The following is a 57,671-nucleotide window of genomic DNA, read 5'->3' as shown; positions in this document are numbered from 1 at the left end:
CCGCAGTTGATCGAAGCCGACCAGGCGGTGGGCACGATCCTGCCGGCCATTGCCGAGCGCCTGGGCATCAACCCCAACGCCGTGGTGTCCAGCGGCGGCGGCGACAATATGATGGGCGCCATCGGCACCGGCAATATCGCTCCCGGCGTGATCACCATGAGCCTGGGCTCATCAGGCACCGTGTATGCGTTTGCCGACCAGCCCAACGTCAGCCCGCAGGCGTCGGTAGCGACCTTTTGCTCGTCCAGTGGCGGCTGGCTGCCGCTGATCTGCACCATGAACCTGACCAACGCCACCGGGGTAATTCGCGAGCTGTTCGAACTCGACTTGCAGGCGTTCAACGCCCTGGTCGAACAAGCCCCGATTGGCGCCGACGGGGTGAGCATGCTGCCGTTTCTCAATGGCGAACGCGTGCCTGCCCTGCCCCACGCCACCGGCAGCCTGCACGGCCTGACCATGACCAACCTGACCCGCGCCAACCTGTGCCGCGCCGTGGTCGAGGGCACCACCTTCGGTCTGCGTTATGGCCTTGACCTGCTGCGCCAGACCGGCCTGCAAAGTCAGAGCATCCGCCTGATCGGCGGCGGCTCGAAAAGCCCGGTGTGGCGGCAGATGGTCGCCGATATCATGCACACCGAAGTGGTGTGCACCGAACAGAGCGAAGCCGCCGCCCTGGGCGCGGCAATCCAGGCCGCCTGGTGCCAGAGCGGCGAACCCTTGGCCAGCCTGTGCGACAAATGTGTGAGCGTCGACCCGGCCAGCCGTACCTTGCCGGCAACCGAGAGTGTCAGCGCCTATCAACAGGCGTATGAGCGTTATCAACAGCACGTGGCATCCCTTTAAGAGCGAACGACTATGTATCTGGTGTGTGGTGAGGCGCTGTTTGATTTTTTCAGCGAGGAGGATGCCAGCGGGCAGGCCGCCAAAGTCAATTACAAGGCGATTGCCGGGGGCTCGCCATTCAATGTGGCCGTGGGCCTGCGCCGCCTGGGTATTGAAGCCGGGTTGTTCGGCGGCCTGTCCAGCGACTTCCTCGGCCGGCGCTTGTTGCAGGTGCTGAAAAATGAAGGGGTCAGCGAGCAGTTCCTGGTGGAATTTGCCGCGCCGACCACGTTGTCGATGGTCGCTGTGGGCGCCAATGGCTCACCGCAGTACAACTTCCGTGGCGAAGGCTGTGCGGATCGGTTGCTGGAAGTCGCGCATTTGCCGGTACTCGGCGATGAGGTGCGCGGGCTGCATATCGGCTCGTTCTCACTGGTGGTGCAACCGATTGGCGACACCCTGCTGGCGCTGGTCAAGCGCGAAAGCGGCAAGCGCCTGATCAGCCTGGACCCTAACGTGCGCCTTAACCCGCAGCCGGACATCCAACTATGGCGTGATCGCGTCGCCGAGCTGGTCACACATGCCGACCTGATCAAGGTCAGCGACGAAGACCTGCACCTGCTCTACCCCGACCAGTCACCCGAAAGTGTGCTGCACGGTTGGCTGCAACACCGCTGCCAACTGGTGTTCCTCACCCGCGGCGGCGATGGCGCCAGCGTATTCAGCCGTCAGCACGGCAACTGGTCGGCGCCGGCAGTCAAGGTGGTGATGGCTGACACTGTGGGCGCCGGCGACACCTTCCAGGCCGCGTTGATTGCCTGGCTGACCGAGCATCAGCTTGACTCAGTGACCGGCCTGCAACAGCTCACGCGCGTGCAGATTGATAACATGCTCGGCTTTGCGATTCGGGCTGCCGCGTTGACCTGTACCAAGACCGGCCCCGACCTGCCGTACCGTCATCAGCTGGGCTGACGCGCATAACAATGGGCCTGGCGAATGCCAGGCCCTGGGTCAACTTGAATTCAAGACTTAACTAGAAATAACCGCGCCCTCCTGCTCGACGCAGGGTGTGGGTCTGGGTGTGCTTGAGGTCTTCACGCAAACCGGCGATCAGGTTGCAAATGGCTCGACTGCTGTCGAGTTTGTCGGCGTTTATACCTTTGACTTCCAAGTCCACCCGGTCACGGTCGCGGTCGTCATACACCTTGATCGTCAACGAAGCATCCTCGGCTTTGGTGCATTCGCACCGTTTAGGCAGAAAACTTCCTTCAATAATGCTGCGAAGTTCCAGTTCCGAAAGCATGGCCAACCTCTCCTTTTTTGAGACTGCCAATCAGTTTTTATGGGCTGGCAGGCGCTAGCCTGCCCCGTCTTGCCAACCCTGGCAGACGCCTGTACTCACCCAGCCTACTCGGCAAATCTCAGCATTGTTGTAACTTTTCTTCATAAGCGACCTGCCGATTAATATGAAGCCGATTGCAGCCTTTAAATAATCGTCGAACCACTGCGATTAAACGTTTAACCCTGCATGTCAGTTCAAACAGCAACCTGTGTCGACGCTCTTTTCGGCAACATGTCGCAACTATCGCGCGCCTCATTTGAACCAGGGGTTTACGCAAAGCATACGAAACGTATACGCTTTGTATATCAAACCTACACAGTGAACCTCATGGGCATCGTCAAAATCACCGACCAACTGCACGAACAGCTTCGCCTGGCCAGCGCCGCCATGGACCGCTCCATCAACGCCCAGGCCGAGTTCTGGATCAAGATCGGCCTGCTCGCCGAGCTCAACCCGCACCTGCCCTACAACGAGCTGATCAACAAGTTGTTGCTGGACAAGCCCGACCTGATCCGGGGGCGCAGCTGATGATCAAGACAGCCGCCCAACTGGCCGTGATGCGAGAGTCGGGGCGCCTGCTGGCCCAGGTGTTCGACATGCTCGACGGTTATGTCGCCGCCGGCCTCTCCACTCTTGAGCTGGACAGCGCCGTCGAAGCCTTCATCCGCCACGAACTCAAGGCCCGCCCCGCCAGCCTGGGTCAGTACGACTACCCCTTTTGCATCAACACCTCGATCAACGAAGTGGTGTGCCATGGCATGCCCAGCGCCACGCAGTTCCTCAAGGACGGCGACATCATCAACATCGACATCACCCTGGAAAAAGGCGGTTTCATTGCCGACTCCAGCAAGATGTACATGATCGGTAACGTGGCGCCCAAGGCCAAACGCCTGGTAGAAATGACCTTCGAGGCGATGTGGGCCGGCATCCGCCAGGTCAAGCCCGGCGCTCGCCTGGGTGATATCGGTCATGCGATTCAGAGCCACGCCCAGGCCAACGGCTACAGCGTGGTGCGTGAATACTGCGGCCATGGCATCGGCAAACAGATGCATGAAGAGCCACAGATCCTGCACTTCGGCCGCCCTGGCACCGGCCTCGTTCTGCGCGAAGGTATGGTGTTTACCGTGGAGCCCATGCTCAACCAGGGCGGCGCCAAGACGCGCAGTCTCAAGGATGGCTGGACGGTGGTGACCAAGGACAACAGTCTGTCGGCGCAGTGGGAACATACTGTGGCAGTGACGGCGGACGGGTTTGAGGTGCTCACGTTGCAAAAACAAACTGATGCAGAACCGGTGGAATCACTACCTTGAGCAATGGGCGCTGATCGGCCATTGAAAAGTCTCCCGAGCGGCCTACCCGCTCGGGAGCGTAACGAACTCAAGGGTGCGCGTGGGCCAGACTAATACCTTCCAAGTGGCTCAAGCGATTCTCCTTGAGAATGCACTGGGTCGTTATCCGTTGCGGATAGCAACGCATAAACATGTTGGTGAAATGTGTGCCGTAATGAATACGTTCAGTACAGCTCTGACTGAATAATGGCTTGGCTGAAACGCTGAAACTCGGCTCGTGAAAGTAGGCCATGGCAAAACGCTCACGTGAGTTTAGCTTGACCTTGTGAGGCGTCGAGAGCAGAAGTCCATCGGTCATGAATTGCAAAATATCACCCGGAAACACTGTGAACACGCGCGGTACCGGTTTCACGAACGTCCAGGGCTCGTCGTTTTCGAATAAACCTGCAGTGCTTTCGTCAGGCAACCAGTTGCGCTTGCGATGTTCGCCGTCGACCGGAGGCCGAATATACAAACCTCCCACCTCATCCTGAGTAGCGATCACCAGCATGCCGTAGTCGGTATGGGCCCCAATACCTCGGCAGGTTTGTGCCGACTCGGCAGGGAAACGCAGAACACGCATATGGTGCCAGCCATCCTCGCTAAGCTGCGTCAAAGCATTTATTTCCAATCCCAGTCCGAGTGCCACCAGCTTCAACAACTTTTCGCCCGTGTCACCCAATTCCTCCAGGAAGGCTTTCATGCTGTCGCGGTATTCGTCATTGGGCCATGGCACGGGACCGTGGCACGGCCAGCCGTCTACGACGCGCTGATCCTCCAGTGGCAGATCTTTGCAAATGGTGAAAATTTCCGATTGATCCTGCTCGCCAGCCGTGACCTCTTCGCCAGAAGCAACATACCCTGCATAGGTAAGACTGCTGACTAAGCGCGACTTCTCTTCCCGGGGCAGTTTGAAAAAAGCCTTGCTGGCTGCCATGGCGCGCTTGACCTTGTGGTCCTGTTCGTCATGGATGCTGATCTGAAAAATACCGTCTTTGCGCCAAGCATCTATGAGCGCTCGGCCCAATTGGCGATCGGCCTTGCTATCAGTTACAGCTTCAGGCAGGGCAAAAGTTATTAAGTCAGTCATGTCGTGTCTCCTTAAATCCATTAAAGAGACGTGCACTCACAAATGTGACGCTGAACTGCTCCATCAACGGAACTGCTTCAGGCCCAACGTTGCGAGCCTGAATCATGAACGTCGTTATATTCCCATCTGGGAACGGTATTTATAGACTCCGGCGGACAACCTGAACATAACCGGATGTCGGTTTAACTGGCATCGAATCAACCGTCCGACGGCAGGTAAAGGTTGCTCGCCTTCCTGCCCTGGCAACCGCGAGTTTCAGCGGTCTGCTTAATTGTTACCACACCTGACCCTGGCGTTTAAGCTCCAGGCGGCGCACAAACTCCTCCAGCACCAAGCCATACAGATCGTCCTGCAGGTAGGCGTCTTCGATGCCCGCATCCAGGTTGGGGTTGTCGTTGACCTCAATCACCACCACTTTGTCGCCGGACTGCTTGAGGTCCACGCCATAGAGGCCGTCGCCGATCAGGTTGGCAGTCTTCACTGCCAGTTCCACCACGGCTTTTGGCGCTTCGTGGACCGCCAGAGTGCGACACTCACCGTTGACGGCCTGGCCAATGGCCTTGTGGTTGTAGATCTGCCAATGCCCCTTGGACATGAAGTACTGGCAGGCGAAAATCGGTTTACGGTTGAGCACGCCGATGCGCCAGTCGTATTCGGTGTAGAAGAACTCTTGGGCCAGCAGCAGTACCGAATGCTCGAACAGCTCGGCCGTAGCCTTGAGCAACGCCGCCTGGCTTTCGACCTTTATCACCCCTCGGGAGAAACAGCCATCGGGGATCTTCAACACCAGTGGGAAACCCAGGCGCTCGCCGACGCGCTCGAAATCTTCCGGCCGCTCCTTGTAAAGAATCTCGGTGGCCGGCATGCCCAGTTGGTGGCTGTTCAGCAGGTCGGTGAGGTAGACCTTGTTGGTGCAGCGCAGGATCGATGCGGGGTCATCCATCACCACCAGCCCCTCGCTTTCGGCTTTCTTGGCGAAACGGTAGGTATGGTTATCGACGCTGGTAGTCTCACGGATGAGCAAGGCGTCGTACTCGGCCAGGCGCGCGTAATCCTTGCGCTCGATCAACTCCACATCAATGCCCAGGCCCTTGCCGACCCGTATGAAATTTTCCAGGGCGCGGGGGTTGGACGGAGGCAGTTGCTCCTGAGGATCGTGAAGAATTGCCAGGTCATAACGGGCCAACCGACGTGAGCGCGGCTGACGCCAGACCTTGCGACTGAAGTTGTCGAGGGCGTGGGCGAATTGGTCTTCCTGATCGTCGCGTAACTTGTGCAATACGCCAGACTTAACGCCTTCGATATGCCAGCCGTTATGTTGACGGAATTCAACTAACAAGATCGGACAGGGAAAGGTTTCAAACAACTGGCGCGCTAACTCCTGCAAAGGTTCTATCGTGGTCCGACCGAAATACAGTGTCAGGGTAAAGCCTTCGGTATTGCTGTAGAGATGATGACTCAGGGCCTTTTCCAGGCTTTTGTCCAGATCATCCAGAGACAGGCCATACAGGGCTTTCCTGGTCAGTTCGCTGATGGTGCGCACCGATGGAATCACCTTGTGCCCACGCGCCTCGGCCAGCAACGAGCAGTAGTAGCCGTGCCCCAGGTACTTGTAGCTGCGGCACAGGTTGATTACCTGTACGCGCTTGCCTGTTTCGTTTTCCCGGGTCTGCTCCAGGTACTCCTGGGCGGTGACGATATCCTCGCTGGGAAAATAGGAGGCCCAATCTTCCTTGCGCTCGACAATAATCACCACTTGGCTCGAACTTCGGGGTGGCGCGGAAAAATAACCGTTGGACGTTATTGTCGCCGCAACTGTTTGCTCGGATACTTGACGCCAATGACCTTGTACCGCCGACATATTAGTTGATCCGCTTTAGAGAACTCGACCTTTTCTATTAAGCACGATCTTTTAGGGAAGTCCCGTTTCGTTACGCAACTTTTACGGTGGTCTTATGGCTCTTTTCTTTCGCGTTGCAACCCTCGACGATGTGCCTGCATTAGTGGCGTTGGAGCAGCAGTGTTTCAGCAGTGATCGGCTGTCTTCGCGCAGTCTGCGCTGGATGATCAGCCGGGCCAATGGCCAGTTGTGGCTTGTGCAACAGCACGGTGAACTGCTCGGCTATGGGCTGGTGCTGTTTCGTCGTGGCGCCCGGCTGGCGCGCTTGTATTCCATCGCCATTGCCGAGCACGCTCGAGGCATCGGTCTGGGCCATCAGTTACTGGAGCACATCGAAGCCTGCGCCCTGGCCAACGATTGCGCGTACCTGCGTCTGCAAGTGCGCACCGACAACCCCGGCGCACTCTCCCTGTATGAGCGCAATGGCTATCGGCGCTTTGCCTGGGTCGACGACTACTACGAAGATCACACAGCTGCCTTGTGCCTGGAAAAACCGCTCGCGCCTGCATCGGCCGTGGCTTCCAGCTCACGCACCAGCGGCAAAACACGTTTGCCGAAGTACTCCACCTCCTCCTGAAAATGCAGAAAGCCCGCGAGCACCAGGTCCACGCCCACGGCCTTGAGCGCGACAATGCGTTCGGCGATCTGCCGCGGGGTGCCAATCAGGTTGGTCTTGAAGCCATCGTTGTACTGCACCAGGTCTTCGAAGCTGGACTTGGCCCAGTTGCCCTCGCCTTCCGGCGAAGCCTTGCCCGCCTGCTTGGCGGCATCACCAAAGGCGTTGACCGCTTCCGGGTCGGCCTGGTCGATGATTTCCGCCAGCACGGCCCGGGCTTCTTCTTCGGTGTCGCGGGCGATCACAAAGGCGTTCACGCCGACCTTAACCGAATGGTGATTGGCAGCGGCCTTGGCGCGGATATCATCGACCTGGGCCTTGATGCCTTCGGGGGTGTTGCCGTTAGTGAAGTACCAGTCCGAGACCCGCGCCGCCATGTCCCGTGCCGCCCGTGAACTACCCCCCTGGAAAACCTCTGGCTGGCCCAATGGCTTGGGCTTGAGGGTGTAGTTGTTGAAACGATAGAAATCGCCCTTGAAGGTGAAATCGTCCTGGGTCCAGATGCCTTTGAGGGCGCGGATGAATTCTTCTGAACGACGGTAGCGCTCATCGTGCTCCAGCCAGGGTTCGCCAATGGCCTGGAACTCGCCCTTGAACCAGCCACTGACGATATTCACCGCAATACGGCCATTGGTGAGCTGGTCGATGGTCGCCAATTGCTTGGCCGCCAACGCCGGTTGCCAGGGACCTGGCAGGATCGCCGCGATCACTTTGAGCGTGGTGGTCGCCGCCAGCAAAGCATGGCTGAACGCCACGGACTCATGCTGGTTTTCGGCGCCATAACCGGCGGTGAAGCGAATCTGGGTCAGGCCGTATTCAAAGCCTGCGGCTTCGGCCAACTGCGCCAGTTTGCGGTTGTAGTCGATGCCCCAGTGAGTGCGCTGTTCGATCTTGCTGACCACCAGCCCACCGCTGACGTTGGGCACCCAATAGGCAAATTTCACGGCTTGCTGACTCATCGGACGGTACCTCGCACAAATGGATGTCATGTAGCTTACGCAGCAAGCGTGCCAGTCACCCGCAAATGCCCGCGCCATGGGCGCTGCGTTAAAAAATCGGATATCTGATCAGCCTGCCGGCAATGTCACCGATCGCAGCGGTTTGTCGATCTGCTGTTGCAGGAGCAACACCCAATCACCCTCTCGCACCGCAAACAGGGGAGCAAAGTCCCGGCACGAACTGTGCAATCTCCAGCACATTCGATCACTGCCAGGAGCCCTACCCATGACTGAACATCAGGTCATCAACCCGCTGTCTACCGGCGCCGATTACCCTGCGCTGGCCGCACGTTTTCGGCCGATCTTCCAGCGCATCGCCGAGGGTGCGGTTGAGCGCGAGCACAGCCGCACACTGCCCTACGAACCGATTCAATGGCTCAAGGACGCTGTTTTTGGCGCGGTGCGGGTGCCGGTGGAATACGGCGGTGATGGCGCGTCACTGCCGCAGTTGTTTGAACTGTTGATCGAACTGGCAGCGGCCGACTCCAACGTGCCCCAGGCCCTGCGCGGGCACTTCGCATTTGCCGAAGACCGCCTGAATGCGCCACCCGGCGCAAGCCGTGATCTGTGGTTCAAGCGTTTTGTCGATGGCGATATCGTCGGCTGCGCCTGGACCGAAATCGGCACGGTGGCCATCGGTGAGGTGGTGACCCAGGTCAGCCCTGACGGCGACCGCTGGAAACTCAACGGCGAAAAGTTCTACAGCACCGGCAGCCTGTTCTCGGACTGGATCGATGTTTACGCTCAACGCAGCGACACCGGCGCCGCCGTGATCGCCGCCACCCGCACCCATCAGCCAGGCGTAGTGCAGAGCGATGACTGGGACGGCTTTGGCCAGCGCACCACCGGCAGCGGCACCTCGCGGTTTACCGACGCGGTGGTGGAAACTGAAAACCTGATCGACTTTGCCACCCGCTTCAAATACCAGACTGCGTTCTACCAACTGGTGTTGCTGGCGACACTGGCCGGTATCGGTCGCGCTGCGCTCAGCGACGTGGCCCACCAGGTGCGCAACCGCCGGCGCATCTACAGCCATGGCAATGCAACGCACGTCAGCCAGGATGCGCAGGTGCAACAGGTGGTGGGCGAAGTCGCCGCGTTGGTATACGCCGCCCAGGCCAGCGCGTTGAAGGCCGCAGTGCCGGCGCAACAGGCTTATCTGGCGCGCTTTGGCGGCAATGACGTGGCCGAACGCGAAGCCAATGTGGCGGCTGAGATTGAGTCGGCGACGGCGCAAGTGGTGGTTTCGGATTTGATCCAGCGTGCCACCAGCCAATTGTTCAACGCCTTAGGGGCCTCGGATGTGCGCCAAGGCAAGGCGCTGGACCGGCATTGGCGCAACGCACGGACGGTGTCTTCGCACAATCCGGTGATCTACAAGGCGCGGATCGTGGGCGACTGGGTGATCAACGGGACAGAGCCACCGTTTGTGTGGCAAATCGGCAACGGCCCGGCGAAGGCCTGAAGTTGATCTGGGTCAAACTGTGGGAGCGGGCTTGCTCCCGATAGCGGTGGGTCAGTATCCAATTCCTTGGCTGAACTACCGCTATCGGGGCATAGGTATCTACACAACTTTGTAGCTGCCGACCGTAACCACGATGCGAAGCGAGCCGCTCTTGATCTTGATCTTAGGCGCCCCGTCAAACCACGCTGGCCGGAATTCGACAGGGATTTGGGGGGTAAACCGGCAGGGATGCCGGTTTAGCCGCCCCGCGCCATGGATGGCGCGTGGCGGCGGCCCCCCAAATCCATGGCGGATTACGGGCACACCGAGCCAAAGCGAGGTGCCGAGTGGTGGGGCAAGAGCGTTTTGCTTACTTTTGCGCTCTTTTCAAAAGTGAGCCGCTGTAAAAGCGGAACCAATATCAGCCGTTACCTAAATAACGGATATGTACTCGGTCTAATCCAACATCCTGGTCGGCCCTGAGGCAGCCATCGGGAGCAAGTCGAATCGTCGCACCGCCCCTCCCACAGGGTGTAGCGCCGTACCAAAAGATGTGTAGATACCTATGCTAATCGGGGGCAAGCCCCCTCCCACATGTGGAGCACATGCGGCTCAGAACGCCAGCTTGTACCCCACCGCCATCAACATCACCGCCAGGCACGGGCGTAACACGCTGTCGGAGATCTTGCCGGTCATATGGCTGCCGAAGTAGATCCCCGGCAACGAGCCCATCAGCAAGAAGCCCAGCAGATGCCAGTCCATATTGCCCATGCTCGCGTGGCCCAGGCCCGCCACCAGGGTCAGGGGCACGGCATGGGCGATTTCGGTGCCGACCAGACGCCGCGTGGCCAGGAATGGGTAGAGGATAAACAGCGCCACCGTGCCGAGGGCCCCGGCGCCAATGGACGTCAGGGCTACCATGGTGCCAAGGACCGCGCCGGTCACCACGGTCAGGGCGTTCAGGTTGCGCGGGCGCATGTGGTAGTCATCACCGGCATGTCGCTGAGCAAAGGCCAACAGGCTTTTCTTGAACAGGATCGCCAGGGCCGTCAGCAGCAATACCACACCGAGTGCCTGCTTGATCACCGCGTTCATCGCGCTGGGATCGGTGTGCAAGCTGGCAAGGAACCATAAGGTCAACAACACCGCGGGCACGCTGCCCAGGGTGAGCCAGCCGGTGATGGTCCAGTCGATGTTCTTGTTCTTGCCGTGCACCAGCACGCCACCGGATTTGGTGATGGCGGCATACAGCAAGTCAGTGCCCACGGCAGTCGCCGGATTGATGCCGAACCACAACAGGATCGGGGTCATCAACGAGCCTCCGCCTACGCCAGTCATGCCCACGATAAAACCTACGATCAGGCCGGCAACCACGAAACCAAAATTACCTACATCCATTACAGCTACCCGCGGCCTTATAAATTTCTGGCCGCAGGATAGCGATTTTTCTTATAACCACTTATACCAATGTGATCTGACTTTATGCCTTTTAGCTTAGACGTTCACACAGATAAGCTTGAGTTTGATATGGGAAGGCCACGGTATCGCGGTTTTGCAGGCTGGGATGGGTAGCGATCAAGGTGCGTAACTGAGCGGTGACCTTGGCTTTTTCCGCAGGCGGCAACGCTGCGATAAAGCTCACCGAGAGAAAACGATCCATAATCACTTCTTGCGGGCTGCCCACATGTTGATAGGCAAAGCAGGTCATCTGTGGGGTGCCAAAATACTCACCGGTGAAAGCTTCCCGCCAACGCCCGCTATGAAAACGCGGGGTGTCCCCCTCATACGGCGTGATGATTTCAGTGATTGCCGCCACCCAGTCCACCGACTCATCGCGCACATTCCACACCAACCCCAGTCGCCCGCCAGGCTTGAGCACGCGATGAATTTCCGCCAGTGCGGCGCGGGTGGAGAACCAGTGGAATGCCTGGGCACACACCAGGGCATCGGCGCTGGCGGACGCCAAGGGGATGGACTCGGCGGTGCCGTCGAGCAGGCGTACATCCGGCAATAGTTTGGCCAACTGCGCGCCCATCTGTGCCACTGGCTCGACCGCAATCAGGGTCGGTGCCAGGCTGCTGAGCAAGCGGGTGAACTTGCCAGTGCCGGCGCCGAGGTCGATCACCGTCGATTGCGAATTGATATGCAGCGCCTCGGCCAGCCAACCGGTCAGTTGGCGCGGATAGTCCGGTCGGCCTTGGGCGTAAGTGACGGCCTGGGTCGAGAAACCCTGTTGAGCGGACGTGTGGACACCAGTCATTGCCAATCTCTCCTCGGGTAGAGCGGGTCGCACAGTGTGCGCCCTTCCCCGCGGATTTTCTAATCGGCTCGAGTAGGCAACCACACCCGAAACCGCGCTCCGCCCAGAGGCGAGGCCAGGGCTGTCAAGGTGCCGCCCTGGGCCTCCAGGGCACGTCGGCTGATCGCCAGGCCCAGGCCGAAGCCGCCGGTGGCACGGTCGCGGCTGCGGTCCAGGCGGTAGAACGGTTCGAAGATGCGCTCGCGCTGGTCCATCGGTATGCCGATGCCGTCGTCGTCCACCCAGATTTCGCAGCCGTTGGGACACACCTTGACCCCCACCTGAATGCGTTTGTCGCAATAGCGCGTCGCGTTGCGCAGCAGGTTCTGCAAGGCGCGGGCGGTAAGGCGCGGGTCGAGGCTGAAGCGCTCCACGGTGCAGTCGAGCGCCACGTCGATGACAATCTCGGGGTTTTCCAGCTCGTCGTCGACGCTGCCCAGCACGCTGTCGATAAACTCGTCGAGCGCCACCTCGACCCGTTCGGGCAATTGCGCAGGATTTTGCAGGCGGCTGTAGGACAGCAATTCCAGCACCAGTTCATCCAGCTCGCGAATATGCGCCACCAGGCTTTGCAGACGCTCGCGACTGGCCTGGGGCAAGTCTTCGGAGAGCGCCAGCGCCAGGCCGAAATCCAGGCGGGTGAGCGGTGTGCGCAGTTCATGGGAGACCGCATTGAGCAAGTCGCGCTGCTGGTTCAGCAGGTGCTCGATATCGTCGGCCATGGTGTCGAACACCGTCGCCAGGCTGCCGATGCTGGAGCTGGGCGGAAGGCGCGTGCGCTCTCCAAGGTGGCCCTTGCCCAACAGCGCGGCGGTGCTTTTGAGGCGCTCCAGGTCACGCCAGTGCGGGCGCAGCCACACCAGCAGGCACGCCAGCAGCGCCGCGCCGATCAGCACGTTCATCGACCAGTACAGCAGGTTCATGTCCAGCGGGTCCGGCGGAATGGTCAGCTTGACCGCGAACTGCTGGTTGATCGGCGAGCTGATTTCTTCCATCCAGCCCCACTCGCCCAGGCGGATCACCGACTTGCCTTGCTCCAGCAGTTGTTCTTCCTGCGGCGTATAGCGAGCGTCCTGGCGCAGCAACAGTTCAACCTTCAATGGCGCAAAATCGCGACTCAACTGGTCGGTCACCTGGGACCAGTGCTCCACCGGTGCGCGCTGGTATTGCTTGACCATCAGCTTTTGCAGGCCACGGGACTGTTCGATGTTGTAGTCCATGTAGCGGTGTTCGAACAGTTGGATCACCAGCTTGGGAATCAGAAAGATGGCTGCACTGTAGGTGACGATAGTGATCAGGTAGAGGCGTAGCAGCACACGGAACATGGTTCAGCATTCCCACTCGGAGCGGCTGAACAGATAACCCTTGCCCCACACGGTCTTGATCTTGCGCGCCTCGCCGGCGTGGTCGTCGAACTTGCGCCGCAACTTGGAAATGGCCACGTCCACCGAGCGATCGGTACCGTTGAACTCGATGCCGCGAAGGCGTTGCAGGATCTGGTCGCGGCTGAGCACTTCACCGGCGTGGCGCGCCAGTACCACCAGCAGGTTGTATTCGCCGCTGGACAGCTCCACCGCCTGCTCGCGCCAGGTAACGGTGCGTTCCGACAGGTCGATACACAGGTTGCCCATGATGATCCGGTCGTTGGCCACCTGGGGCTCGGACAGACTGCTACGGCGCAGCAGCGTGCGCACCCGGGCCAGCAGCACGCGCGGCTCGCAGGGTTTGGTCACATAATCGTCGGCCCCCATTTCCAGGCCCAGCACCTGGTCGTGGCTGTCGTCGCGGGCGGTCAGCATCAGGATCGGCAGGCCCGCCGAGTCGGCGCGCAGCAGGCGGCAGACTTGCAGGCCGTCGAGGCCCGGCAACATCAGGTCGAGGATCACCAGGTCCGGCGGGTTGAGACGCGCACGTTCGCGTACGTGGTCGCCACGGCTGAGCACACTGACGTGATAGCCATTGCGTTCCAGGTAGCTGGCGATCAGCTCGGAGAGTGCGGCGTCGTCTTCGACCAGAAGGATGTTGGGCATAGGGTGTTTCCAGAAAATACACTGATAAGTCGTACACAAATCCCATGTGGGAAGGGGCTTGCTCCCTCCCACATTTGATCTTCATTGTAAGCAAGGTTGTGCAAGGATATACGCCCCCGACGCCACGCGCGCCGTACCTTACACTTCTTCACACACGACCTACACAGCTTCACAGCACCACGGCGCAGGTGACTTTAGGATGCGCCAGTCAATATTGGGATAAGAGCATGTCGAAGAATCTATTTGCGCCGTTTTGCCTGTTGGCCCTCACACTGGCGCTGAGCGCGTGTGGTCAGTCTGCAGACGAGGCGCCGGAAATGCCCCTGGCCAAAGTGCGCATCGAAACCCTGCAGGCCAAGCCCCTGTCCATTACCAGCGAACTGAGCGGGCGTATCGCCGCGCCGCGCATTGCCGAAGTGCGTGCCCGAGTGGCCGGTGTGGTCATGCAGCGTGTGTTCAAGGAAGGTCACGATGTGAAACAGGGCGACGTGCTGTTCCGCATCGACCCGGCGCCCTTCAAGGCTGACCTGGACAGCGCCCAGGCCAACCTGAGCAAGGCCGAAGCCAATGCGTTCCAGGCCCGCCTGCAAGAGCAGCGCTACAGCCAGTTGGTTGAAGGCAACGCCATCAGCGGCCAGGAATACGACAACGCCCGCGCCGCCCTGCGCCAGACCAACGCAGAGGTTGCTGCGCAAAAGGCTGCCGTCGAGCGCGCCAGGCTGAACCTGGGCTATGCCACCGTGACCGCGCCGATTTCCGGGCGCATCGGCCGTGCCCTGGTGACCGAAGGCGCGCTGGTCGGCCAGAACGAAGCCACGCCGCTGGCGATCATCCAGCAACTGGACCCGATCCACGCCGACCTCACCCAGTCCACCCGCGAGTTGAACGACCTGCGCCGCGCCTTTCGTGCCGGCAGCCTGAAACAGGTCGGCCAGGACCAGGCCAAGGCCACCCTGATCCAGGACGACGGCAGCCTGTACCCGTTGCCGGGCAAACTGCTGTTCGCCGAGATCAGCGTTGACCCGGGCACCGGGCAGATCATTTTGCGCAGCGAGTTCCCCAACCCGGATCTGGACCTGTTGCCCGGCAGCTTTGTACGGGTGCGCCTGGAGCAGGCCGTGGACAAGCAAGGCATCAGCGTGCCGCAACGTGCCATCACCCGTGACAGCGCCGGCATCCCGATGGTGTTGCTGCTGGACGCCGAGCAGACCGTCAGCCAGCAGCCGGTGGAATTGGGCGCGGTGATCGAAGATCGCTGGATTGTCAGCAGCGGCCTCAAGCCAGGCGATCGCATTATCGTCGAGGGCCTGCAACATGCACGCCCCGGCGAAAAAGTTGAAGTGGACGACAGCCCGCTCGTAAAGGAATAACCCGTCATGCCGCAGTTCTTTATTGACCGCCCGATTTTCGCCTGGGTGGTGGCCCTGTTTATCCTGCTGGCCGGCTTCCTGGCCATCCCGCAGTTGCCGGTGGCCCAGTACCCCAACGTCGCGCCACCGAAGGTGGAAATCTACGCGGTGTACCCGGGTGCCTCTGCCCAGACCCTGGACGAAAGCGTGGTCAGCCTGATTGAGCAGGAGCTCAACGGCGCTGATCACCTGCTGTATTTCGAATCCCAGAGCAGCCTGGGCTCGGCGACGATCACCGCGACCTTCCAGCCGGGCACCGACCCGGAAATGGCCCAGGTGGATGTGCAGAACCGCCTCAAGGTCGTCGAGCCGCGCCTGCCCCAGGCCGTGACCCAGCAAGGCTTGCAGGTGGAAAAAGTCTCCGCCGGTTTCCTGCTGCTGGTGACCCTGACCTCCAGCGACGGCAAGCTCGACGACGTTGCGCTCAGCGACTACCTGGCGCGCAACGTGATGAACGAGCTCAAGCGCCTGGACGGCGTCGGCAAGGCCCAGTTGTATGGCGCCGAGCGGGCGATGCGTATCTGGATCGACCCCCAGAAGCTGATCGGTTTCAACCTCACGCCGGCGGACGTCAACGCTGCAATCAGTGCGCAGAACGCCCAGGTCTCGGCAGGCAGCATTGGTGACTTGCCGGGCACCAACACCCAGGAAATCACCGCGGCGATCCTGGTCAAGGGGCAATTGTCGACCCCGGCGGAATTCGCCGACATCGTGCTCAAGGCCAACCCCGACGGCTCCACCGTGCGCATCGGCGACGTGGCACGGGTGGAAGTCGGCAGCCAGGAATACCAGTTCTCCACCCGTCTGAACGGCAAGCCGTCCACCGCCGTCAGCGTGCAGCTGTCGCCGGGCGCCAACGCGCTGAGCACCGCAACCCTGGTGCGGGCGAAGATGGATGAACTGTCGCGCTACTTCCCAGCCAACGTGGAATACAAGATTCCGTACGACACCTCGCCGTTCGTCAAGGTCTCGATCACCAAGGTGGTCTACACCTTGCTGGAGGCGATGGCGCTGGTGTTTGCGGTGATGTTCCTGTTCCTGCAGAACGTGCGCTACACCCTGATCCCCACGCTGGTGGTGCCGATTGCGCTGATGGGCACCTTTGCCACCATGTTGCTGCTGGGTTTCTCGATCAACGTGCTGACCATGTTCGGCATGGTATTGGCCATCGGCATCCTGGTGGACGATGCCATTGTGGTGGTGGAAAACGTCGAGCGCATCATGGCCACCGAGGGCCTCTCGCCCAAGGACGCGACCAAGAAAGCCATGGGCCAGATCACCGGCGCCATCATCGGTATTACCCTGGTGCTGGTGGCGGTGTTCTTGCCGATGGCATTCATGCCGGGCTCGGTGGGCGTGATCTACCAGCAGTTCTCGCTGTCGATGGCCACCTCGATCCTGTTCTCGGCGTTCCTGGCCCTGACCTTGACGCCGGCCCTGTGCGCCACCTTGCTCAAGCCGATTGCCAAGGGCGAGCACCATGCCAAGGGTGGTTTCTTCGGCTGGTTCAACAAGCGCTTTGACCAACTCACCAATCGCTATGAAGGTTGGGTGGCCTATGCCCTCAAGCGCAGCGGCCGCTACCTGCTGATCTACCTGGTATTGCTGGTCGGCATGGGGCTGTTGTTCAGCCGCCTGCCCTCCTCGTTCCTGCCGGTGGAAGATCAGGGCTACACCATCACCGATATCCAGCTGCCGCCAGGTGCCAGCAAGAACCGTACGGTGCAGGTGGCCGAGCAGATCGAGGCGCATAACGCCGAGGAGCCGGGGGTGGGTGACACCACCATGATCATGGGCTTCAGTTTCTCCGGCTCCGGACAGAACGCGGCGCTGGCATTTACCACGCTCAAGGACTGGTCGGAGCGCGGCAGTAATGATTCGGCAGCGTCGATTGCCGACCGCGCCAACATGGCCTTTGGCGACCTCAAGGATGCGATTGCCTACGCGATTCTGCCACCGCCGGTGGACGGCCTCGGCACCTCCAGCGGGTTCGAGTTCCGCTTGCAGGACCGTGGCGGCGTCGGCCATGCCGGGTTGATGGCCGCGCGTACCGAACTCCTGGACGCTGCGGCAAAAAGCCCGATCCTGGCCAACGTGCGCGAAAGCGCCCTGGCCGAAGCCCCGCAAGTGCAACTGGAAGTCGACCGCAAGCAAGCCAATGCCTTGGGCGTGTCGTTTGCCGACGTCGGCAATGTGCTCTCCTCGGCGATTGGTTCGGCGTATATCAATGACTTCCCCAACCAGGGCCGTATGCAGCGGGTGGTGGTGCAGGCCGAAGGCGACCAGCGCAGCCAGGTGGCCGACCTGATGAAGATCAACGTGCGCAACAACGCGGGCAAGATGGTGCCGCTGTCGGCCTTTGTCGAAGCCAAGTGGACCCAGGGCCCGACGCAGCTGACCCGCTATAACGGCTACCCAGCCATCGCCATCAGCGGTGAGGCGGCGCCGGGGCACAGCACGGGCGAGGCCATGAACGAAATCCAGCGCCTGGTCAGCCAGTTGCCCGCAGGGCTGGGCCAGGAATGGACGGGCTTGTCGTTGCAGGAGCGCTTGTCCGGCTCCCAGGCACCGTTGCTGTTGGGCCTGTCATTGCTGATCGTGTTCCTGTGCCTGGCCGCGCTGTACGAAAGCTGGTCGATCCCGACCTCGGTGTTGCTGGTGGTGCCGCTGGGCGTACTGGGAGCGGTGCTGGCGGTGTCCTTGCGCGGGATGCCCAACGACGTGTTCTTCAAGGTCGGCCTGATCACCATCATCGGCCTGTCGGCGAAAAACGCGATCCTGATCATCGAGTTCGCCAAGGACCTGTATGACCAGGGCGAGGACTTGATCGACGCCACCTTGAAGGCGGCGCGGTTGCGATTGCGGCCGATCATCATGACCTCGCTGGCGTTTATCCTCGGCGTAGTGCCGCTGGCAATTGCCACCGGGGCCAGTTCGGCCAGCCAGCAGGCAATTGGTACCGGTGTGATTGGCGGGATGATCACGGCGACCTTGGCGGTGGTGTTTGTGCCGGTGTTCTTTGTGGTGGTGATGAAGCTGGTGCGCAAGCGCCACAAAGCGCAATAATCCCGCCGCACGCGATAAAAAATGTGGGAGGGGGCTTGCTCCCGATTGCAATGTGTCAGCCAGCCTATTTGGCACTGATACACCGCAATCGGGAGCAAGCCCCCTCCCACAGGATCAGGTACAGTCTGCTCAACTATCGCCAGCTGTGACCAACCATGCCCTTCCTCGCCCGCACCCACCCTCGCCTCTCGTCCGCCGCCGTACTGGGCCTTGCCGTGGGCATTCTGGTACCGGCTGACACCCTTGCCAGCAAAATCCTGATCGGCTGGAACGCCGGGGTCTGGACCTACCTGATACTGATGCTGTGGTTGACCATTCGCGCCAAGGCCGAAGACGTCAAGCGCATCGCCGAAATCGAAGACGAGAACGCCGGCCTGGTGCTGTTCATGGTGTGCATTGCCGCCATCGCCAGCCTGGCGACCATCACCTTCGAACTGGTGGGCAGCAAGGACCTGGCTGCTTCCGAGCGCCTGCTGCACTACGGTTTTACCGGGCTGACGGTGATCGGCTCGTGGCTATTGATCGGGGTGATTTTCAGCGTGCACTACGCCAGGCTCTATTACACTTGGCCAGGCAAGGAGCCCGCCCTACGTTTTGCCGAAGGCTTGCTCACGCCCAACTATTGGGACTTCCTGTACTTTTCCTTCACCATCGGCGTAGCGGTACAAACTTCGGATGTGGGCGTCGCCACCCGTGGCCTGCGCAAGGTGGTGCTGGGGCAGTCGTTGATCGGTTTTTTGTTCAACACTGCTATTCTGGGCTTTTCGATCAACATCGCCGCCGGGTTGTTTGGCTAGACTGCACAAACCTTCTAGACGCCCACCCCGGTGTTGCCGCTAATAGCCCTTCACTTTCCGCCTCGGTGTTGTATGCCTGCGCACAATTGGATCGACTTGTCCCAGGACGCCGACACCGGTATCGAGACCCTGCGCGCGCATTTCGAAGGCCATGCGTATGACCCCCATTGGCACGACAGCTACCTGGTGGGCGTCACCGAACAAGGCGTGCAGCAATTCAACTGCCGGCGCATGCGCCATGACAGCGTGCCGGGGCAGGTATTCCTGCTGGAGCCTGGGGAACTCCACGACGGCAATGCCCCAACGGTCGACGGCTTCACTTACCGCATGCTCTACCTTGACCCGCAGTGGCTGGAACGGGAAATCGCCAGTGTCTTCGAGGAAGCACCCGCCCATCATCAGTTGAGTTTCGCCCGCACCTTGGCCAGCGATCCACGCCTGGCCCTGGCCACCAGTCAGGCGTTTGAGAGTTTGCACCACGGCGAACTGCGGATCGTGCGGCAGAGCGCGCTGGACTACTTGCTGGAACGCCTCACCGGCCAGCTCTATTGGCGCATGCGCTACCGCGATGACCCACGTTTGCCGCAGGTGGCGCACAAGGCCCGGGAATACCTGCACGCCCATCTGCATCAGGACGTCGGCATGGATGAACTCGGGCTGGCCTGCGGCGTCGACCGCTTTCGCCTGAGCCGCGCGTTCAAGAGCGCCTTCGGCCTGCCGCCCCACGCGTATCTGGTGCAACTGCGCCTGGCCCGTGCCCGGTATCTATTGGCCAAGGGCGATCAACCGGCAGACGTGGCGATGGCCCTGGGTTTCGCCGATCAAAGTCATTTGGGCCGCTGGTTCATGCGGGCTTATGGGCTGACACCGGCCGCGTACCGCAAACGCTGCACAAATCTTCCAGACCGGTAACGCCCGGGCTTGTGAAGATGGGCGCTCTAAATGAGCTCGCCGGAGTCCCCCGTCATGCTGTCCACGTTCGTGCCTTTCATGCTGTTCGCCTTTGTCGCCTCCATCACCCCCGGCCCGACCAATATCCTGGTGCTGAGCAACAGCGCCCGTTACGGCTTCAAGGCTGCATTGCCCATTATTCTGGGGGCTGGTGTGGGGGCGTCGGGGATTGTGCTGCTGGTGGGTTCCGGTGTGGGCCAGTCGCTGGCGCAGATGCCCAGAGTGCAAACGGCGATGCAGTGGGTCGGCATGGCCTGGCTAAGTTACCTGGCCTGGCAGATCTTCAGCGCACCGCCACATGTCATAGGGGAGCAATCTGCGCACAGGCGACTCGGCCTGTTCGGCTCAGCGTGCTTGCAGCTGATAAACCCCAAGACCTGGATGATGGCACTCGCTGTGGTCAGCGTATTTGCCGGCAACGGTGCAGAGCAGCAAAAACGGGTAATGTCTTTGTCGCTGATATTTTTTTTGATATCGCTGCCTTGCCTCAGCGCCTGGGCAGTCTTGGGGGCAGGCTCTAATCGATGGCTGGCGTCCCCCCATGCGCAGCGACGTTTCAATCAATGCATGGCGTTGTTGCTCATGAGTTCAACCTGGATAAGTACGATCATGTGAGATTCTTCGGTAGGGGATCTAAACAGAGTTAAATTTCCAGACTGTCATTCTTAACAGTAGACACGCCCGTCAATAAGCATCTAATACATCGTACGCCCAAGCAAGCCGGGCGCCAGAGAGCCACACGCAGCAGGATTTGTATACTGTTAGTTTTGACAGTTTACGGCGTCGATGCACTGCTGTTACATGAACAAGGCAGAGCCCCACCGACCTCTGTTACTCGCACAATCATCAGCGATGGAGAAGCGATCATGACCGTACTAGCGCAACCGTTAACCTTGGCGCAACAAAAGGCATTACGTCCCAAACGAATTACTGCGACTGGCCTCTTCGAGGCGAAGGTCGATTTATCCCCCATCGAATTTCAAACCACCACCGTGGTGCACGACTTCGAACAAGCTGTCTATAGAATCAATGGCCGACACGCCGATAACTCAGTGACCATAAAAGAAATATTCATTCAGATACCCGATAACGTTCGGGTAGGCCAGGAGATCGACCTCGCAAAACAAGAGTTCACGAATGTTAAGGTCTGGTATTCAGTAAAGTTGCCCCAGGATCATTATACAGTGAGCGCCATTGAGGGTACTTTGATCATTCGGGGACTCGCGGCCGGCGTCATTAAAATCAGAGGTACGCTGCATGCTACAACCGATCATGATGTTAACGGGCATGCGCACGTCTTGGACGTCGACTTCGACCTGACCAGTTGATGTTATTCGCAAAAAAAAGCGCCCGCATCTTTCGATACGGGCGTTGTTGTGTGTTACGTCTTTACCAGGTGTAACGCACCCCTACGTTAGCGCCCCAAGGCTGTTCAACCCGGCCGCCGCTGCTGTGCTCAAGGTCGGCATGCAGCTGCAGGTTCTGCGAGAGCTTCACCGCCATACCCGCCCCGAATTCGGCGCGAGAGCCGGAAAGGTCGTTGTTGAACACATTGTTGTTCACCGAGACCTTATTGTTGTTGGCAAACTCATGCACCATCGCTGCGCGCAGATAAGGCTGCACAACACTGCCGGAGTCGAGCTGTATATCCCGCCCGACGGTCGCGCCGGCCTTGGCCATGATCGAGCGTGTACGCTCACCCTTGGCCTCCAGGCCGTTATCCAGGCTGTAATTGGCACCCTGGATCACCACCGTAGACATTTGCGCGTAAGGCTCGATAAAGAACCCGTCGTCCAACTTGATGTTACGACCGAACTCAGCCGACAGGCCGCCACCGGTATTGTTGTACTTGCCCTTGGATGAGGTGCCGTCACTCAGGCCCACCTTGGACTCATTCTGGAAGCGGTTAACCTTGGCCACCGCATCGAAATACAGACCGCTCTCCTCGTCCAGCCAGGTCGCATACGCACCCAGGTAGTAACTCTTCACGTTCCCCGAGGTACCGCGCTTGAGGTTCAGGTCAGAGGTGCTGTGACCGGCCATTACGCCCACCAGCCACTGGCTGTCGGCCAAGGGTGTGTCTGCACCGAGCGTAAAGCCCCGCTGGTTCTGGCTGTAGCCAATCCCGGTGCTGTCGGACACTTCGTACTTGTTGCCATAACCGCGTATCCACACGCCCGCCTGTCCAGGCTCGAAACGCAGCTCGCCCATACGCGAACGCAGGGATGTCGCCTCGCCGTACCACACGGTCGGTGCGGTGTTGAACAGCGCCAATACCGAGCGGGTACCTGGGCTGATCACACGGTTGTTCGGGTCGAGGAACCAGTCGGTGCCTTCCTTTTTCAGGCCATAGGAATAAGCGCCGACATCAACTACATCGCCCACCAGGGAAAACTGTGCATCACCGCCGCCGGTGTGAACGACGCGGATATCTTGCGGGTTGGTCGGTTCCGCACCGCTGGCTGCGAGCAACAGCTTGTGGTCGCCTTTGGCCTCGCCCTCGACGTTCAAGAAGTCCGTAATGCCACGGGCGAAATCGGTCCCCATGACGAAGGTGCCATTACCCTCAAGGCTGTCTACGTCCAACTGGTAGAACGCATCGGTATCACCGAACTTCACCGTACCGCCGGCGAGGCTCAAGGCGCCCACTTGGCTGTCGCCTGTCAACGCCCAATAAGACTGATCACCGACAGCTAGACTGGTGACATTCTGCAGTTGGCCCGTCAGCCCGGCACGGTTTTGCAAGCTCAAATGCGCCGTGCTGCCGTCCTCGACGATAACGTTGCCACGTAGGTCGCTGTTATCGACATTCATGCTCGCCACGGCGCCGCCGTTGACCTCCAGCAATGAGCCGTTACCGCCGATCAAGGTCGAGCCGTTGCGTATATCGATCTCAACGGCCATGGCCTCGCCGGGAAAACCATTGACGGCAATGGCGGCACCGCTGCGGCCTTCGACGCTGGAGTTATCCAATACCAACTTGCCCGTATTCGCGCTGTTGAGGTCATTGGTGAACACCACGCCGTTCTTGCCACCGATAATCCTGCTTTTTTGGCTGGCAGTTGCCGTTGCACCATCGAGCGACACGCCAAAACTATCGACGCCGGTACCTTCGACCAACGTGTGGTCGTTAAAGTGCAGCTCGCTGTTGCCAGTCGCCACTGCGCCACCGATGTGACCACGGATGGTGCTATTGAATACTTCGGCTACCCCGCCCTTGTCAGAGTCGTGACTCTGGAACGCTTGCAGACCCATGGTGGTATGGCTGGTGATGTTGCTGCCGTTAATAAGCGCATCGCTGTCATCCAGACGCACCGCACCAAACACTGCGTGGCTTGAATCAACGGTGGCGCCGTCCAGGCTCACTAAAGAGCCTTGGGTGGCTCGGATGTCATTGATGCGGCTGCCCGCATTGACAATCAGTGCCGAATCGTTGACCAGGATATGTTGGGCACGAGCACCATTGACGGTCAGTTCAGATCTGAAATCCAGCTGCCAGTCATTATTGAGTTCGTTGCTTCCAATGGTTTTTGACTCACCAATCAGGTGGTCTGCCTGAGCGGTGGAATGCACAGCCGCAAACATCAAAAAAGTAATAGTTGGAACCTTCATCATCTTGCTCAAAGGTTTGAGCTCGAATTCAGTTAACAGTCGCATGTGAGTTCATCCTCTGGGTGGAGCCTTCGAAACGGTTTGGCTCGTTCCCTGGGAATGAAGCCTTACCGGTGCGGCGCAGAGGTTACGCAGCGAACATACCCATGGCTGTAGGATTTATCTTAGATGGATGTAGCGATTGATATTTTAGAGTGTTGGAAAAACATACTTAACAAAGAAGCTGAAGGTCTTTCCGACAAGGAGCAATACATAACTGTCAGACACACAAAAGGGAAGCCGTGCTTCCCTTTTGTATTTAACGTTTTTCATTGAGTTCAAGGTCTTACGATAGTTCCCCCATCACAGTATGTCTCAGGGTTGGAAAATACCGTGTACACCTCAGCCAATTCACTGTTACCGGTAGCCCCAGTGTTGACGATCGTTGAGTAGGTCACCTCGCAAGGGCCAAGCACGGACTGGGTCAGGAATGGACGATAAGGAATTTCAACGACAAATCCATTGTCCTTATCCCCTTGGCTCAACGATGGGTGGGTAAAGGTCTGCGTGAATGGACCCGGTGGAAAGCCAAAGGCTTCACTGAAGATCGTAACGGTTACCGTCACGCTATTACCTACCTCCAACCTCGGATCGCCTGGAATGAAGAGCTCGGCGTAAAGCGTCGGTGGTGCTCCGGGCGCGCGGGTTCGCAGCGATTGGCAACTCCACTCGTCGTTGGCGTCAAGGTGTAAGAACTCAGCAGGCGGCAGTACGACCCTCACTGCATCGATCACGTCGACCATGGTAACGCCCGACGGGTTTTCATTCGTGGTGCCGGGGCCAATGACCACATAGCTGACGGGCTGCAGCTCATTGCCGTGGCGGGCAACGACCTCCCAAGGAATGGTGAACGTCGCGTCAGCTCCGGGCACTGTCGTGCTGAGGGGGAAAGGCCCTACTCGCTCTTTCGTAGCCCCCCACAACAGGACAAACTCGTTATTCGCATGGGGCAGCGCTGCAATGGTCCAGAGCGGGATCACAATGGTGACGGGTTGATTCGCATCGCCAATGCGCAGGGTGTTCAGCTCCGGAGTGGGCCCCCCGCCGAACACCTGCGCCAGGTTCAGCGCTGGGTTTACATCGCCGGGTTCAAGAGTGCCTGGAAGAACAGGCCCCTCCACCGACAGGTCAAGCAGCACCGTTTTATCAGGAGAAGGGAAAAACACGCCATTTCGTTCGATACGGTAGCGCAGGGTCACCGTCTGCGGCCCCAGCGTTGCGGTATATGCGTCTTTAATCGCGTCATTCATGTTGCTGAAGACCACCGGAAAATCAACCAGCTCAGCGGTTTGCGGCCCAAAGGGCTGTGCTTCCCATTGCATCTCGAACTTGTCCAGGCCAGTGGCGTGGTCAGGATAATCTTCAACGTGGGCTTCAATCCCCTGACGATAATCCTGAATATCGAGAAGATCATCCGTGCTGCCGGCACGTGGTGCCGGCGCCAAGGGCAGGAACGGCTCCAAAGGCTGCGGATCGTCCAACAACGAGACTGTTCGAAAATCATTGAACGAGGGACGGCTGACGTTACCTGCCCGGTCAGTGATGGTGTAGAAAATATAATATAGCCCGCTCAGGATAATCAGGTTCCTGGCCAGGAAAAAAGTGCTTACATCAGGGGATGGCAACATAGGCACACCTGAGCCACTCACCAGATACTCGGGGCGCGGGTCCATCACCGGGCTGAAGTACACGTTAATCATATCCCCCGCTTCGAATCGCCCAGTCTGTGGACCAAAGTCATTCGGGGGGATCTGAATCTCCACGCCGCCTTGATCGATCAGGAAGGCATCGTTAATGACCGTGCCCGGCGGCACATTTGCGAAGACTGGAACAAGCGGCTGCTCGCGTGAAGTCGCTACGGCATAGGGTGCAATGGTATCAACCCGAAAAGCACCCGGGTTGGAGGAGTCAAGGGAGGGGCCTGGTATGCCGGCCTGATTACGGTATTGAGTATTCCTGAGCTCGTAGTAGCCATGTGGAAATTCAGGTACCGGCGCGGGAATAAACCTGCTGATTATCGGAGGAACGGGCGTCTGGTTGATTTGATAAGGCGCCACCAAGGTGGTCCAGGTAGGCGGGCTCACAGTGATATCCCGGATTTCAACGCCCATCCAGTCCGTGCCCCTTGATGCTGTCCCGGTCCGTAACTGGACGTTAATGCCAACAGGGGCAACCATCGCCGGGATAAGGCCAGTCGCATCATCCAACGCCTCGTCAATCGTGGGTGCATTGAGAACCAAAGGCGCTGGCGTCGTAGTCGAACCACGTTTTCTACTCATTTCAGTCTCTCCTTGCTGCTTTAGAATAGGCACCGCGCGCACTGGCGGGCCGCAAACGCTCGTTCAGTCACTTGAGTTACGGCCAGGAGACTGAAACCGGGACACACTCTCTTCAGCCGAATGATTCTTCGACCAACTACATTCAGTTCAAAATGTTCTACTAAACCCGCACCCTGGCTCAGGGCTCGGGACCATTGCCGCCTTCCCAGCAGTAAACCGGGTTGGGCGGTAGTGGCGATGTAGGCACCACGCGGTCGAACTGCACATACCTGGAAGCTGAACGACCAATGGGCGTTCGATTCCTGGTCACAAGGTAATGAGCCTCTCCACCGGCATTCATTTTCAATGGCCGGATCACACGCTCGACATCACGAATCCAGAAGTTGTAGCCGGATGCATCCGCCACTGCATCCCAGTAATGCTCAAGGGTTTCCACAACATTTGGATCTGGGTCGACGTCCGGATACTGGCCATACCCCTGAAACCTCAGCGTGATCAAATCCCCGTGCTGGATGTTCGGGTCTGCCGGGATTGCCACCTCGACTCCGTACCAGATTGGCGGTTGGGTGCTGCAGGTCAAATACCGGTTTGGGTGAAGCAAAGCCTGAGGAAATTCAGGCCGAGTGAACTGGATGGGTGGAAGATCGGTTGCCAACCCGACCCGCGCCAACAATGAAAAGGTCGGGTTCACATTACCGGCGCGATCCTCCAAACGATAAAAACAGAAAAGCCATAGCGCGCCAGGGTAGGCGCGGAACACGTCATTGGGCACGTCCACAAAAATGCGGCCGCTATCACTGGTCAGCGGTGGCGAAACCCAAGTGGGTAGGCCGGTTGGCAGCATATTCATATCCGAAAAGTACATCAGCACCTTGTCCCCGACTTCACGTCCGAGATAGCCCTCGGGGATCTCCATGCGCACCATGGGATTTGCATCCAGATAGGGCTGGGTGATCGGATCGATCGGGAAAATGGCAGGCGCCAGTAACGAGCCGACGCCTGGAGCGTCGCGGTCGATTCTAATCGTCACGGGCGACGAGGTATCGACACTCGGGCTATCTGGCCGGGTGTTATGAATCCGGTAGCGCAGGTCAACGATGGCACTGCTCAGCAGGAACGCCTGAGGAATCGTCATGGGCAGAGGGAAGTCGGCATCCGTCAGTGGGCCACGCAGCTCAAAGTGCGGGGTATCAACGGACCTGGCACCTCGGACATGCCATTCGAAAATCACGTACTGAAACCTTCCGGGGCCGGGCAAAACCGCCCAAGGTGTCTCAAGCAAGATGCGTAGATCAGTGAAATTGAATCGAGCGGGTAATAATCCATCTGGTAATACGTCGACGACTGTTGGCGCCTCAAGCACAAGGATGCCTCCTGAGCCCGTAGGCCCATTGGCACTCTGGCCAGTAGTGGAAGTAGTCATTTAAACCTCCCGTCATTCAAGCATTTTCTAAACCGCCCCCTGCTCTCAGCGTGCCAATACCAGAGGTTCTGTTGGCGCCATTGAACACCTCCTCTGGCCCAGCCGATACTGTCAAAACTCACAGGTAGGACCACCGCTCGTCGGATCTCCCCGCTGACCAGTGGCTTCACACGACCAAGATTCTCTTGACGAAGACGATGGGCTAGTGTTTTCTGAAACCGGTTTCATCCCGTTACTCATTCCAATAAGAAAGGCTTTGCCGTGACTCCATTTTCCGCCGCCCAGCGCAGCCGCGTGACCATGCTCGACGTCGCCGAGCGAGCGTGCGTGTCCAAGGCCAGCGTGTCGCGCTTTATCGGCGATGACCGCGCCCTGCTCTCCGATGCCATCGCCCTGCGTATCGAACACGCCATCGCAGAACTCGGCTACCGCCCCAACCAGATGGCCCGTGGCCTCAAGCGTGGGCGCACGCGCCTGATCGGCATGCTGGTGGCTGATATCCGCAACCCCTACTCCATCGCGGTGATGCACGGCGTCGAAACCGCCTGCCGCCAGCACGGCTACAGCCTGGTGGTGTGCAACACCGACCGCGATGACGAGCAGGAGCGCCAGCACTTGGCGGCGCTGCGCTCGTACAACATCGAAGGGCTGATCGTGAACACCCTGGGCCATCACCTCGACCAATTGCTGGAACTGCAACGGGAAATGCCCCTGGTGTTAGTGGACCGCAAGGTCGAGCCGTTGCACAGTGACTTGGTGGGCCTGGACAACCCGGCGGCGGTGCGTATTGCGGTAGAGCATCTTGAGCAACAGGGTTATCGCGACGTGCTGCTGGTGAGCGAGGCCACCGATGGCACCAGTTCACGTTTGGAGCGTTTGGAGAGTTTCAACACCGAGATTGCCAAACGCCCGGCTTTGACAGGTGCCGTGGTTGAACTGGATGGCGAACTGGAAAAGCGTCTGCAAGCCTTTCTCGCCAAATCCGGCCCCAAGGCACTGTTCTGCGCCAACGGCGTGGCAGCACTGGCCTGCACCCGTGTACTCAAGGCCCTGGGCTGCGACCTGTTCGGCGAGGTGGGCTTGATCGCCCTGGATGACCTGGACTGGTACCCGCTGGTGGGTAATGGGATTACCGCCCTCGCCCAACCGACGCAAGCGATTGGCGCCAGCGCTTTTGACTGTTTGCTCAAGCGCCTGCGCGGCGATACCGCCCCCACGCGCACCCTGGATTTTTTACCGGAGCTGATTATCCGCGGCTCTACCCAATCCCCTGTGGGAGCGGGCTTGCCCGCGAAAGCGATAGGTCAGCCACTTCCAAGCTGACTGACACACCGCTTTCGCGGGCAAGCCCGCTCCCACATTTTTTGTTCTGCGCATGAAAATGAAACCGGTTTCAGAGGTAAACAACAATGCATAAATACCCCGTCTCCATCAGCCTTTCCAGCTACGGCGCCGACCTGGTTCGCCAGCAGGGTCAATTGAGTTTTGTCGCGCTGCTCAGCGCCGCCGGTGCCCAGCGCATTGAATGGCGTGAAGAACTGCTCACCACCGAGCAACCGGCCGAGCTGGCCCTGGCCGCTGCAGAACAAGGCCTGGAATCAGTATTTTCTTCGCCCTTGGAGCTGTGGGTCGCCGGCCGTGCCCAGCCCAATGCCGAGCTGGCCGCCACCCTGGACCGTGCCCAGGCCTTTGGCTCGGGATGGCTGAAGGTCTCGCTCGGTTACTTCACCGATACCAACGATCTGGAAAGCCTGCACGCCCTGCTCAATCGCCACCCGGTCAAGCTGCTGGTGGAAAACGACCAGACCCTGCACGGTGGACGCATTGAACCGATGCAACGGTTTTTCACCGAAGTCGAACGCTTGGGCCTTCCGGTGAAAATGACCTTCGATATCGGTAACTGGCAGTGGCAAGACCAGTCCGCGCTGACCGCTGCACGCCTGCTGGGCCGGCATGTGGATTACCTGCACTGCAAGGCCGTGGCCCGTCGCGCCGACGGCAAGCTCGTGGCCTTGCCGCCGGGCGCCACCGACCTGCATCTGTGGGAACAACTGCTCAAACACATGACTCAAGGTATTACGCGGGCGGTGGAATTTCCGTTGCAGGGCGATGACCTGGTCGAGGTCACTGCGCAACAGGTCGCCACCCTCGCCTGCCTTGGCCAACCCCGCGTGGAGAATGCGCATGTCTGAGATCGATATCCTGTCGTTTGGTGAAACCATGGCGATGTTTGTCGCCGAGCAGACCGGCGATCTGGGCCAGGTCGCGCAGTTTCACAAACGCATTGCCGGCGCCGACAGCAATGTCGCGATTGGCTTGTCGCGCCTGGGGTTCAACGTGGCATGGCTGAGCCGAGTAGGTGAGGACTCCCTCGGGCGCTTTGTGGTCGACACGCTTGGCAAGGAAGGCATTGATTGCCGCCATGTGGCCGTCGACCCGTTGCATCCCACCGGGTTTCAGCTCAAGTCGCGCGAAGAGGCCGGCGCTGATCCCCAGGTCGAGTACTTTCGCAAAGGCTCGGCGGCCAGCCATTTGTCCATCGCCGATATCAGCCCTGCGTTGTTGCAAGCCCGCCATCTGCACGCTACCGGGATTCCACCGGCATTGTCCGATGCCACCCGTGAACTCTCCTTCGAACTGATGACGCAGATGCGTAACGCCGGGCGCAGCGTGTCATTCGACCCGAACCTGCGTCCCTCGCTCTGGGCCAGCCAGGCGCAGATGATCCGCGAAATCAACGCCTTGGCCGCTCTTGCCGACTGGATTTTGCCGGGCCTGGGTGAAGGCCGCCTGCTCACCGGTTTCGAGGATCCTGCGGATATCGCTGCGTTCTACCTCGACCAGGGCGCCGAAGCCGTGGCGATCAAACTCGGCCCCGAAGGCGCCTATTACCGCACCCACATGGACCAGGGCTTTATCGCCGCAGTCAAGGTGGAAAAAGTCGTGGACACCGTCGGCGCCGGCGATGGTTTTGCCGTGGGCATGATCAGTGCCCTGCTGGAAAACTCAAGCTTCCCCGAGGCCGTCCAGCGCGCTAACTGGATCGGCAGCCGCGCCGTGCAGAGCCGTGGCGATATGGAGGGTTTGCCGACCCGCGCCGAATTACCCACTCGATCCGTTGCGTAACCCATTACCTGTTGCCACAACTACAACAAGCTCAGGAGCAACCCCATGGAAACCGTGAAACTCGCCACCCGTCGTTGGTGGTACATCATGCCTATCGTGTTTATCACCTACAGCCTGGCCTACCTGGACCGAGCCAACTACGGCTTTGCCGCCGCCTCCGGGATGGCCGAAGACCTGATGATCACGCCCGGCATGTCTTCGCTGCTCGGTGCGCTGTTTTTCCTCGGCTACTTTTTCTTCCAGGTACCGGGAGCAATCTATGCGCAAAAGCGCAGCGTCAAAAAACTGATCTTCGTCAGCCTGATCCTCTGGGGCGGCCTGGCGACTCTGACCGGCGTGGTGTCCAACGCCTATATGCTGATCGCCATCCGCTTCATGCTCGGGGTGGTCGAAGCCGCGGTGATGCCAGCCATGCTGGTGTACCTGTGCCATTGGTTCACCCGTGCCGAACGCTCGCGGGCCAATACCTTCCTGATCCTCGGCAACCCGGTGACCATGCTGTGGATGTCGGTGGTCTCGGGCTACCTGGTGCAGCACTTCAGCTGGCGCTGGATGTTTATCATCGAGGGCCTGCCGGCCGTACTGTGGGCGTTCATCTGGTGGAAGCTGGCGGATGAAAAACCCGCCGACGCCAAGTGGCTGAGTGAACAGCACAAAAAAGACCTGGAAACCGCCCTCGCCGCCGAACAGGTGGGTATCAAGGCGGTGAAGAATTACGCCGAGGCGTTCCGTTCGCCCAAGGTGATCATCCTCGCCCTGCAATTCTTCTGCTGGAGCATCGGCGTGTATGGCTTTGTGCTGTGGCTGCCGTCGATCCTCAAGGCCGGCTTGCAGATGGACATGGTCGAAGCCGGCTGGCTCTCGGCGCTGCCGTACCTGGCGGCGGTGATCGGGATGCTGGTGGTGTCCTGGGGCTCGGACAAACTGCAAAAGCGTAAGCGCTTTGTGTGGCCACCATTGCTGATTGCGTCCATCGCCTTCTACGCGTCCTACGTGTTGGGTGCCGAACATTTCTGGTGGTCCTACACCCTGCTGGTGATCGCCGGTGCATGCATGTATGCACCCTACGGCCCGTTCTTTGCCATTGTCCCGGAAATCCTCCCAGCCAACGTCGCCGGTGGCGCCATGGCGCTGATCAACAGCATGGGCGCGCTGGGCTCGTTCGGTGGCTCGTACCTGGTGGGTTACCTCAACAGCAGCACCGGCTCGCCTGGCGCTTCGTACCTGTTGATGAGCGGCGCGTTGCTGCTGTCGGTGGTGCTGACGATTTTCCTCAAGCCCGGCGCGAGTGACCGCTCGCCGGTGCCAACCCTGGAGTTGAAGGTAAAAACCTCATGAAAAAGTCCGTTGTGTTGTACAAGAAACTGTCCGCGCCGCTGATGGCCCGCCTGCATGAGCAGGCCGAGGTCACGCTGATCGATGCACTGGATGAGGCCGGCCTGGCCAAACTGCGCGATGCGCTGCCCAGCGCCCATGGTCTGTTGGGTGCAAGCCTGCGCCTGGATGCCCGGTTGCTCGACCTGGCATCCAAGCTGGAAGCCGTGGCCAGCGTCTCGGTCGGGGTCGACAACTACGACATCGACTACCTGACCCAACGCGGCATTCTGCTCAGCAACACCCCGGATGTGCTCACCGAAACCACCGCCGACACCGGCTTTGCGCTGATCCTGGCGACCGCCCGGCGTGTGGTCGAGTTGGCCGACATGGTGCGTGCCGGCCAGTGGAACAAGAACATCGGCCCGGCGCATTTTGGCAGCGATGTGCATGGCAAGACGTTGGGTATCATCGGCATGGGCCGCATCGGCGAAGCCTTGGCCCAGCGTGGGCATTTTGGCTTCGGCATGCCGGTGATCTACCACAGCCATTCGCCAAAGCCTGCGGTGGAGGCGCGCTTTGGCGCGCAGTACCGAAGCCTCCAGGACTTGCTCAAAGAGGCGGATTTTGTCTGCCTGACCCTGCCGTTGACCGCCGAAACCGAGAAGCTGATCGGCGCCGAAGAGTTCGCACTGATGGGGCCGGAGACGATCTTTATCAATATCTCCCGCGGCAAGGTGGTGGACGAGGCTGCGCTGGTCGAAGCGTTGCAGCAACGCACCATCCGGGCGGCTGGGTTGGATGTGTTCGAGAAGGAACCGCTCAGCCACGACTCGCCGTTGCTGCGCTTGAACAACGTGGTAGCGACGCCGCATATCGGCTCGGCGACTCATGAGACGCGCGAGGCGATGGCCAAGTGTGCGGTGGATAATCTGCTGCAGGCGTTATCAGGCGAGCGGCCACAGAATCTGGTCAATCCACATGTGTGGAAGCGTTCTTAACACGCCAAAACTGCGGTGCCTAGCTGTGAACCTTGACAGTATCCCTGTGCTCAGAAAAGCGCTGGAATGACTTTGCGCCCCAACTGAGGCAGGGGCACTAACTCAAGGAGAGTAATGTCATGACGCCTGAAAACAGCACAGGTCCGGTTCCCGTCAAACCTGAGTTACCGGCGGAGGTCGCCAATGGCGTTACCCCCGCCTACCTGCAAGCCAACGGCGACACACTACTGGTGACAGTTCCCGTTTATCCCACGCAAGTCGTAGGAAGCAAGATAGGAATGCGGATCGGGGGGCCTGACGAAGAACCCATCGTTCCTTACGTTATTACCAGCACAACCACCGCAGCAATTGTCCCGATCACTGGCGATGTGCTACGTACCTTTCCAGACGGTGTTCACCTGATCTATTACACCATCACCAACACCTCCGGCCAAGTAAGCCCTAACTCCAAAGGCGCATTCCTGCGCCTGGCCTTGAAGACAACCACATGAGAACACGCTGAGCGGTTAGATAACGAACCTGGCCACCATCCCATTCAAATCCACCGCCAACCTCGACAGCTCATGGCTGGCCGCGCTGGTCTGGTTGGCGCCCGCCGCTGACTGGGTAGCCAGGTCGCGGATGTTGACGAGGTTGCGGTCTACTTCGCGGGAGACCTGGGCCTGTTCTTCCGAGGCGCTGGCAATCACCAGGTTGCGTTCGTTGATCAGGCTGATGGACTGGGTGATCTGCTCCAGGGCCACGCCGGCAGCACGGGCCATTTCCAGGGTGGCCTGGCTGCGTTGGTTGCTTTGCTGCATGGACTGCACCGCTTCACCGGTGCCATTTTGGATGCCAGCGACCATCTTCTCGATTTCCTGGGTCGATTGCGCGGTGCGATGGGCCAGGGCCCGCACTTCGTCGGCAACCACCGCAAAGCCGCGCCCGGCTTCGCCGGCACGGGCGGCTTCAATCGCGGCGTTAAGCGCCAACAGGTTGGTCTGCTCGGCAATCGCACGGATCACGTCGAGGACCTTGCCGATATCCCGTCCTTGAGTCGCCAGGCCTTCGATCATCACGGCGGTGTTTTGCACATCCTGGGTCATGGTCTGGATCGCGCCGACAGTATCCATCACCCGGTCGCGGCCTTCGCGCGCCACGTGGTTGGACTGCCCGGAGGCCTCGGAGGTGGAGACAGCATTACGCGCCACTTCCTCTACCGCTGCGGTCATCTCGTTGACCGCCGTGGCGGCTTGATCGATTTCATTGTTCTGTTGCTGCAGGCCACGAGAGGCTTCCTCGGTCACCGCACTCAGCTCTTCTGCCGCCGAAGCCAGCTGCGTGGCCGAGCCGGCGATATGCTGGATGGTCTGGCGCAGGTTGGCCTGCATGCTCGACAAGGCACTGAGCAAGCGCGCAGGTTCATCCTTGCCATCGTCCGCGAAGGTTTTGCTGAGGTTGCCGGCGGCGATGGTCTCGGCAACTTCCACGGCTTTGCGCAATGGCGTAACGATGCTGCGGGTCAGCAGCCAAGCCAACAGCACCGTGAGCAATGCGGCCACCACCGACACTGCCACCACACCGGTGATTGCGCCCTCATAACTTTGCCCAGCCGCCGCGTCGGCGGTTTTAGCATCGGCGGCATTGAGGGCGATCAGCTTGTTCAACTGCTCGCCCATCTGGTCGGTGCCGTCCTTGATGCGGCTGTTGATCAGCGCGCGCATTTCATCGACCTTGCCTTGCTTGGACAACACCAGCATGTCGGCCTGGGCCTTCAAGTAATTATCCAGCGTCACGCTGAAGGTCTTGTACATCACCGCCTCTTGCTCGCCCATCGATAGCTGGGCGTAATGGGCCTGGGCGGCCTTGACCTTATCGGTCAGCACGCCGATGCGGGTTTCGGCTTCCTGCAGGGCAGCCGGTTCGCGGTTGACCAACACCCGGAACGACAGGATGCGCATGCGCAGTACGTTTTCAGTGATGTTGCCCAGGGACGTCACGCTGGGCAGCTGGGTTGCGCTCATGTCCACGGAAGACTGCCGGATCTGCGTCATGCGGTTGACCGCAAACACCCCCAGGATGACCACTAACACTGCAATGAAGGCGAAACCGAGAAACGCTCGAGGCGCAATATTCAGGTGACGAAGGGACATAGGGCTGCTCTCAGAAGTAGTGTTTGCGAACGTCCCTGTCGCGAAACGATCTGTCAGCGTCAACGCGCCGGCCAGACCTTGGTCACCACTGTTGTCGTTGTAATGTGGGCCTATATTCACTATCGGCCGGGACAGTTTTTTTGCGCAGGGTCTTTATTAATATTTTTTTACACTTCTGACGACTGACGGTTTCTGGCATTCTTCGCCTCCATTTTCCGACCCGAGCCATCATTTTGTCTGACGCTCAAGCCCCTCGCCCGCGCTATAAATCCGACCTGATCTACGGCCTGGAAGACCGCCCGCACTTCACCGCCGCGATATTTGCCGCCCTGCAGCACGTCTTGGCCAGCTTCGTCGGCATCATCACCCCGACCCTGATTGTCGGCGGCGTGTTGGGCCTCGAAAGCGAAGTGCCCTACCTGGTGAGCATGGCGTTGTTCGTCTCGGGGCTCGGCACCTTTGTGCAGGCACGCACGTTCGGGCCAGTGGGTTCGGGCCTGTTGTGCCTGCAAGGCACCAGCTTTTCGTTTATCAGCGTGATTCTCAGTGCGGGCTTTATGGTTAAGGCCCGGGGCGGCGGCACCGATGAAATCCTGTCGACGATCTTTGGCATCTGCTTTTTCGCCGCGTTTATCGAAGTAGTGCTGAGCCAGTTCATCGGCAAACTGCGCAAGCTGATCACCACGGTTGTGACTGGCACCATCATTACCTTGATGGGCCTGTCACTGATCAAGGTGGCGGTCACCGACATGGCCGGCGGCTATGGCGCTGGCGACCTGGGCGCCGCCAGCAATATGGGCCTGGCGGCGCTGGTGCTGCTGACCATCGTGGTGCTCAACCGTTTCAACAACCCGTTCCTGCGCCTGGGTTCGATCGTGATCGGCCTGACGTTGGGCTTTGTGGTGGCGTGGTGGCTGGGCCGCGTCGACATGGCCGCCCTGCCCCAGGTGCCGTTGATCAGCGTGCCGGTGCCGTTCAAGTACGGCTTCTCGTTTGACTGGGTGGCATTTATCCCGGTGGCGGTGATCTTCCTGATTTCGCCTCTGGAAGCGGCTGGAGACCTGACAGCCAATTCGATGATCTCCCAGCAACCGGTCAAGGGCCCGCTGTATATCAAGCGCATCAAGTCCGGCCTGCTGGCCGACGGCCTCAACTCGGCGATGGCCGCCACCTTCAACAGCCTGCCGATGGTGACCTTCGCCCAGAACAACGGGGTGATCCAGCTGACCGGCGTGGCCAGCCGCTACGTGGCGTACTTTATCGCCGGGCTGCTGGTGCTGCTGGGGTTGTTCCCGATGATCGGCGCGGTGCTGCAACTGATGCCCAAACCAGTACTTGGCGGCGCGACCCTGATCATGTTCGGCACCGTAGCCGTGGCCGGGATCAAGATCCTCGCCGAAGCCGGCCTGCACCGGCGCAATGTGCTGATCGTGGCGATTTCCCTGGGGATGGGCCTGGGCGTCGCCGCAGTGCCGGAAGTGCTGCGCGATTTGCCCAAGGCGCTGCACAACATCTTCGAATCGCCGATCACTGTGGGCGCGTTCTGTGCAATCCTGCTGAACATTTTCCTGCCCGAAGAGTTCATAGAGCTGGAAGAAGATGAATTCGATCCGGAGTCCTCTACCCTCAAGGTCATGCAGGACCCGGACGTCACGAAACAGTAGGAGCACTTTTATATGCGCAAGCTCATGGTTCTTTCGTTGTTGTTGCTGAGCTTGAGCGCCTGCGCGCTGTTCCCCAATCGCGACCCGGTGAATATCAACGTGGTGGGCATCGAGCCCCTGCAAAGCCAGGATCTGGAAGTGCGCTTTGCCGTGAAGCTGCGGGTGCAGAACCCCAATGAAACGGCAATCGACTACAACGGCGTGGCGCTGGATCTGGAAGTCAATGGCCGGCCGTTGGCGTCCGGGGTAAGTGACCAGGCCGGCAGCATCCCACGTTTTTCCGAGACGGTGCTGATGGTCCCCGTGAGTGTTTCGGCGTTCTCGGTGTTGCGCCAGACCCTGGGCCTGAGCCAGACCCAAAGCCTGAATAACCTGCCCTATGTGCTGCGCGGCAAACTGGCGGGCGGATTGTTCGGCACCATGCGCTTTGTAGAGCGTGGCACTCTGGATTTGCCCAATACCGCCACCTGGTGATGCGCGAGTGATCTGATCCAAATCTGCGAAATGCAAGCTCGCGCCTACAAAAGCCTTGGGTTGACCCGGTTCAATCAGTGATGTAGCGCACGCCTGACTTGGCGCGCTCGTCCACCACCAATTCAAAAATATCCGGCCGAGCGTAATGCCCCACTACGTCGTAGTCGTAGCGTGCCCGCACCAGATCATCTGTATTGATCTGCGCCGTCAACAAACCCGCCTCCCCCAGCAACGGCCCCGCCAAAATATCGCCCATGGGCCCGACGATCACGCTACCGCCGGCAATCAACGGGCGCTCCGCCGGCCAGTTGGCAACCTCCACACCCAAGACCTGCGGTGATGCCTGCACCTGGCAGGCGCTGACCACAAAGCAACGGCCTTCATGGGCAATATGGCGCATGCTCACCTGCCACATCTCGCGCTCGTCCACTGTGGGCGCACACCACACCTGCACGCCCTTGGCATACATCGCCGTGCGCAACAGCGGCATCATGTTTTCCCAGCACACCGCCCCGCCGATACGCCCGACAGCCGCGTCAATCACCGGCAAGGTTGAGCCGTCGCCCTTGCCCCAGATCAGCCGCTCAGTGCCGGTCGGCATGAGTTTGCGGTGCTTGGCGACCAAACCGCTCGACGGTTCGAAATACAGCACCGTGCAATACAGCGTGCTGCCACTGCGCTCGATCACGCCGAGCACCAGGCTCGCACCGGTACGCGCCGATAACCCGGCCAGCGCCTTGGTCTCCACGCCCGGCACGTCGATGGCATTGGCAAAGTACCGCGCAAAGGCTTCACGGCCTTCGGGCAGGCGATAGCCCAATTGCGTGCCGAAGCTTTCGCCCTTGGGATATCCCCCCAGCAACGCCTCAGGCATCACCACCAACTGCGCGCCACTGCGCTGTATTTCATCTTCATAGGCCAGGATCTGCGCCAGGGTTTGCGCTTTGCCGCCAGGCAAGGAGCCGATTTGCAGGGCTGCGACGATCGATACGGGCATGTGCTCACTCCGGTAATAAGGGTTGCCCATTCTCCCGCCAGACTCGATCATGAATAAAGCCCACCTCAGTGCTCCCGCACGGACAGAATTCTTAGACTATTTGCTCATTTTTTTAGCTTCTAGAACCCCACAAAGACAGAAAACATAGACTTTTTGTCGTGCCAAGACGGAGTTAGCGTAACTTTCATCGAATGTGTCACAAAGGATGGACTTTTAGTCGTGGGTAGCGAGCTACAACTGCCGGCAGCAAATCGACTTTGTGAGAACAGCGCTCCTCGACTTACCCAGCGCGCCTTGGATTTCAAAGCTCCGCATTGCTGTTCGAGCTTCGTGAATTGCCAGTGGAAATTTTTACAGTTATTATCTCGCGACTGCGGTAATTCGAGACTTTCCTTGCGAAACTCGCACGTACCCACGCTTAATTCGCAGAAATTTAGAACAGCCTCGCCCTAAAATTATCAATTTTGAAATTTCCTCGCCCTAGGGGCTTATGTCTTGCGCGCTGAATCCATCTAGAATTGACTAGACCTAGTCTTCATCCGTCACCCAACGTCACAAGTGAACCCTATGGATTCTCATGATGCGCAAATGCCCGCGTCAGGCCAACAAGTCCGAAGACCAACCGAGTATCTGACTCAAGTCAGAATCGATGAGCTAAGCCAGTTCAGCATTTTCTTGCTGGCGAAAGAAGGTTTCACGCTCCAAGACGTCCGTGCCATGGTCTCGACCTCCAAACTCTATGCATCGTCGAAGGTCATCGAACGGATCGTTGGCAAGCCGAGGCATAAAAAAATCGGCAAGAATTATGATGGAGCCTTACGACTCAATGCTTTCCAAAGTGCTGTAGCTTTTCAGTTCGCCAGGGTTCTCGAGCACGCAACGACGGTTTTTGGCAGTCTGCAGCTTGCCGAAGAATGGCTTCAAAAACCCTGCAGGCGCTTGGCGGATCTGATTCCTCTCACTCTGGTAGATAACCCAGTTGGATTTAGAGTAATTGAAGACTACTTGGGACGAGTCGAGTTTGGGGTCTACCAGTAGGCCTTTCTATGCTTTTGTTGGTACTAGCTATAGTGTTGTGGAAGCATCGTGTCGAAGGTGCCCTCCCTCTACCCTTCCCCACTTGTTCACTCTGAGGCTGCGATCGCAGTCCAGCCAAAATCTCCACGGCCAGCGAAATCAAGCACTCACTGAGCACAGACAAATCTTCAGCTAGCGGCGCTTTAGTTTCGTTGGGATAGGTGTTCAAGAGAGGTTACCTCGGCCAGTTCATCCCTGATCATCTGAAAAAGCCGTTCAACGTCTTGATGGTCGTCCCTACCGATGTAGGTAGCGACGAGGATCGTGAGGGGATGCACCTCAAGGGCTCCAGCGAGTTGATTGATTTTCTCCAGCGTAGGGCTTTTCAGGCCTCGTTCCAGCGAGCTGAGATACGTACGGCTGCTCACTGTAGAAAAATCCTCTTGCGTGAGGTTTTTACTGGCTCGAACCTTTTTGAGCGCCTGGCCGAAGGCGATGTTGAGTTCCAATTTTCCGTTCCCACAAAAGGAACGATGAAGCGCTATCGAATCCTATGGGACTACAATCTATAGTGTTCATTTTAGGGGGTGCCATGTTTACTACCTATCCGCGTGCCGAAATAGCGTTTGACCTGCCCGATGAGCCAGCGTCTCCAGCCGGGCAAAGGGTGTGGAGCTTCGTTGAGCAGGAACTGATGTTGCCGTGGTTTTATATACAAGTGGCGCATAGGTCTGGGCGTGAAAATTTCGCCAGCATGCTCATGATGTACCACGCTCATGAACTCAAACAGCTCGTCGATGCCCAGTCGAACCTTGTGTGGGTTGAACAGGTTCAGTTGGTGACACCTCCTCATGTCAACAGACAATCCACCTGGCTTATGGAGCCACTGACGATGGCAGGGATTGCAGCAGATCCCCAAGACGGGTCGTACTTTCTCGTCTACCAAGTGGCCAGCGGGACCGTCTATTCATTGAGAGACGATCTTGATAAGAGTTTGGCCCCCTTTAGCATCTTGTTTTCGGATGTGCGTGACCTACGGCGATAGGTAGCCTCCGTCCAATAGAGTCGGATATTCGTACCAAGGCCGGTGAGATGAGCGTGCGCGGATAGCAGCAGGTCTCTTCAGAGGAGCTCGCCTTAAACGACATGTGCTGGGCACCGCCCAAGGACAGTCGCGAGAATATTTTTGTGCTCTATATCCCGCGCAGCCCACACGACACGTTTTTTACCCGAGTATGTGGCGGCGTTGGGTCCCGGTGCAGTTCAAAACCATGGCATGCTGCTGGAACTGAACGACGTTGTAATTCGCGATCCTATACCTGAAGTCAGAGAGGTGTCTTTGCGGGAAGGCTCCACATATCACCAAGGCGTCGGTCTTGCTTACGATCTCACCCAGGACTATGATTTGGTAGGCGACGAGGGATCTTGAAATGACAACTGAAGTCAACTGCAAAGTTAAAGCACAAGCGAAATCGAGATTGACGCGCCTGCACAAGTCGCCCAAATACCGCTGCTTTTTTGGCGCAGATGCTATTGACGCATTTAGTCAGGTTGAAGGTTCCGCCTTCGCCGGAAAGTCGGTCAAGCGTGTAACAGGTGACGAGCTGTCGCCCCGCTGCTGATCAATGCAGATATTAAGAACTGGGCCTAGTCCGGTTTTTTTCATGGCACGGACATCTTGAACAGCCTCCTCAGCACCGCTTAGGATGTAGCAACTCTTCCGCGGGAATAGGGAGTATATGAGGTCACAAAAAGCGTCTGGCTTTTCCGCTGATGCAGAGTTGACTCATCTGCCATAATGTTGCTGATCCAAACTTCTACTTCGTGAAGCGATAGCATGTCTGACTTTGGGCTGAATGATTATAGGGCAACGCCAAGTCCGGAAAGAGTAAATCGCTGCATCAGCGATAATAGAACGAAAATTAGCTGTTATTGTAAAGTGCAAAAATTGCACAAGCTCACAGGCAGGTAGCTACTGCGAGATCAACAAGCGCGTTGCCCTGTGATAGTCTCTCCTAGCATAGCTGAGCCCATGAATTATGCCCCGTATAAAGCTTGAACTGACTTATGATATTGACCCAAGTAGACCACTGCCCTTTTACTTTACTAAAGTTCAGCTACTGAAGCTTCACTCATTGCTTTGCGGCTCTGAGCCAAAGACTGTGAAGATAGGAAACTACCACTTTGCTTACTATGGTAGTCACCTGGGGCATAACACTGACAAAGCACATGCGTCTAAATATGGTTTCCATGAAGACCCCAGCGTAATTAGGAACATGATAGAAGAGCTGCTCCTCCAATAAAAATGGGGCTTTCCAGCCAATCCCCATCGATTGTCGGTATATCGCACCATCTCGACGTGACGCCGCCGCGCTGGCAGTTGAACACCTGCAGCGGCTCATCCTGCAGCGCCAACGCAGTGGCTTCCAAAAATTACAAGTGACTCAAAGGTCGAAGATCCGTGAACCGCCAGCATCCACGCGGAAATTTGACCACGCCCGCCGTCCTTGGCTCATTTCCTTGAGGCCGTTCTCACCAAATCGCGTGAGAATCTGCCCAATTAGCTGATCGGGCTCCAGTACTTCCAGGAGCCGGAAACTTTGACGTTCGCACGTCAAGTGATGTTCTGCGACCAGAGTTGCGGATAGCGCTTCTTGGCATCGCCTTGGGTCAACCCCTCGAAAACGCCGACATCCCGCTCTCTGAAGCAGTCCATTATTTCAGGCGAGAGCTTGAGGCGTTCGTTCAGAATACTCGCGGTTTGTACCGCTCTGAGGCGTGGAGAAACGACAAGTACATCAAGGCTTGCGGGCAATTGCTCGCAAAGCGTGTGAGCTTGCTGGCGGCCCAGCGCGGTACGTTCTGGATCAAGAGGTCCAAGGTATCGATGTTCGGCACTAGCCCAGGTTTCACCATGCCGCACGATGTATAAATGCATGAAATCCGTCTCAGCGAAATATAAGAGATAGATTGTACCTTTCCATCGTCGGTGAACGCACCAAGACCGGGTTTTGGGACAGGCGTATTCCCTAGACGCTTACATCCATCTGATGTTTACTTCGACCGCCAGAGGCGGTATACCACTGAATTTTAAGAATTAAAGCCGTAACAGTTAGGTGGCGGATTCCGTGCCGTCCAGCACGCTGCAAAAAACTCTCAAAACTTTCACAGCAGCCCCCTAGTTGCAGAGCGCTTGAGAATTAAAACTGTCGGGCCACGCTAAGTCATTGAACTAGTCACTTCTTCGCTACTATCCGGTTGCAGCGCGGTGAGACCGAAAGAAGGGTTACCTGGCGAGTCGATGACGGTGTTGTACCTTTGTTCGGTTGAACTTGAGTCGGTGTTGATGCGGTCTTGGTGCAACTTCAGCGTCGTACCGTTAGCCATTGTCAGAATGAGTTTTTTTGCCAAAGAGACTTTCCTACTCATCCCAGTCTGTTTCAGGTGTTAAGCCGACGCTTGCGCGCGCGTCATTGACTGCAGCACGTAAAAAGGCTGTTTTACCCGAAGTATATCGGGGCATGTCATCCGGAAAGCGGTGTGCCAATTCGAGTTTGAGAGCTTCATAAGCCCTCGCCAGATCTGGTCTTGCTATCAGCCAGTCTCTCAACAGCAACTCGTTCTTCATTGGCCAAGAAGGCGCAATTACGAGATGGAGGTGAAAGGCCGGATCGACACCCATGTCTGGACGGCGAAAGAAAGCACGTTTGGTGAATCCGGCATCAACAACAATATAGCCGACCTCAGCTAATCGGCTGGAGAGCTGATAGGCGATTGGAAGCGAGGCAATCGGCGCCATCATGTCAATGATGGGTTTCGCCTTCAAATTCGGGACTGCAGTACTGCCGAAGTGCTGGAGGCTTTGACCCGCCGCCCCCAGTATGGGAAGCAAACGTCGGCGCTCAGCCTCGAACTGAGCGGGCCAAGCTTCATCTGAGTTTATGATGGAAACTTCGCCAAGTGCATCCCGAGCATCTTCGCTCTTTGACATCACAGTTCCTCACATCGATGCAGGGCCCATGCGATATTCTCCGCTGTGCCGTGAAGCGCTTTCTCATAGATTTCTTGCAGCCCGATCCGGAGCTGGTAGCAGCGGAGCCTTTCGGCTTGGCGAAGATGATCCGCCCGGTGGACTTCGAAGAAGCTAACTTGCTGTTCCATGCATGCCAGCCAACTGCGCCAGAACGAGATATTCGCGACGTCATACAGCGGGTCGCGGCCCTGACCTTGGTAGTAGAGCGCTGGACCGTTCTGGCAAACGAGTTCAAGCACACCACCCCGGAACATGAGCGAGAACTCGCCGTGATCTCGCAAGCCAGGGGCGCCATTTCCAATGGCCGTCCGCTAACCCACCTTCTGCCGACCAGCGTGGCGTAATTCCAGCTTTGTATAAGAGTTCGCTCGAGCCAGATGCAAGTCCCCCGGTAAGGCTGCAGTTGGTTAATCCTGACCGAGCGAACTACAAAAAAATATCACGGCGCACCCACCACGTCACATAGAAATTTCGATAGCCGCCGAGCGCCGCTAGGACACCGCATGTTCGCAATAAAACTCAACTTGATCCTGCTGGGCGCTTTGCTGTACCTAGTTTGCAGCGGCTGCCGGTTCTTCTGGATCGGCGTACTCCTTCTGACGGACGGCGAAACGGCCGACGTCCTCTACGACTTCGTCAGCACCTGCGGCTGGATGCTGATCACCTTCAGCCTGGTCATTCACATCATCAAAAAACGCGGCCCACGGCGGCCGGCGGGAGATAAACACGGAAACAGAGGTCCTCTCAGGCGGCGAGTTCGCTGAGATCTCCGGTTACAGGGCCTGGCATCGTCGATGGCTGGACGACCGGCATCGGCACTACGTCGAAAGCCGAGGCAAGCGCCCGCTGGTTGGACGCCTCTACGCAAGAATACAGCTGGGGACACCCGTAGATTCACAGAACTAGCAGCCCACAGAAGCAGCACAGTGGACTTTTGATCTATCACGAATGAAATGAAATGCGCCCACGGAAGCCCCACAACTGCCACCTCCCCCTAAGGATGTATCAGGTAAATCGCAAGCGCAAAAATGGCCAAGTGTGGGTCAGCTATATCTATCGCGGTACCGACAGGGTTGATATCCAGCTGGGCCGCGACTTGACCCAAGCCCGCTTGAAGTGGGCGGAACTTGAGGCCAAGGCAATCCCGGCCGATCTGGAAATAATGAGCGGGATTTTCGACAGATACAAACGGGACATTGTACCGAAAAAATCCGAGCGCACACAGCTCGATAATGCTGCCGAGCTCCGCCAGTTACGACCAGTTTTTGATGAGATCCCTATCGACGCGATAACGCCGTTCATGATCGCAGCATATCGGGATATCCGAGCGGATGCTATGCCAGCGGTGGGATGACGCGCGGTCGAAAGCGGTAGCGGAAGCCTTTGCCAATGGAGACCAAGCCTTGGCCCACAAAATCGCCGGATTTCAGTGATAAAGACGAGCGCAGCGTGTGCCGGAGCGTAGATTTACGACTCCATATGGTCGAACTGGTCGATCTGCCCGTCATGGAGGTTGGTCGCGTCGCTCATCAACTTCAATCATCCTGCGGTCGAATCGAACTCATAGACCAATTTGCAGATCAGCGCCTGGATCCGCGAGGTCTTGTGGAGATCGGCGTGGACGACTAGCCAGACGTCGAAGTCGGACGAGCGCCCGGGCATGATCCGCACCAGTTCCTGCTCGGTATCGGCACGATAGCAGGGTAGTTCGGCGACACCGATGCCGGCTACGGCCGCCTCGACGAGGGTGACGGATGATGATGTCCGGAATACCACCTTGCCGCTGCCGTTTGGCTCTCCGCAGAAGGCGCATGTCGTAATAGGCGTCACTGGCTGCTGGTATGCGACAAGATCGTGGCCGATGAACCCATCGCCAAAGGTTGGCGTGCCGCGCGTGAGGAGATAAGCGCGAGAGGCATAGATCCCTGTCTTGAGGGTCGCGAGGCGGCGCAAGATCAGATCGGGCGCATCCGGCCGAACAGTACGGACGGCGATGTCGGCATCCCTTCGGGTCAGGTTGGCGACGTCCTGCGAGATCAGGCAGGCAACGTCGATACTGGGATGTTCGGCGCGCATGCGGGCGATGGCAGGAAGAACAAACCGCTTGCCAAGCGAATCGGTCGTCGCCACCCGCACCGAACCGGTCAACTGCTCGTCGAGTCCCATGACCCGCCGCTCCATCTGCGCGACGGACCGTTCGATCGTTTCGGCCGGTTCAACCAGGGCTTCCCCGGCTGATGTCAGCACATAATGGGATGGCGTGCGAAGGAACAGCCGCGCCCCGAGTCCCTCTTCCAACGCCGCCAACCGACGGCTGGCTGTCGCCTGATCGACGCGCAACTGTCGGGCTGCGGTGCGTAAAGTGCCCGCACGTGCAATGGCTAGAAAGAAGCGAACATTGTCCCAGTTCATCAGGTTCCTCAGGATGACACAGAATGTGTTAATGCAACGTTGCATCCTAGAGAAGCAGAAATACTACTTTATTGCATCATTCGCCTTCTTGGAAGATTGGATCTTGCAGGAGGTGTCTGATGAAAAGATGCGAAATACAGGAAGATAGCCATGTCGACGCAAGCGGTCTCGACGACGGCGCAATTTCGGCGAGACGGCGCACGATAACCCTGTGGCTCGTGGCTGCCGGCATGTTCATGGCGGTGCTCGATGCCACGATTGTCAACGTTGCGCTGCCGGCAATGCGCGCCGATCTCGATGCTACTGTTGGCGACCTCGCCTGGATCGTCGATGCCTACACGCTGAGCATGGCCGCGCTAATCCTCGCCGGGGGCGTTCTCGCGGACCGCTGGGGTGCGAAGCGCATCTATCTGGTGGGGCTGGCCCTGTTCGTGCTCGCGTCTGCCTTGTGTGGTGCCGCCGGCACCGTCGCGTGGCTGGTTGCGGCTCGGCTGGCGCAGGGTGTGGGGGCGGCCTTGTTCCTCCCCGCCTCGCTGGCCGTCGTGCGGGGAACCTTCCTTAATACACACGAGCGGGCCAGTGCGATCGCGATTTGGGCCGGCATTGCCTCCGTCGCGGCAGCGATCGGACCAGTGTTCGGGGGGGTGCTGGTTGACGGTCTTAGTTGGCGCAGCGTCTTCTTTGTCAACGTGCCCACCGGCATACTGGCATTTGCCCTGACCGCAGGGATCGTGCGGCTTCGGTCAACGCAGCGTACGAAGCGGTTCGACTGGGGCGGGCAACTCACCAGCATAGTCACGCTCGGCGCCCTCTGCTTCGCTGTAATCGAATTGCCGGTACGCGGCGCTGGCTCGCCCGCCGTCAGGCTTGCGGCGGCCGTTACGATTGGCACCGCGCTGGGCTGGTTTATGATCGAGCGCCGCATGCGCGATCCGATGGTGCCGCTAGTGTGGTTCCGCAACCCGACCTTTCTCTCGGCCAACATCGTGGGTTGTCTCGTCTATGTCGGCTATTTCGGAATGCTGTTCATACTGAGCCTTTATCTGCATGGCGACTATGGACTCAGCGCCCGCCAGACCGGACTTGCGCTGTTGCCTGTCGCGGCGAGCCTGTTGGTCGGAAATATCATCGCTGGCAGGTTCCAGGCGTTGGTGTCGCCGAGCCGTCTTATTGCGGGCAGCTTGATCTGCGCGGCCCTTGCCTCGCCCTTGGCGGCCGCGCTGCTGGTTTGTCATGCGCCATGGCCGGCCATCGTAGGGGCGTTTGCCGTTTTCGGTGCGGGCACGTCCGCTTCCGTGCCGCCGATGATCGCTGCCGTGCTCGAGCAGGTTCCCCTAGCCACCACGGGCGTGGCATCCGGCTTGCTGAACGCGTTGCGCCAGACCGGAAGCCTGCTCGGCGTCGCCGCTGCTAGCGCCGCCTCGATGTTGGCGCCGGATCAGCCAGCGGCGTTATGGATCATCGCGGTGCTGGCGGCCACTGTTTACGCCCTTGCCGCAGGCGCGGCACTCGGCTGGATCCGAGACCGTTCCCCACAGGATGACTGATCCGCGCTCAAGTGTGGGTGATCGTAACCATTGGGATTAATGCTGGAGTTCGGTAGGTGACATGGCCGGACGGTTACCTTTGAAGGGCGCTTGCCGAGGCCCAGAATCTCGCGACCATCGGCGCCTTAAATCTTGCCCTCAAGACGGTCGCGTATGTACTGGTTCAGTCGCGGGTTAGTGACCAGTTTCGCTGGTTTCAGCCTCTTGGCCACCAGTTCTGCCTTCCATTGCTCTACTGACGCTCGATATTCAAGCCGACCGCAACGGGTAGCAGCATTTCGTGTCAGCTCCCGAGAAATTGTGGATGGACTTCGTCCAAGTCGACGGGCGATCTCACGAACGCCAACGCATTGCGCTCGAAGCAGCCCAATCTCTTCTCGCTCTGCAAACGATAAGTATCGTCCTGATATGTGATTCGACATGAATAATGGCATCCCGCCTCGATGACGGAACCAGCGTGTGCCTACCGCTGTTGATACGCCAACGGCATGTGCTGCCTTTTTGCTTGTGATGGGAGACCGTCATCACGCCTGCTCGCTCCGCTTGCGACGGGCTCCGTATATCTTCCCCACGCGAATGCCTGATTCCGACAGGCAGGCATCCATAAGATGCCTAAAGCGCGACCCAGGTATGAACAACATGCTGTTGGAACCCAGTCCGTACCGTGGTCAACCCGCGATAACTACAATTGACACCCGCCGATTCTCCGTACGCCCCATCACCGTAGTGTTCGGTGCCACTGGCTCGGTGCTACCCAGCCCTCGCAGTTGAATATTTTCTTTTGTCATACCTACACCGATCAGGATTTTACTGACGCTTTCGGCTCGACGAAGGGACAGTTGCTGATTATAGATTTCTTTACCCGATGCGTCAGTGTGGCCGTCGATACGCACGTGTTCGATCCCTACGTCCATGAGCGCCCTGCCGATACGTTTGACGATATCGGTGCTGCGCTGGTTAAGGGTTTCAACGTCGCTGCCAAACAGTACTTTGCCCGATAGGCCAAAGGTCCAGCCTTCGTCTGTAAGCTCAAAACCTTGTTGTTTGAGAGCAGCCACTTGCGTTTGAGTCAGACCTTTGCTCGCGGTCGTCTGGCAGCCGCTCACGGCTAGCAGAGCCAAGATTAGCGTGAAGAAAATAGAACGTGCGGTCGAGAACAAGGAATCAACTCCTATGGGAAACATCAATTGCGGTAGATGTGGCTACCGCTCTTTGCTGGCCGCCTTGCGACGACCGTTTGGCTTGGTACATCGCTGCATCGGCGGCATTGAGCAATGCCTCGGGAGTGGCGCCATGCTCTGGATATAGGGCAATGCCAATACTGAGTGAGGTGATTACCTGTGTGCTGCCTGGAAGTTCGATAGGGGCATCCATACATGCGATGACCTTGTCGGCAATGCACTGCGCGTCCTGCGCGTTATGCAAAGGCGCCAGCAAGATAGCGAACTCATCGCCGCCTAAGCGGGCCACTAGATCATCTTCGCGCAATTGCGCACGCACTCGTTCGGCTAGCGCCACCAGTACTGCATCGCCAGCGGCGTGACCGAAGTTGTCATTGATGTCTTTGAATCGGTCGCTGTCGAGAAACAACACTGCCACTTGACCGTTGATTTTGGCAGCGCTACGCATGGCGCGGATCAGCCGACCTTCGAAAAACGCGCGATTGGGTAAACCAGTCAGACTATCGTGACTTGCTTGGTGGGCAAGGATTTCGTTTTCACTTTGCAGGTGGCTTTGCCAAGCTTGCATCTCGCCGAGCAGAGCGTTGAAGTCTCCACCAAGATTGTCGAGTTCCGCAATTTGAGTTGGTGGTACGCGACGATCAAAGTCACGCTCTATGCGGGCGGCGTGTGCTACCTCGGCTAGATTCTGCAAAGGTTCGACAATGCCATTCAACAGACGTCGCGCCAAATGCAGCGCGATCCACGCGCTGAGCGCTGTGCAGATAAGTATACCTGCCAGGCCACTGAGCAGGAAACGAAGCAGACTGCCTCCATGTCCGACCAAATGTATGCTGCCGACGGTTCGCCCTTGATGCAGAATCGGCTGGTTTATTGGCTGTTCGAGCAAGCTATATGCCAAAGCAAGCTCAACTCGCGAAATCAAGTCGACGTTCGGCCGCACCCACTGCGCCAGCAAATTGCCATCTTCATCGAAAACTTGCGCCTGCGCGATCTCTTCGGTGGAGGCAATCAGGCTGAGAACTTCAGTGGCCGCCTGACTGTCTTTGAATACCGCCGCAGCCTCTACCGTGTAGTTGATGGAGCGCGCGATTAATTCAAGATTATGCTCGGCATACACACGCAGCGCCAGAACACCTAGCATGGTCAGGGATACACTAGCTAGGGTCACGGCAGTCAGCGCTAGCATCATATGCCCTCGACTTATGACTGAACGCAAGGTCGGTCGTACTTTCTTAGCACTCATGAGGATGGCGCTCGACGACGGGATAACTGCAGGACGTTGGGATGAATGCGCACGCCACTACGGGCGACAGAGTCTAGGTTGACCTCGAACGACACATGCTCATCGCCAACGCTCAGGCAGAACAAGCTTCCTACGGTGCATTGGTCACCTCCTTCGCTGATGCTGAGTACCGATTGACCAATTAACGAAGTAAACAACTGCCTGTACTCATTAGCGGAGAGCTTGCCTATGTACACAGCGTTGCAAGTACTGGCAATTTCCGGGTCATCGGCTAGCAGACGACGCAATATTACCAACCTGCCAGTTGCTTGCGTTGCGCCTTTAACCAAGTCATCCGTGTATTGGGTGGCACCCACAATACAAAGTTGCAATTGCTCAGGTTCAACGGGCCAGCGAGCATAACTCAGGATACCGAGTACCATTTGTGTAACCGACTGAGCACGTTTGTCAGCCTGGCTAGCCAAGGGCTGCATAAAAGCACGCGGTGCGAGCAGACATAGAAGCGCAACGAATAAGATACGCTTAAGGTTCAAACCAAACTCCATCGTAAAGATAGCAACGTTCATGCGGCGATCGTCTCAAGTGGATCCTTAAGTGATGCCAAAATGATAGCATGGCGACTGAGAATCGCTCGGAGCTGTTTGCTGGAGCAATTTGTCCCGAAATAATCGAAAACTGAAGCGAAGGCGGGGCCTTAGCGGCCGCTCACGAAGGACTGCTATCAACCTTTTCGAAGTTCTTGGCTCATCAAAAGTGCATTCTTACGCAACGCTTGAGCACAGGGTGAAAGCTCTCGATAAGCTAAAGATAGAATGTACGGGATGGGAGTGCCTGGTCCCTTAATCTCACGGCATACGAGCCTTCCTAGCTGACTTTGCGCGTATAGCCGCGGCATCAGCGCAATACCTATTTCGCCCGCTACGAGACCTGCCGTAGTCTGCATTTGGCGCGGATGTTGTACGACACGTGGAGTAAAACCTGCTTCTCCACACGCCTGCAATATACGTGCATGCATACCAGGCCCATGATGTTGGGCGAAAAGTACCCAGGGCTCATCCGCAAGTTCTGTTAACGTCAGGCTGTCTATTTTAGCGAGATGGTGACTTTCAGGTAACACCGCGACCATTTGATCCTCAATCAATGGCTCAAGCCGAATGTTACCGGCATCACTGATGGGCAAGACTAGAATACCGATATCCAATTTGTCATTACGTAAACCTTGAATTTGCTCTGGCGGGGTAGCCTCCATCAACTGAATTACAACCCCGGGATTGGTGCTCTGAAAGCTGCGTAGCAAAGCAGGCAAAAAGCTGCTTAGGGTACTGTCGACAAAGCCGAGGCGGACTGACCCGACCACGCCTGCGGCACTCCGACGAGTTGCTTCACAAGCGTGTTCAGCCTGCGCGAGGGTTCTTCTCGACTCCACCAAAAAAACCTCACCTGCCGGGGTCAGCTTTGTAGAGCGCGGATTTCTCACGATTAACTCGACACCGAGCGACTCTTCCAACCTACGGATGGCCAAGCTTAGAGGCGGCTGAGACATATTTAGACGAAGGGCTGCTTTTCGAAAATTCAATGTTTCGGCCACAGCAACGTATTGGCGCATCAGTCGCAAATCGATCATCCGATACCTTTTTTAGGTCAATCCGCAATATAATTAGTATGTTATGCCAGTAGCTCCAGAGTAGCGTGAGCTCGTGGGTCATGTTTGAATATAGCAGGCTACCGCTATGGCAATGCGTTACAGGCCGCCTGAGAAGTCCAGAGAAATGATAAAAGAAATGGTTTCTCCAGAGCAGAAAAATTGGCCGCCAACACAGTGATAGTCGTCCAGCACTCCATTAGATCCTCCGACTCATAGGCTTGGGCGCTGTCTGCGTGGCCCACCGGAACGCTTTAGTCCCTAGGGCGTGAACTGGAGATGTACTAGTCCGTGGCCAAGGTCATCTCCCGCGTCGACAATGAGACCTCATTTTTATCGTGCTAACTGCTGTCACGAATCGAGAACCCAGAGACAAAGGGCTCACAAACTCTGGATGGCACGTTGACAAACGTGGGGCTAACCCCGAACTTGGGTGCAGATTACGCACTTCACCTGCATTTATTTCTCTTTAATAAAATACACTCGACAATCAAATTGCTTGTACTTTAAAAGAAAGGATCTTAGCCCTTCCATTAAAATGAAATTAGCAAACAGCAGCAGGCTGACAGCGGGAGTGCAATAAAATGGCGATAAAATTATGTATCCCCGAGCGGCACAAACCGTAAGCAACCAGCGCCGGAAAATCGCGCAATACTGAACATCTGACTTTGAAGCAAGACATTATCCTTTGGGTTGCGAACCTTGCCTATGACGTTTTCCTACGAGACACTTCGTTTCATACCGTCTCAAAAATTTTTTAAATTATTTGGTAGCAATTTCGTCAATACATTTGAACCCTAAAGGGAAAAGCGAGGCTTAACCATTGTGCGTGGGAGCGAGCCTTGGCCACGGATGGCAACCACTTTAAGTCTGCCCGATGCAAAGCAGCTCCGGGCCTAGTGAAAGAGAATTGGAGCGCCCCGTCGGGAGAGCATTCATCTATGACATAGCACATCTGTGTGGGCCTTTATTATGGATGATCGTAGACTCGTTATATTTTTGTGCGGAATATCGAACCAGCGGCGTGTATCGCTGCACAATTATAATTTTCTGCCCATAATTTGGGGTGACCTATAGGTATTGACGTGGAAACCGAATCAATGAGTGTTATGGGCGAACAGAAGCTTCTGTTTTGGGCAGGCGTAGCCGGGGCGCTTGCCGCTGTTGGCTGGATCATAGGCGACATTCTCATTGTCGGGCATCTAGTCGACCACGGCGCGTACCCAATGTTGTTTATTACCTACGCAGACCACATTGATGTCAGCTTAGCCGAACATCTGGTCGGCGTTTCGCGAGAGCGATTAATAGCCGGTGCTCTGATCGCGGTGTTTACGATGCCGCTGTATCTGTTCGGTGGCTGGCATCTATGGCGCGGCATCCGTTCCGTTGGAAGTGCCTGGGCACTGCCTGCGGCGTTGTTCATATTCATTGGCTATGCGTTTTCCCCATTCGCACATGCCGCCTTCTACTTCGTAGGCGCGATCTACCAGACCTTACTGATTACCGAGCCATCCGTGCATCCTGTCTTGCTGGAGCTGGCCGATGAATTCCGCCACGTGCTCATGATCGTCTGGGCGCCCGCTGTCGCTTGTCAATTACTAGGCATGCTGGTGTTTTCACTAGCCATTGCGACAGGGCAAAGCAAGTATCCATACTGGTTCGCTCTCAGTTCGAATCCCCTGCTACTCGGCGTGTTGACCATCGGCGGGCCAGCGTTGTTCGACGGCACTATCGGCTCAGCGCTTGGCGGCGCGGCATTCAACACGACCTGGTTACTGGTCTATCTGCAATCCCTGTTCCTGCTACGTGAGCGTCGCGGTGAGCAAAACGCCTGACACAGTGGTGGGCATTGCCAAATAGAAAGTTTCATATGCGCGGTCGCACGCGCGGCTTCAAGCGGATGCCCAAATCGAGAAGTCTTTTTCGGCAGTTTCCTAAGCCACCTGAGTCGCAAACCTTCCCACTGCGTCAACTACACGTTTTGCGCCATCCTGAATCTCAACTATTACGCAGCCTGCCTGTGTGGCAAGTTCAAGCCCCTGCTCTGCTTGGAGCTTAGTGCTCGCCATCTCAGTGACGGTTTCACCTACCAGCTTCTGATTCTGTAGGACAACTGATGCAATTTCGTCAGTAGCAGTGCTAGTACGCCCAGCCAACTGTCTTACCTCATCAGCTACAACTGCAAAGCCCCTACCCTGCTCACCTGCACGAGCAGCTTCGATTGCAGCATTCAGGGCCAACAAGTTAGTTTGCTGCGCAATGCTGCTGATAGTCTCAATAATCGAACTTATCAATAGTGACTGTTTTCCGAGCGCCTCTACACCTTCAGAAGCAGCGTGCATATCAACAGATACCTTGCGCATCGTGTGCATAGTCTCGTTGACTACGACCGCGCCGCGCTGAGCAATAACATCAGTTTGCTGAGAAATTTCAAATGCAATTTGGGCTGCTTCACTGACTTCTCGCTCACGAGCAACTTGGTCGGTTACAAGCGTCGCGAACTTAACCACCTTATGGAGTACGCCATCGACGTCATATAAAGGATTATATGTCGCCTCCAACCAAACGGTACGACCACTGCTATCTACACGTTCAAACCTTCCGGCAAAAAAATCACCCTCGTTGAGACGTGACCAAAAATCCTTGTACTTCTGGGACGACGTTTCTTCTGGCTTGCAAAACATACGGTGATGCCTGCCTTGAATTTGGTCGAGGTTGTAACTCATTGCTTTTAAAAACTGATCATTTGCCGTGAGTACATGGCCAGAAAGATCAAACTCAATAACTGCCGTCGAGCGAAGCAATGCATCAACGAGGGAAGCGTTTACTGAAGCCCTCTCTAGTTGTGAGGTGACGTTTGTTGCATAGCAACTAATATAACTTAATCTCCCGCCAGCATCTGTTATTGGATACCAATGCGCGCGAAGCCAAACCAAAGAACCATCAGCATGCAGATATCTATAATCGTCAGTTATAGACTTATCTACGGCGACTGCAGCTCGAAGGCGTTGAAAACATGTGGGCCCGGATGCGGATATTGGAACAATATCGGCTAAGGCACGACCAACCAGTTGATCCAGAGAATATCCCAATGTATCTGCAAAGTTTTGGTTGCATTCAATAATTTTAAACGTCGAATCGAGACGCAACGTAAGCATTTCACGATTTAGTCCGTCGCGGAGTTTACGTAGCTCCGACAGCTCGACTTCCTGGGAGTTAAGCTGATTCTTGATTTTTCTATTAAACATGGAGAATCCTCTTGTATGTCCATCACAAAAGTCTGAGCTGGTTTAAATTCCGCTCTACTTTCCTATAATTATATGAAGAGTTCTGCGGGCACTGGCCGCCCAAGCAAGTATCCCTGCAGTGAGTCGCAACCTAACTGGGTCAGAAGTTTTCGCTGCTGTTCATTCTCAACACCTTCTGCGACGATACGGAGACCCATTTTTTTGCCCAAGGTGACAATGGCCGAAACAATCGCTTCGTCCTCGCTACCCGCTGTTAGGTCACGAATGAACCCACGGTCAATTTTCAGCTCATTGACAGGTAATCTTTTGAGATACATCAAGCTAGAATAGCCGGTTCCAAAATCGTCAATTGATAGATCCACTCCCATTTCAGAAAGATGCCGCATTAATACGAGGCTCTCCTCTGCGTCGCGCATCGCAATGGTTTCCGTAACTTCCAAAGTCAGGCTGCTTGCATGCAAAGCATTACTTGCCAAAGCCTCTGTTACAGTAGCTAGCAAACCCTTATGGCCGAATTGCACTGCGGATAAATTCACTGCAATTCGCCAGTTTTCATATCCTTGATCCAGCCATTCTCTCATCTGCCGGCATGCCTCAAACAACACCCAATTACCGATAGGAATTATCAAATTAGTTTTTTCTGCAAGATCGATAAATTTGCTTGGCAACAGTAACCCATGTACTGGATGCTGCCAGCGAAGAAGAGCTTCCGCACCGATGAGCTCGCCACTTTTAGCGTCGAATTTTGGCTGGTAATATAAGCGCAATTGTTTCTGATAAACAGCCAGTCGCAGGTCTTGGAGCATCTCTAAATGCTGGCGAGCTTTATTTTTCATCGAGTTATCAAAAATGCAATATCCGTTTTTTCCTAACTCTTTAGCTTGATACATAGCTGCATCAGCATTACTTAACAATTCGTGTTGATCAAGTCCGTGATCAGGACAGAATGCGATGCCCATGCTAGCGGATAGTTGCAGGCAATAATCTTCGACAAGAAAAGGCTTAGATAATAATTTAATTTGTTTATCGGCTATCCGCGATGCATCGCTAGATTCCTGTAAGTCAACCAGTAGAACAAACTCATCTCCCCCTATCCGAGCAAGTGTCTCTTGTTCGTGCAAATAGCCGCGCAACCTTGAGGCTACCTCCTTAAGAAGTTTATCTCCTACATCATGCCCAAACGCGTCATTTACTGCTTTAAAACCGTCTAGGTCAATAAAAATCAACGCAAAGCATCCGCCGTGCTCCCTGAACCTAACAATAGATTTTTCAATTCGTCTATATAGCAGCGTACGATTAGGCAAACGGGTCAATTTGTCGTGCAGTGTTTGGTGAGTTAGTTCCTGATTTGCCAGAAATAGCGCGTCAGCCATTTCAGCTGTTCGTATTTGGAAGCGATAATCCTGCAATGATAATAGCAGTGCACCTATCAGCACCAACAACGAGGTGATTACTACTACTTTGTACAATTGTTCCCCTGAAACTCCCGAACTTAACGCCGTGCAATAGCTGCCTTCGGGAAAGTTAGCCGCGGCCATGCCGATGTAGTGCATGCCGACAATCGCTATCCCTATAAATACCGCCGCCGCGCAACGGTTTCGTCTTACGTGAGGCGTGTTTTTTCGCAAGCGAATCGCTATCCACAATCCCATAGCCGAAGCGATAATCGCCACTGCCACAGATGTGCCAAAGAGCGCTGGGTCGTAATCTATTCCAGGCAACATAAGCAGCGCAGCCATGCCGATATAATGCATGCTGGCAATGCCTGTCCCCATGAATAATGCTCCAATCCCCAACTGTATACAACCTATCCGAGATTGACTAACTAACCATAATGCAAAGCCGGAAGACAGCACCGCAATCAATAGTGACAGCGCAGTTAAGTTTAGGTCATAAGCCAATTTTATCGGCAGATAAAAGGCGAGCATTCCTATGAAATGCATGGACCACACGCCAACCCCCATGGCCAGCGCCCCACCAATCATCCAAAAGTAAACATCTCGACCTTTAGCTGTGGCTATACGCCCAGTCATATCGAGCGCCGTGTAAGAGGCTAGGATGGCAACACACAACGATATAAAAACCAGAAAACTAGAGTAGTGGCCGATCAACATTATCATTATCTACTGAGCACAGCGTGATTAGAACCTTCAAGAAAAACTAGCGCATTCCAACCAGTAGGCACAGAGTTGCACAACAGCCTCCCAAAAAAGACCATACTTGTCGCTCATGACTACCAGTAGTGAGGCCAGGAGTTGATACAGGGGCAGTTCAGAATAGCCTTGAGATCATGCCGGAGTGCCCCGCTCCCCCTTCCGTGACGCCGAGCTAAATTTAATTAGCCTCAGAGAGCATGGCTTGCGGGTAAGAAGCTTATGCAAAAAAATTAGATATGTAACATACTATTTAAAGCGTGCTTTGATATGAAAAGGGTATCAAATGATCGATTTGCGACTGATGCGCCAATACGTTGCTGTTGCCGAAACATTGAATTTTCGAAAAGCAGCCCTTCGCCTAAATATGTCTCAACCGCCTCTAAGCTTGGCTATCCGTAGGTTGGAAGAAACACTCGGTGTTGAATTAATCCAGAGAAATCCGCGAGTTACGAAACTGACATCCGCTGGTGAGATATTTTTGGTGGAGTCAAGAAGAACTCTTGCGCAGGCCGAACACGCTTGTGAAGCAGCTTGAATCGCCCCGGATTCTTTAGACACCTTGCAAACTCATTGCGTAACGTTTTTCAAACTCTACCGGTGACAGCTGATTGTTGAAACCATGGCGGCGTTTTGCGTTGTAGAACATCTCGATGTAATCGAACACATCACTCCGAGCATCTTCCCGCGTGATGTAGATTTTTCGCTTGATCCGTTCCCGTTTCAGAAGCTGGAAAAAGCTCTCGGCCACGGCGTTGTCATGACAATTGCCTCGGCGGCTCATGCTGGCGACCAAATTGTTTGCCTTCAAAAAGCTGCGCCAATCGGAGCTGCTGTACTGGCTGCCCTGGTCAGAGTGAACCATCACCTCCTGTTTCGGTTTTCGCCTCCAAACCGCCATCAATAACGCATCAATGGCCAAATCACTGGTCATCTGCGACTTCATTGACCAGCCAACGACCTGACGGGAAAACAGATCCAGCACCACCGCCAAATACAGCCAGCCTTCATACGTACGAATATAGGTGATGTCGGTGAC

At 57.2% G+C, this 57,671-nt stretch carries 52 protein-coding genes and 3 pseudogenes (1 of these 55 running past the window's edge); 30 read left to right on the top strand and 25 right to left on the bottom strand.

Annotated features, from left to right (window positions below):
* Together xylB and J1G33_RS24070 are read left to right on the top strand one after the other, a co-directional pair.
* Window positions 1–843, top strand: partial view of a xylulokinase gene (xylB, locus tag J1G33_RS24075; RefSeq protein WP_223018912.1) — the 3' portion only. Its footprint begins 639 nt before the window's first position; only the last 843 of its 1,482 coding nucleotides appear in the window; its start codon lies off the left edge, out of view; it ends in the stop codon at window positions 841–843.
* A 12-nt stretch (window positions 844–855) separates the two neighbouring features.
* Window positions 856–1,794 carry a carbohydrate kinase gene (locus tag J1G33_RS24070; RefSeq protein ID WP_032875780.1) on the top strand — a complete coding sequence of 313 codons (939 nt, stop codon included), beginning with the start codon at window positions 856–858 and terminating at the stop codon, window positions 1,792–1,794.
* A gap of 61 nt (window positions 1,795–1,855) precedes the next feature.
* On the opposite strand, the gene J1G33_RS24065 is transcribed toward J1G33_RS24070, so the two are convergent.
* On the bottom strand, window positions 1,856–2,125 hold the full coding sequence (locus J1G33_RS24065) for a DUF1652 domain-containing protein (RefSeq protein ID WP_032875782.1): 270 nt from the start codon (window positions 2,123–2,125) through the stop codon (window positions 1,856–1,858).
* Window positions 2,126–2,491: 366 nt separating this feature from the next.
* On the opposite strand from J1G33_RS24065, the gene J1G33_RS24060 reads away from it, so the two are divergent.
* Window positions 2,492–2,692: a ParD-like family protein gene (locus J1G33_RS24060; RefSeq protein ID WP_003190946.1), complete on the top strand. Its 201-nt coding sequence runs from the start codon at window positions 2,492–2,494 to the stop codon at window positions 2,690–2,692.
* Complete coding sequence (gene map, locus J1G33_RS24055) at window positions 2,692–3,474, top strand: type I methionyl aminopeptidase (RefSeq protein ID WP_032875785.1); 783 nt, start codon at window positions 2,692–2,694, stop codon at window positions 3,472–3,474. The genes J1G33_RS24060 and map overlap by 1 nt, the downstream gene beginning before the upstream one ends.
* A gap of 67 nt (window positions 3,475–3,541) precedes the next feature.
* Here the strand turns inward: map and J1G33_RS24050 are convergent, their stop codons facing one another.
* Together J1G33_RS24050 and J1G33_RS24045 are read right to left on the bottom strand one after the other, a co-directional pair.
* A complete protein-coding gene (locus J1G33_RS24050) occupies window positions 3,542–4,582 on the bottom strand; it encodes a 2-oxoglutarate and iron-dependent oxygenase domain-containing protein (protein WP_223018911.1) in 1,041 nt (346 codons plus the stop codon).
* Between the two features lie 274 nt (window positions 4,583–4,856).
* Entirely contained in the window at window positions 4,857–6,443 is a 1,587-nt protein-coding gene (locus J1G33_RS24045; protein WP_078821472.1) for a RimK family protein, read from the bottom strand.
* Window positions 6,444–6,537: 94 nt separating this feature from the next.
* Between J1G33_RS24045 and J1G33_RS24040 the strand changes: the two are divergent.
* A pseudogene (locus J1G33_RS24040) lies at window positions 6,538–6,975 on the top strand (GNAT family N-acetyltransferase); the annotation flags it as partial.
* Here J1G33_RS24040 and sfnG read toward each other — a convergent pair.
* Window positions 6,948–8,057, bottom strand: coding sequence for a dimethylsulfone monooxygenase SfnG (gene sfnG, locus J1G33_RS24035; RefSeq protein ID WP_032875795.1), 1,110 nt, complete (start codon window positions 8,055–8,057; stop codon window positions 6,948–6,950). The pseudogene J1G33_RS24040 and the gene sfnG overlap by 28 nt on opposite strands.
* Window positions 8,058–8,322: 265 nt before the next feature.
* Here sfnG and J1G33_RS24030 point away from each other — a divergent pair, with 265 nt between their 5' ends.
* Window positions 8,323–9,561, top strand: a complete 1,239-nt coding sequence (locus tag J1G33_RS24030; protein ID WP_223018910.1) for an acyl-CoA dehydrogenase family protein — start codon at window positions 8,323–8,325, stop codon at window positions 9,559–9,561.
* A 591-nt stretch (window positions 9,562–10,152) separates the two neighbouring features.
* On the opposite strand, the gene J1G33_RS24025 is transcribed toward J1G33_RS24030, so the two are convergent.
* The 4 genes from J1G33_RS24025 to J1G33_RS24010 all read right to left on the bottom strand — a co-directional run bounded on the left by J1G33_RS24025 (window position 10,153) and on the right by J1G33_RS24010 (window position 13,869).
* Entirely contained in the window at window positions 10,153–10,938 is a 786-nt protein-coding gene (locus J1G33_RS24025; protein ID WP_032875800.1) for a sulfite exporter TauE/SafE family protein, read from the bottom strand.
* Between the two features lie 91 nt (window positions 10,939–11,029).
* Window positions 11,030–11,800, bottom strand: a complete 771-nt coding sequence (locus J1G33_RS24020) for a class I SAM-dependent methyltransferase (RefSeq protein ID WP_148854495.1) — start codon at window positions 11,798–11,800, stop codon at window positions 11,030–11,032.
* A gap of 59 nt (window positions 11,801–11,859) precedes the next feature.
* Window positions 11,860–13,164, bottom strand: coding sequence for an ATP-binding protein (locus tag J1G33_RS24015; protein WP_032875804.1), 1,305 nt, complete (start codon window positions 13,162–13,164; stop codon window positions 11,860–11,862).
* A 3-nt stretch (window positions 13,165–13,167) separates the two neighbouring features.
* Entirely contained in the window at window positions 13,168–13,869 is a 702-nt protein-coding gene (locus J1G33_RS24010; protein WP_005788610.1) for a response regulator transcription factor, read from the bottom strand.
* A 227-nt stretch (window positions 13,870–14,096) separates the two neighbouring features.
* On the opposite strand from J1G33_RS24010, the gene J1G33_RS24005 reads away from it, so the two are divergent.
* The 6 genes from J1G33_RS24005 to J1G33_RS23980 all read left to right on the top strand — a co-directional run bounded on the left by J1G33_RS24005 (window position 14,097) and on the right by J1G33_RS23980 (window position 21,420).
* Window positions 14,097–15,239 (top strand): efflux RND transporter periplasmic adaptor subunit, encoded by a 1,143-nt coding sequence (locus J1G33_RS24005; RefSeq protein ID WP_103734304.1) that lies wholly within the window; start codon window positions 14,097–14,099, stop codon window positions 15,237–15,239.
* A 6-nt stretch (window positions 15,240–15,245) separates the two neighbouring features.
* The gene (locus J1G33_RS24000) at window positions 15,246–18,344 is read left to right on the top strand and encodes an efflux RND transporter permease subunit (RefSeq protein WP_223018909.1); all 3,099 of its coding nucleotides are present in this window, start codon (window positions 15,246–15,248) and stop codon (window positions 18,342–18,344) included.
* 155 nt (window positions 18,345–18,499) lie between these two features.
* On the top strand, window positions 18,500–19,141 hold the full coding sequence (locus tag J1G33_RS23995; protein WP_032875813.1) for a DUF1345 domain-containing protein: 642 nt from the start codon (window positions 18,500–18,502) through the stop codon (window positions 19,139–19,141).
* Between the two features lie 72 nt (window positions 19,142–19,213).
* Window positions 19,214–20,053 carry an AraC family transcriptional regulator gene (locus J1G33_RS23990; RefSeq protein ID WP_032875816.1) on the top strand — a complete coding sequence of 280 codons (840 nt, stop codon included), beginning with the start codon at window positions 19,214–19,216 and terminating at the stop codon, window positions 20,051–20,053.
* Between the two features lie 54 nt (window positions 20,054–20,107).
* Entirely contained in the window at window positions 20,108–20,707 is a 600-nt protein-coding gene (locus J1G33_RS23985) for a LysE family translocator (RefSeq protein WP_148853729.1), read from the top strand.
* Between the two features lie 251 nt (window positions 20,708–20,958).
* Complete coding sequence (locus J1G33_RS23980) at window positions 20,959–21,420, top strand: hypothetical protein (protein WP_032875821.1); 462 nt, start codon at window positions 20,959–20,961, stop codon at window positions 21,418–21,420.
* 61 nt (window positions 21,421–21,481) lie between these two features.
* Here the strand turns inward: J1G33_RS23980 and J1G33_RS23975 are convergent, their stop codons facing one another.
* From J1G33_RS23975 to J1G33_RS23965, 3 genes are all read right to left on the bottom strand, one after another.
* The gene (locus tag J1G33_RS23975) at window positions 21,482–23,749 is read right to left on the bottom strand and encodes an autotransporter outer membrane beta-barrel domain-containing protein (protein WP_032875824.1); all 2,268 of its coding nucleotides are present in this window, start codon (window positions 23,747–23,749) and stop codon (window positions 21,482–21,484) included.
* 272 nt (window positions 23,750–24,021) lie between these two features.
* Entirely contained in the window at window positions 24,022–26,022 is a 2,001-nt protein-coding gene (locus J1G33_RS23970) for a hypothetical protein (RefSeq protein WP_223018908.1), read from the bottom strand.
* Window positions 26,023–26,200: 178 nt separating this feature from the next.
* Window positions 26,201–27,445, bottom strand: coding sequence for a hypothetical protein (locus tag J1G33_RS23965; protein WP_223018907.1), 1,245 nt, complete (start codon window positions 27,443–27,445; stop codon window positions 26,201–26,203).
* Between the two features lie 261 nt (window positions 27,446–27,706).
* On the opposite strand from J1G33_RS23965, the gene J1G33_RS23960 reads away from it, so the two are divergent.
* The 6 genes from J1G33_RS23960 to J1G33_RS23935 all read left to right on the top strand — a co-directional run bounded on the left by J1G33_RS23960 (window position 27,707) and on the right by J1G33_RS23935 (window position 33,377).
* Window positions 27,707–28,768, top strand: coding sequence for a LacI family DNA-binding transcriptional regulator (locus tag J1G33_RS23960; RefSeq protein WP_347709547.1), 1,062 nt, complete (start codon window positions 27,707–27,709; stop codon window positions 28,766–28,768).
* An 86-nt stretch (window positions 28,769–28,854) separates the two neighbouring features.
* Complete coding sequence (locus J1G33_RS23955; RefSeq protein ID WP_032875835.1) at window positions 28,855–29,637, top strand: TIM barrel protein; 783 nt, start codon at window positions 28,855–28,857, stop codon at window positions 29,635–29,637.
* Window positions 29,630–30,571 (top strand): sugar kinase, encoded by a 942-nt coding sequence (locus tag J1G33_RS23950; protein WP_148853724.1) that lies wholly within the window; start codon window positions 29,630–29,632, stop codon window positions 30,569–30,571. Before J1G33_RS23955 ends, J1G33_RS23950 begins: the two co-directional genes overlap by 8 nt.
* 45 nt (window positions 30,572–30,616) lie before the next feature.
* Complete coding sequence (locus J1G33_RS23945; RefSeq protein WP_032875841.1) at window positions 30,617–31,909, top strand: MFS transporter; 1,293 nt, start codon at window positions 30,617–30,619, stop codon at window positions 31,907–31,909.
* Window positions 31,906–32,886, top strand: coding sequence for an NAD(P)-dependent oxidoreductase (locus J1G33_RS23940; protein WP_223018906.1), 981 nt, complete (start codon window positions 31,906–31,908; stop codon window positions 32,884–32,886). Before J1G33_RS23945 ends, J1G33_RS23940 begins: the two co-directional genes overlap by 4 nt.
* A gap of 119 nt (window positions 32,887–33,005) precedes the next feature.
* Complete coding sequence (locus J1G33_RS23935; RefSeq protein WP_078821490.1) at window positions 33,006–33,377, top strand: hypothetical protein; 372 nt, start codon at window positions 33,006–33,008, stop codon at window positions 33,375–33,377.
* Window positions 33,378–33,392: 15 nt separating this feature from the next.
* Here J1G33_RS23935 and J1G33_RS23930 read toward each other — a convergent pair whose 3' ends face one another.
* Window positions 33,393–35,018, bottom strand: a complete 1,626-nt coding sequence (locus J1G33_RS23930; protein WP_103734313.1) for a methyl-accepting chemotaxis protein — start codon at window positions 35,016–35,018, stop codon at window positions 33,393–33,395.
* Window positions 35,019–35,251: 233 nt separating this feature from the next.
* Here J1G33_RS23930 and J1G33_RS23925 point away from each other — a divergent pair, with 233 nt between their 5' ends.
* Window positions 35,252–36,682 (top strand): nucleobase:cation symporter-2 family protein, encoded by a 1,431-nt coding sequence (locus tag J1G33_RS23925; protein ID WP_223018905.1) that lies wholly within the window; start codon window positions 35,252–35,254, stop codon window positions 36,680–36,682.
* 12 nt (window positions 36,683–36,694) lie between these two features.
* Window positions 36,695–37,156, top strand: a complete 462-nt coding sequence (locus J1G33_RS23920) for an LEA type 2 family protein (protein WP_005788636.1) — start codon at window positions 36,695–36,697, stop codon at window positions 37,154–37,156.
* Between the two features lie 70 nt (window positions 37,157–37,226).
* Here J1G33_RS23920 and J1G33_RS23915 read toward each other — a convergent pair whose 3' ends face one another.
* Window positions 37,227–38,153, bottom strand: a complete 927-nt coding sequence (locus J1G33_RS23915) for a carbon-nitrogen hydrolase family protein (RefSeq protein WP_032875855.1) — start codon at window positions 38,151–38,153, stop codon at window positions 37,227–37,229.
* A 567-nt stretch (window positions 38,154–38,720) separates the two neighbouring features.
* On the opposite strand from J1G33_RS23915, the gene J1G33_RS23910 reads away from it, so the two are divergent.
* Window positions 38,721–39,191, top strand: coding sequence for an antitoxin Xre/MbcA/ParS toxin-binding domain-containing protein (locus tag J1G33_RS23910; protein ID WP_262416930.1), 471 nt, complete (start codon window positions 38,721–38,723; stop codon window positions 39,189–39,191).
* 182 nt (window positions 39,192–39,373) lie between these two features.
* Here J1G33_RS23910 and J1G33_RS23905 read toward each other — a convergent pair whose 3' ends face one another.
* Window positions 39,374–39,679: a helix-turn-helix transcriptional regulator gene (locus tag J1G33_RS23905; protein WP_223018904.1), complete on the bottom strand. Its 306-nt coding sequence runs from the start codon at window positions 39,677–39,679 to the stop codon at window positions 39,374–39,376.
* A gap of 83 nt (window positions 39,680–39,762) precedes the next feature.
* Here J1G33_RS23905 and J1G33_RS27990 point away from each other — a divergent pair, with 83 nt between their 5' ends.
* Both J1G33_RS27990 and J1G33_RS23895 read left to right on the top strand, forming a co-directional pair.
* The gene (locus tag J1G33_RS27990) at window positions 39,763–40,215 is read left to right on the top strand and encodes a hypothetical protein (protein ID WP_262416929.1); all 453 of its coding nucleotides are present in this window, start codon (window positions 39,763–39,765) and stop codon (window positions 40,213–40,215) included.
* A gap of 385 nt (window positions 40,216–40,600) precedes the next feature.
* On the top strand, window positions 40,601–40,792 hold the full coding sequence (locus J1G33_RS23895; RefSeq protein ID WP_223018903.1) for a hypothetical protein: 192 nt from the start codon (window positions 40,601–40,603) through the stop codon (window positions 40,790–40,792).
* Between the two features lie 992 nt (window positions 40,793–41,784).
* On the opposite strand, the gene J1G33_RS23890 is transcribed toward J1G33_RS23895, so the two are convergent.
* Together J1G33_RS23890 and J1G33_RS23885 are read right to left on the bottom strand one after the other, a co-directional pair.
* Entirely contained in the window at window positions 41,785–42,108 is a 324-nt protein-coding gene (locus J1G33_RS23890; RefSeq protein WP_223018902.1) for a histidine phosphatase family protein, read from the bottom strand.
* Window positions 42,109–42,591: 483 nt separating this feature from the next.
* Window positions 42,592–43,161, bottom strand: a complete 570-nt coding sequence (locus tag J1G33_RS23885) for a GrpB family protein (protein WP_223018901.1) — start codon at window positions 43,159–43,161, stop codon at window positions 42,592–42,594.
* Window positions 43,162–43,277: 116 nt separating this feature from the next.
* Here J1G33_RS23885 and J1G33_RS23880 point away from each other — a divergent pair, with 116 nt between their 5' ends.
* The 4 genes from J1G33_RS23880 (at window position 43,278) to J1G33_RS23870 (ending at window position 44,557) form a co-directional block, all read left to right on the top strand.
* Entirely contained in the window at window positions 43,278–43,547 is a 270-nt protein-coding gene (locus J1G33_RS23880; protein WP_223018900.1) for a hypothetical protein, read from the top strand.
* A 159-nt stretch (window positions 43,548–43,706) separates the two neighbouring features.
* Entirely contained in the window at window positions 43,707–43,967 is a 261-nt protein-coding gene (locus tag J1G33_RS23875) for a hypothetical protein (RefSeq protein WP_347709546.1), read from the top strand.
* Complete coding sequence (locus J1G33_RS28115; protein ID WP_347709548.1) at window positions 43,924–44,109, top strand: hypothetical protein; 186 nt, start codon at window positions 43,924–43,926, stop codon at window positions 44,107–44,109. The genes J1G33_RS23875 and J1G33_RS28115 overlap by 44 nt, the downstream gene beginning before the upstream one ends.
* Before the next feature lie 52 nt (window positions 44,110–44,161).
* On the top strand, window positions 44,162–44,557 hold the full coding sequence (locus J1G33_RS23870) for a hypothetical protein (RefSeq protein ID WP_223018899.1): 396 nt from the start codon (window positions 44,162–44,164) through the stop codon (window positions 44,555–44,557).
* A gap of 185 nt (window positions 44,558–44,742) precedes the next feature.
* Here the strand turns inward: J1G33_RS23870 and J1G33_RS23865 are convergent, their stop codons facing one another.
* Entirely contained in the window at window positions 44,743–45,615 is an 873-nt protein-coding gene (locus tag J1G33_RS23865; RefSeq protein ID WP_223018898.1) for a LysR family transcriptional regulator, read from the bottom strand.
* Between the two features lie 119 nt (window positions 45,616–45,734).
* On the opposite strand from J1G33_RS23865, the gene J1G33_RS23860 reads away from it, so the two are divergent.
* A complete protein-coding gene (locus J1G33_RS23860) occupies window positions 45,735–47,162 on the top strand; it encodes an MFS transporter (RefSeq protein WP_223018897.1) in 1,428 nt (475 codons plus the stop codon).
* Window positions 47,163–47,290: 128 nt separating this feature from the next.
* On the opposite strand, the pseudogene J1G33_RS23855 reads toward J1G33_RS23860, so the two are convergent.
* From J1G33_RS23855 to J1G33_RS23835, 5 genes and pseudogenes are all read right to left on the bottom strand, one after another.
* Window positions 47,291–47,596 (bottom strand): annotated as a pseudogene (locus J1G33_RS23855) (helix-turn-helix domain-containing protein); the annotation flags it as partial.
* Between the two features lie 234 nt (window positions 47,597–47,830).
* Window positions 47,831–48,322, bottom strand: coding sequence for an OmpA family protein (locus J1G33_RS23850; protein WP_223018896.1), 492 nt, complete (start codon window positions 48,320–48,322; stop codon window positions 47,831–47,833).
* 4 nt (window positions 48,323–48,326) lie between these two features.
* Complete coding sequence (locus J1G33_RS23845) at window positions 48,327–49,589, bottom strand: diguanylate cyclase (protein ID WP_223018895.1); 1,263 nt, start codon at window positions 49,587–49,589, stop codon at window positions 48,327–48,329.
* Window positions 49,586–50,155, bottom strand: a complete 570-nt coding sequence (locus J1G33_RS23840; RefSeq protein WP_223018894.1) for a YfiR family protein — start codon at window positions 50,153–50,155, stop codon at window positions 49,586–49,588. The genes J1G33_RS23845 and J1G33_RS23840 overlap by 4 nt, the downstream gene beginning before the upstream one ends.
* Window positions 50,156–50,310: 155 nt before the next feature.
* Window positions 50,311–51,213: a LysR family transcriptional regulator gene (locus J1G33_RS23835; RefSeq protein WP_223018893.1), complete on the bottom strand. Its 903-nt coding sequence runs from the start codon at window positions 51,211–51,213 to the stop codon at window positions 50,311–50,313.
* Window positions 51,214–52,340: 1,127 nt separating this feature from the next.
* Between J1G33_RS23835 and J1G33_RS23830 the strand changes: the two genes are divergently transcribed.
* On the top strand, window positions 52,341–53,066 hold the full coding sequence (locus tag J1G33_RS23830) for a DUF6796 family protein (protein WP_223018892.1): 726 nt from the start codon (window positions 52,341–52,343) through the stop codon (window positions 53,064–53,066).
* A 99-nt stretch (window positions 53,067–53,165) separates the two neighbouring features.
* Here J1G33_RS23830 and J1G33_RS23825 read toward each other — a convergent pair whose 3' ends face one another.
* Entirely contained in the window at window positions 53,166–54,479 is a 1,314-nt protein-coding gene (locus J1G33_RS23825; protein ID WP_223018891.1) for a methyl-accepting chemotaxis protein, read from the bottom strand.
* 68 nt (window positions 54,480–54,547) lie between these two features.
* A complete protein-coding gene (locus J1G33_RS23820; protein WP_223018890.1) occupies window positions 54,548–56,593 on the bottom strand; it encodes an EAL domain-containing protein in 2,046 nt (681 codons plus the stop codon).
* A gap of 325 nt (window positions 56,594–56,918) precedes the next feature.
* On the opposite strand from J1G33_RS23820, the pseudogene J1G33_RS23815 reads away from it, so the two are divergent.
* Window positions 56,919–57,149, top strand: a pseudogene (locus J1G33_RS23815) (LysR family transcriptional regulator); the annotation flags it as partial.
* Between the two features lie 36 nt (window positions 57,150–57,185).
* Here the strand turns inward: J1G33_RS23815 and J1G33_RS23810 are convergent.
* Window positions 57,186–57,671 (bottom strand): IS3 family transposase (locus J1G33_RS23810; RefSeq protein ID WP_223018888.1); only part of this gene is annotated, 486 nt, incomplete at its 5' end.

The organism is Pseudomonas sp. P867 (assembly GCF_019891455.1).
Lineage (GTDB): Bacteria > Pseudomonadota > Gammaproteobacteria > Pseudomonadales > Pseudomonadaceae > Aquipseudomonas > Aquipseudomonas synxantha_A.
The sequence above is the reverse complement of the archived record's forward strand: the minus strand, read 5'-3'. Positions and strand labels throughout refer to the sequence as shown.

Coding starts and splice junctions, on each gene's coding strand:
- J1G33_RS24070 (WP_032875780.1), top strand. CDS start 856: ATGTATCTGGTGTGTGGTGAGGCGCTGTTTGATTTTTTCAGCGAGGAG.
- J1G33_RS24065 (WP_032875782.1), bottom strand. CDS start 2,125: ATGCTTTCGGAACTGGAACTTCGCAGCATTATTGAAGGAAGTTTTCTG.
- J1G33_RS24060 (WP_003190946.1), top strand. CDS start 2,492: ATGGGCATCGTCAAAATCACCGACCAACTGCACGAACAGCTTCGCCTG.
- map (WP_032875785.1), top strand. CDS start 2,692: ATGATCAAGACAGCCGCCCAACTGGCCGTGATGCGAGAGTCGGGGCGC.
- J1G33_RS24050 (WP_223018911.1), bottom strand. CDS start 4,582: ATGACTGACTTAATAACTTTTGCCCTGCCTGAAGCTGTAACTGATAGC.
- J1G33_RS24045 (WP_078821472.1), bottom strand. CDS start 6,443: ATGTCGGCGGTACAAGGTCATTGGCGTCAAGTATCCGAGCAAACAGTT.
- sfnG (WP_032875795.1), bottom strand. CDS start 8,057: ATGAGTCAGCAAGCCGTGAAATTTGCCTATTGGGTGCCCAACGTCAGC.
- J1G33_RS24030 (WP_223018910.1), top strand. CDS start 8,323: ATGACTGAACATCAGGTCATCAACCCGCTGTCTACCGGCGCCGATTAC.
- J1G33_RS24025 (WP_032875800.1), bottom strand. CDS start 10,938: ATGGATGTAGGTAATTTTGGTTTCGTGGTTGCCGGCCTGATCGTAGGT.
- J1G33_RS24020 (WP_148854495.1), bottom strand. CDS start 11,800: ATGACTGGTGTCCACACGTCCGCTCAACAGGGTTTCTCGACCCAGGCC.
- J1G33_RS24015 (WP_032875804.1), bottom strand. CDS start 13,164: ATGTTCCGTGTGCTGCTACGCCTCTACCTGATCACTATCGTCACCTAC.
- J1G33_RS24010 (WP_005788610.1), bottom strand. CDS start 13,869: ATGCCCAACATCCTTCTGGTCGAAGACGACGCCGCACTCTCCGAGCTG.
- J1G33_RS24005 (WP_103734304.1), top strand. CDS start 14,097: ATGTCGAAGAATCTATTTGCGCCGTTTTGCCTGTTGGCCCTCACACTG.
- J1G33_RS24000 (WP_223018909.1), top strand. CDS start 15,246: ATGCCGCAGTTCTTTATTGACCGCCCGATTTTCGCCTGGGTGGTGGCC.
- J1G33_RS23995 (WP_032875813.1), top strand. CDS start 18,500: ATGCCCTTCCTCGCCCGCACCCACCCTCGCCTCTCGTCCGCCGCCGTA.
- J1G33_RS23990 (WP_032875816.1), top strand. CDS start 19,214: ATGCCTGCGCACAATTGGATCGACTTGTCCCAGGACGCCGACACCGGT.
- J1G33_RS23985 (WP_148853729.1), top strand. CDS start 20,108: ATGCTGTCCACGTTCGTGCCTTTCATGCTGTTCGCCTTTGTCGCCTCC.
- J1G33_RS23980 (WP_032875821.1), top strand. CDS start 20,959: ATGACCGTACTAGCGCAACCGTTAACCTTGGCGCAACAAAAGGCATTA.
- J1G33_RS23975 (WP_032875824.1), bottom strand. CDS start 23,749: ATGCGACTGTTAACTGAATTCGAGCTCAAACCTTTGAGCAAGATGATG.
- J1G33_RS23970 (WP_223018908.1), bottom strand. CDS start 26,022: ATGAGTAGAAAACGTGGTTCGACTACGACGCCAGCGCCTTTGGTTCTC.
- J1G33_RS23965 (WP_223018907.1), bottom strand. CDS start 27,445: ATGACTACTTCCACTACTGGCCAGAGTGCCAATGGGCCTACGGGCTCA.
- J1G33_RS23955 (WP_032875835.1), top strand. CDS start 28,855: ATGCATAAATACCCCGTCTCCATCAGCCTTTCCAGCTACGGCGCCGAC.
- J1G33_RS23950 (WP_148853724.1), top strand. CDS start 29,630: ATGTCTGAGATCGATATCCTGTCGTTTGGTGAAACCATGGCGATGTTT.
- J1G33_RS23945 (WP_032875841.1), top strand. CDS start 30,617: ATGGAAACCGTGAAACTCGCCACCCGTCGTTGGTGGTACATCATGCCT.
- J1G33_RS23940 (WP_223018906.1), top strand. CDS start 31,906: ATGAAAAAGTCCGTTGTGTTGTACAAGAAACTGTCCGCGCCGCTGATG.
- J1G33_RS23935 (WP_078821490.1), top strand. CDS start 33,006: ATGACGCCTGAAAACAGCACAGGTCCGGTTCCCGTCAAACCTGAGTTA.
- J1G33_RS23930 (WP_103734313.1), bottom strand. CDS start 35,018: ATGTCCCTTCGTCACCTGAATATTGCGCCTCGAGCGTTTCTCGGTTTC.
- J1G33_RS23920 (WP_005788636.1), top strand. CDS start 36,695: ATGCGCAAGCTCATGGTTCTTTCGTTGTTGTTGCTGAGCTTGAGCGCC.
- J1G33_RS23915 (WP_032875855.1), bottom strand. CDS start 38,153: ATGCCCGTATCGATCGTCGCAGCCCTGCAAATCGGCTCCTTGCCTGGC.
- J1G33_RS23910 (WP_262416930.1), top strand. CDS start 38,721: ATGGATTCTCATGATGCGCAAATGCCCGCGTCAGGCCAACAAGTCCGA.
- J1G33_RS27990 (WP_262416929.1), top strand. CDS start 39,763: ATGTTTACTACCTATCCGCGTGCCGAAATAGCGTTTGACCTGCCCGAT.
- J1G33_RS23895 (WP_223018903.1), top strand. CDS start 40,601: ATGACAACTGAAGTCAACTGCAAAGTTAAAGCACAAGCGAAATCGAGA.
- J1G33_RS23890 (WP_223018902.1), bottom strand. CDS start 42,108: ATGCATTTATACATCGTGCGGCATGGTGAAACCTGGGCTAGTGCCGAA.
- J1G33_RS23885 (WP_223018901.1), bottom strand. CDS start 43,161: ATGTCAAAGAGCGAAGATGCTCGGGATGCACTTGGCGAAGTTTCCATC.
- J1G33_RS23875 (WP_347709546.1), top strand. CDS start 43,707: ATGTTCGCAATAAAACTCAACTTGATCCTGCTGGGCGCTTTGCTGTAC.
- J1G33_RS23870 (WP_223018899.1), top strand. CDS start 44,162: ATGCGCCCACGGAAGCCCCACAACTGCCACCTCCCCCTAAGGATGTAT.
- J1G33_RS23865 (WP_223018898.1), bottom strand. CDS start 45,615: ATGAACTGGGACAATGTTCGCTTCTTTCTAGCCATTGCACGTGCGGGC.
- J1G33_RS23860 (WP_223018897.1), top strand. CDS start 45,735: ATGAAAAGATGCGAAATACAGGAAGATAGCCATGTCGACGCAAGCGGT.
- J1G33_RS23845 (WP_223018895.1), bottom strand. CDS start 49,589: ATGAGTGCTAAGAAAGTACGACCGACCTTGCGTTCAGTCATAAGTCGA.
- J1G33_RS23840 (WP_223018894.1), bottom strand. CDS start 50,155: ATGAACGTTGCTATCTTTACGATGGAGTTTGGTTTGAACCTTAAGCGT.
- J1G33_RS23835 (WP_223018893.1), bottom strand. CDS start 51,213: ATGATCGATTTGCGACTGATGCGCCAATACGTTGCTGTGGCCGAAACA.
- J1G33_RS23830 (WP_223018892.1), top strand. CDS start 52,341: ATGGGCGAACAGAAGCTTCTGTTTTGGGCAGGCGTAGCCGGGGCGCTT.
- J1G33_RS23825 (WP_223018891.1), bottom strand. CDS start 54,479: ATGTTTAATAGAAAAATCAAGAATCAGCTTAACTCCCAGGAAGTCGAG.
- J1G33_RS23820 (WP_223018890.1), bottom strand. CDS start 56,593: ATGTTGATCGGCCACTACTCTAGTTTTCTGGTTTTTATATCGTTGTGT.